This is a genomic window from Nocardioides segetis (genome assembly GCF_051390595.1).
Classification (GTDB): domain Bacteria; phylum Actinomycetota; class Actinomycetes; order Propionibacteriales; family Nocardioidaceae; genus Nocardioides.
Genome location: NZ_JBNINR010000004.1, coordinates 154575 through 211362, shown reverse-complemented (window position 1 = coordinate 211362; position 56788 = coordinate 154575). Strand labels below are relative to the sequence as shown.

51 protein-coding genes (2 of these 51 only partly in view) are annotated in these 56788 nt (G+C 72.6%); 36 read left to right on the top strand and 15 right to left on the bottom strand.

Going from position 1 to position 56788, the window contains the following annotated elements:
- The 4 genes in view from ACPZVR_RS09455 to ACPZVR_RS09440 are tightly spaced (at most 17 nt apart) and all read left to right on the top strand, a layout consistent with a single transcriptional unit that may run on beyond the window.
- Positions 1-774, top strand: the 3' portion of a protein-coding gene (locus tag ACPZVR_RS09455) for a hypothetical protein (protein WP_436699324.1). It extends 123 nt beyond the left edge of the window; the window shows 774 of its 897 coding nt (coding positions 124-897); its start codon lies beyond the left edge, outside the window; it ends in the stop codon at positions 772-774.
- 17 nt (positions 775-791) lie between these two features.
- Positions 792-1889, top strand: a complete 1098-nt coding sequence (locus ACPZVR_RS09450; RefSeq protein WP_436699323.1) for a CbiQ family ECF transporter T component — start codon at positions 792-794, stop codon at positions 1887-1889.
- Positions 1889-3556, top strand: a complete 1668-nt coding sequence (locus ACPZVR_RS09445; protein ID WP_436699322.1) for an ABC transporter ATP-binding protein — start codon at positions 1889-1891, stop codon at positions 3554-3556. The genes ACPZVR_RS09450 and ACPZVR_RS09445 overlap by 1 nt, the downstream gene beginning before the upstream one ends.
- Entirely contained in the window at positions 3553-4383 is an 831-nt protein-coding gene (locus tag ACPZVR_RS09440) for an ECF transporter S component (protein ID WP_436699321.1), read from the top strand. Before ACPZVR_RS09445 ends, ACPZVR_RS09440 begins: the two co-directional genes overlap by 4 nt.
- Before the next feature lie 73 nt (positions 4384-4456).
- On the opposite strand, the gene ACPZVR_RS09435 is transcribed toward ACPZVR_RS09440, so the two are convergent.
- The 6 genes from ACPZVR_RS09435 to ACPZVR_RS09410 all read right to left on the bottom strand — a co-directional run bounded on the left by ACPZVR_RS09435 (position 4457) and on the right by ACPZVR_RS09410 (position 10664).
- Positions 4457-5209 (bottom strand): hypothetical protein, encoded by a 753-nt coding sequence (locus ACPZVR_RS09435; protein WP_436699320.1) that lies wholly within the window; start codon positions 5207-5209, stop codon positions 4457-4459.
- A gap of 108 nt (positions 5210-5317) precedes the next feature.
- On the bottom strand, positions 5318-6496 hold the full coding sequence (locus tag ACPZVR_RS09430) for a PQQ-dependent sugar dehydrogenase (protein WP_436699319.1): 1179 nt from the start codon (positions 6494-6496) through the stop codon (positions 5318-5320).
- Positions 6493-7428: an alpha/beta fold hydrolase gene (locus tag ACPZVR_RS09425; RefSeq protein ID WP_436699318.1), complete on the bottom strand. Its 936-nt coding sequence runs from the start codon at positions 7426-7428 to the stop codon at positions 6493-6495. The genes ACPZVR_RS09430 and ACPZVR_RS09425 overlap by 4 nt, the downstream gene beginning before the upstream one ends.
- Positions 7429-7469: 41 nt before the next feature.
- Positions 7470-7712, bottom strand: a complete 243-nt coding sequence (locus tag ACPZVR_RS09420; protein ID WP_436699317.1) for a hypothetical protein — start codon at positions 7710-7712, stop codon at positions 7470-7472.
- 64 nt (positions 7713-7776) lie between these two features.
- Positions 7777-8658 carry an EamA family transporter gene (locus tag ACPZVR_RS09415; protein WP_436699316.1) on the bottom strand — a complete coding sequence of 294 codons (882 nt, stop codon included), beginning with the start codon at positions 8656-8658 and terminating at the stop codon, positions 7777-7779.
- 95 nt (positions 8659-8753) lie between these two features.
- Entirely contained in the window at positions 8754-10664 is a 1911-nt protein-coding gene (locus ACPZVR_RS09410; protein ID WP_436699315.1) for a hypothetical protein, read from the bottom strand.
- Positions 10665-10944: 280 nt separating this feature from the next.
- On the opposite strand from ACPZVR_RS09410, the gene ACPZVR_RS09405 reads away from it, so the two are divergent.
- Entirely contained in the window at positions 10945-13794 is a 2850-nt protein-coding gene (locus tag ACPZVR_RS09405; protein WP_436699314.1) for an ATP-binding protein, read from the top strand.
- 187 nt (positions 13795-13981) lie between these two features.
- Here ACPZVR_RS09405 and ACPZVR_RS09400 read toward each other — a convergent pair whose 3' ends face one another.
- Positions 13982-14287 (bottom strand): hypothetical protein, encoded by a 306-nt coding sequence (locus tag ACPZVR_RS09400; RefSeq protein ID WP_436699313.1) that lies wholly within the window; start codon positions 14285-14287, stop codon positions 13982-13984.
- Between the two features lie 138 nt (positions 14288-14425).
- Between ACPZVR_RS09400 and ACPZVR_RS09395 the strand changes: the two genes are divergently transcribed.
- From ACPZVR_RS09395 to ACPZVR_RS09375, 5 genes are all read left to right on the top strand, one after another.
- Positions 14426-15505, top strand: coding sequence for a WD40/YVTN/BNR-like repeat-containing protein (locus ACPZVR_RS09395; RefSeq protein ID WP_436699312.1), 1080 nt, complete (start codon positions 14426-14428; stop codon positions 15503-15505).
- A gap of 62 nt (positions 15506-15567) precedes the next feature.
- Positions 15568-17415, top strand: coding sequence for a dihydroxy-acid dehydratase (gene ilvD, locus ACPZVR_RS09390; RefSeq protein ID WP_436699311.1), 1848 nt, complete (start codon positions 15568-15570; stop codon positions 17413-17415).
- 27 nt (positions 17416-17442) lie between these two features.
- Positions 17443-18408, top strand: a complete 966-nt coding sequence (locus ACPZVR_RS09385) for a pyridoxamine 5'-phosphate oxidase family protein (RefSeq protein ID WP_436699310.1) — start codon at positions 17443-17445, stop codon at positions 18406-18408.
- The gene (locus ACPZVR_RS09380) at positions 18405-19370 is read left to right on the top strand and encodes a hypothetical protein (RefSeq protein WP_436699309.1); all 966 of its coding nucleotides are present in this window, start codon (positions 18405-18407) and stop codon (positions 19368-19370) included. Before ACPZVR_RS09385 ends, ACPZVR_RS09380 begins: the two co-directional genes overlap by 4 nt.
- Positions 19371-19381: 11 nt before the next feature.
- Positions 19382-20095: a GNAT family N-acetyltransferase gene (locus tag ACPZVR_RS09375; RefSeq protein WP_436699308.1), complete on the top strand. Its 714-nt coding sequence runs from the start codon at positions 19382-19384 to the stop codon at positions 20093-20095.
- Here the strand turns inward: ACPZVR_RS09375 and ACPZVR_RS09370 are convergent.
- Positions 20082-21926 carry a lipase family protein gene (locus tag ACPZVR_RS09370; RefSeq protein ID WP_436699307.1) on the bottom strand — a complete coding sequence of 615 codons (1845 nt, stop codon included), beginning with the start codon at positions 21924-21926 and terminating at the stop codon, positions 20082-20084. The two genes, ACPZVR_RS09375 and ACPZVR_RS09370, sit on opposite strands and share 14 nt — an antisense overlap.
- 87 nt (positions 21927-22013) lie before the next feature.
- On the opposite strand from ACPZVR_RS09370, the gene ACPZVR_RS09365 reads away from it, so the two are divergent.
- The 5 genes from ACPZVR_RS09365 to ACPZVR_RS09345 all read left to right on the top strand — a co-directional run bounded on the left by ACPZVR_RS09365 (position 22014) and on the right by ACPZVR_RS09345 (position 26635).
- Positions 22014-22430, top strand: coding sequence for a VOC family protein (locus ACPZVR_RS09365; RefSeq protein ID WP_436699306.1), 417 nt, complete (start codon positions 22014-22016; stop codon positions 22428-22430).
- Positions 22431-22771: 341 nt separating this feature from the next.
- Positions 22772-24547, top strand: coding sequence for an acetolactate synthase large subunit (locus tag ACPZVR_RS09360; protein ID WP_436699305.1), 1776 nt, complete (start codon positions 22772-22774; stop codon positions 24545-24547).
- Between the two features lie 2 nt (positions 24548-24549).
- Complete coding sequence (ilvN, locus tag ACPZVR_RS09355) at positions 24550-25089, top strand: acetolactate synthase small subunit (RefSeq protein ID WP_436699304.1); 540 nt, start codon at positions 24550-24552, stop codon at positions 25087-25089.
- Positions 25090-25138: 49 nt separating this feature from the next.
- Positions 25139-26164, top strand: coding sequence for a ketol-acid reductoisomerase (gene ilvC / locus ACPZVR_RS09350; RefSeq protein WP_436699303.1), 1026 nt, complete (start codon positions 25139-25141; stop codon positions 26162-26164).
- 78 nt (positions 26165-26242) lie between these two features.
- On the top strand, positions 26243-26635 hold the full coding sequence (locus ACPZVR_RS09345) for a VOC family protein (protein WP_436699302.1): 393 nt from the start codon (positions 26243-26245) through the stop codon (positions 26633-26635).
- Here ACPZVR_RS09345 and ACPZVR_RS09340 read toward each other — a convergent pair.
- The 4 genes from ACPZVR_RS09340 to ACPZVR_RS09325 all read right to left on the bottom strand — a co-directional run bounded on the left by ACPZVR_RS09340 (position 26625) and on the right by ACPZVR_RS09325 (position 31993).
- Positions 26625-27059, bottom strand: a complete 435-nt coding sequence (locus tag ACPZVR_RS09340; RefSeq protein ID WP_436699301.1) for an EamA family transporter — start codon at positions 27057-27059, stop codon at positions 26625-26627. The two genes, ACPZVR_RS09345 and ACPZVR_RS09340, sit on opposite strands and share 11 nt — an antisense overlap.
- A 73-nt stretch (positions 27060-27132) precedes the next feature.
- A complete protein-coding gene (locus ACPZVR_RS09335) occupies positions 27133-30015 on the bottom strand; it encodes a PKD domain-containing protein (protein ID WP_436699300.1) in 2883 nt (960 codons plus the stop codon).
- A 233-nt stretch (positions 30016-30248) separates the two neighbouring features.
- The gene (locus ACPZVR_RS09330; protein ID WP_436699299.1) at positions 30249-31073 is read right to left on the bottom strand and encodes an ABC-2 transporter permease; all 825 of its coding nucleotides are present in this window, start codon (positions 31071-31073) and stop codon (positions 30249-30251) included.
- Positions 31070-31993, bottom strand: coding sequence for an ABC transporter ATP-binding protein (locus ACPZVR_RS09325; RefSeq protein ID WP_436699298.1), 924 nt, complete (start codon positions 31991-31993; stop codon positions 31070-31072). The genes ACPZVR_RS09330 and ACPZVR_RS09325 overlap by 4 nt, the downstream gene beginning before the upstream one ends.
- 121 nt (positions 31994-32114) lie before the next feature.
- Between ACPZVR_RS09325 and ACPZVR_RS09320 the strand changes: the two genes are divergently transcribed.
- The gene (locus tag ACPZVR_RS09320) at positions 32115-32753 is read left to right on the top strand and encodes a DsbA family oxidoreductase (RefSeq protein WP_436699297.1); all 639 of its coding nucleotides are present in this window, start codon (positions 32115-32117) and stop codon (positions 32751-32753) included.
- Positions 32754-32844: 91 nt separating this feature from the next.
- Here the strand turns inward: ACPZVR_RS09320 and ACPZVR_RS09315 are convergent, their stop codons facing one another.
- Entirely contained in the window at positions 32845-33297 is a 453-nt protein-coding gene (locus ACPZVR_RS09315; RefSeq protein ID WP_436699296.1) for a MaoC family dehydratase, read from the bottom strand.
- Between the two features lie 201 nt (positions 33298-33498).
- Between ACPZVR_RS09315 and serA the strand changes: the two genes are divergently transcribed.
- Complete coding sequence (gene serA, locus ACPZVR_RS09310) at positions 33499-35097, top strand: phosphoglycerate dehydrogenase (protein ID WP_436699295.1); 1599 nt, start codon at positions 33499-33501, stop codon at positions 35095-35097.
- 94 nt (positions 35098-35191) lie between these two features.
- Here serA and yczR read toward each other — a convergent pair whose 3' ends face one another.
- Positions 35192-36649: a MocR-like transcription factor YczR gene (gene yczR, locus ACPZVR_RS09305; RefSeq protein ID WP_436699294.1), complete on the bottom strand. Its 1458-nt coding sequence runs from the start codon at positions 36647-36649 to the stop codon at positions 35192-35194.
- Between the two features lie 61 nt (positions 36650-36710).
- On the opposite strand from yczR, the gene yczE reads away from it, so the two are divergent.
- The 13 genes from yczE to ACPZVR_RS09240 all read left to right on the top strand — a co-directional run bounded on the left by yczE (position 36711) and on the right by ACPZVR_RS09240 (position 51769).
- On the top strand, positions 36711-37403 hold the full coding sequence (gene yczE / locus ACPZVR_RS09300; protein ID WP_436699293.1) for a membrane protein YczE: 693 nt from the start codon (positions 36711-36713) through the stop codon (positions 37401-37403).
- A 53-nt stretch (positions 37404-37456) separates the two neighbouring features.
- Positions 37457-38686, top strand: a complete 1230-nt coding sequence (locus ACPZVR_RS09295; RefSeq protein ID WP_436699292.1) for a toxic anion resistance protein — start codon at positions 37457-37459, stop codon at positions 38684-38686.
- A 36-nt stretch (positions 38687-38722) separates the two neighbouring features.
- Positions 38723-39241 (top strand): hypothetical protein, encoded by a 519-nt coding sequence (locus ACPZVR_RS09290; RefSeq protein ID WP_436699291.1) that lies wholly within the window; start codon positions 38723-38725, stop codon positions 39239-39241.
- Positions 39238-40890: an AAA family ATPase gene (locus ACPZVR_RS09285; RefSeq protein WP_436699290.1), complete on the top strand. Its 1653-nt coding sequence runs from the start codon at positions 39238-39240 to the stop codon at positions 40888-40890. The genes ACPZVR_RS09290 and ACPZVR_RS09285 overlap by 4 nt, the downstream gene beginning before the upstream one ends.
- Entirely contained in the window at positions 40887-42179 is a 1293-nt protein-coding gene (locus ACPZVR_RS09280) for a GlnX family signal transduction membrane protein (protein WP_436699289.1), read from the top strand. The genes ACPZVR_RS09285 and ACPZVR_RS09280 overlap by 4 nt, the downstream gene beginning before the upstream one ends.
- Positions 42176-43114, top strand: a complete 939-nt coding sequence (locus ACPZVR_RS09275) for a glutamate ABC transporter substrate-binding protein (RefSeq protein ID WP_436699288.1) — start codon at positions 42176-42178, stop codon at positions 43112-43114. The genes ACPZVR_RS09280 and ACPZVR_RS09275 overlap by 4 nt, the downstream gene beginning before the upstream one ends.
- A gap of 14 nt (positions 43115-43128) precedes the next feature.
- On the top strand, positions 43129-44241 hold the full coding sequence (locus tag ACPZVR_RS09270; RefSeq protein WP_436699287.1) for a hypothetical protein: 1113 nt from the start codon (positions 43129-43131) through the stop codon (positions 44239-44241).
- Complete coding sequence (locus ACPZVR_RS09265) at positions 44238-46655, top strand: serine/threonine-protein kinase (RefSeq protein WP_436699286.1); 2418 nt, start codon at positions 44238-44240, stop codon at positions 46653-46655. The genes ACPZVR_RS09270 and ACPZVR_RS09265 overlap by 4 nt, the downstream gene beginning before the upstream one ends.
- Positions 46652-47785, top strand: a complete 1134-nt coding sequence (locus tag ACPZVR_RS09260; RefSeq protein WP_436699285.1) for a protein phosphatase 2C domain-containing protein — start codon at positions 46652-46654, stop codon at positions 47783-47785. Before ACPZVR_RS09265 ends, ACPZVR_RS09260 begins: the two co-directional genes overlap by 4 nt.
- Positions 47778-49067 (top strand): vWA domain-containing protein, encoded by a 1290-nt coding sequence (locus tag ACPZVR_RS09255; protein ID WP_436699284.1) that lies wholly within the window; start codon positions 47778-47780, stop codon positions 49065-49067. Before ACPZVR_RS09260 ends, ACPZVR_RS09255 begins: the two co-directional genes overlap by 8 nt.
- Positions 49064-49870, top strand: coding sequence for an FHA domain-containing protein (locus ACPZVR_RS09250; RefSeq protein WP_436699283.1), 807 nt, complete (start codon positions 49064-49066; stop codon positions 49868-49870). Before ACPZVR_RS09255 ends, ACPZVR_RS09250 begins: the two co-directional genes overlap by 4 nt.
- A gap of 177 nt (positions 49871-50047) precedes the next feature.
- The gene (locus ACPZVR_RS09245; RefSeq protein WP_436699282.1) at positions 50048-50767 is read left to right on the top strand and encodes a hypothetical protein; all 720 of its coding nucleotides are present in this window, start codon (positions 50048-50050) and stop codon (positions 50765-50767) included.
- Positions 50768-50863: 96 nt separating this feature from the next.
- Complete coding sequence (locus ACPZVR_RS09240) at positions 50864-51769, top strand: SDR family oxidoreductase (protein ID WP_436699281.1); 906 nt, start codon at positions 50864-50866, stop codon at positions 51767-51769.
- A gap of 3 nt (positions 51770-51772) precedes the next feature.
- Here the strand turns inward: ACPZVR_RS09240 and ACPZVR_RS09235 are convergent, their stop codons facing one another.
- Complete coding sequence (locus tag ACPZVR_RS09235; protein WP_436699280.1) at positions 51773-52342, bottom strand: O-methyltransferase; 570 nt, start codon at positions 52340-52342, stop codon at positions 51773-51775.
- A 381-nt stretch (positions 52343-52723) separates the two neighbouring features.
- Here ACPZVR_RS09235 and ACPZVR_RS09230 point away from each other — a divergent pair, with 381 nt between their 5' ends.
- From ACPZVR_RS09230 to ACPZVR_RS09205, 6 genes are all read left to right on the top strand, one after another.
- Positions 52724-52927 (top strand): hypothetical protein, encoded by a 204-nt coding sequence (locus tag ACPZVR_RS09230; RefSeq protein WP_436699279.1) that lies wholly within the window; start codon positions 52724-52726, stop codon positions 52925-52927.
- A gap of 11 nt (positions 52928-52938) precedes the next feature.
- Entirely contained in the window at positions 52939-54036 is a 1098-nt protein-coding gene (locus ACPZVR_RS09225; RefSeq protein ID WP_436699278.1) for a 3-isopropylmalate dehydrogenase, read from the top strand.
- A gap of 83 nt (positions 54037-54119) precedes the next feature.
- Positions 54120-55199 (top strand): branched-chain amino acid aminotransferase, encoded by a 1080-nt coding sequence (locus ACPZVR_RS09220; protein ID WP_436699543.1) that lies wholly within the window; start codon positions 54120-54122, stop codon positions 55197-55199.
- Positions 55200-55291: 92 nt separating this feature from the next.
- Entirely contained in the window at positions 55292-55858 is a 567-nt protein-coding gene (locus tag ACPZVR_RS09215; protein ID WP_436699277.1) for a Uma2 family endonuclease, read from the top strand.
- Between the two features lie 13 nt (positions 55859-55871).
- Positions 55872-56273 carry an MmcQ/YjbR family DNA-binding protein gene (locus ACPZVR_RS09210; RefSeq protein ID WP_436699276.1) on the top strand — a complete coding sequence of 134 codons (402 nt, stop codon included), beginning with the start codon at positions 55872-55874 and terminating at the stop codon, positions 56271-56273.
- Positions 56274-56282: 9 nt separating this feature from the next.
- On the top strand, positions 56283-56788 hold the 5' portion of the coding sequence (locus tag ACPZVR_RS09205; RefSeq protein ID WP_436699275.1) for a serine/threonine-protein kinase. 1243 nt of this gene lie beyond the right edge of the window; 506 of the gene's 1749 nt are visible here — the first part of the coding sequence; its start codon is at positions 56283-56285; the stop codon falls past the right edge of the window.

The following is a 56788-nucleotide window of genomic DNA, read 5'->3' as shown; positions in this document are numbered from 1 at the left end:
GTCGTCGACTCCAACCAGCTCGGCGCGGGGATCAGCGCCGGCTGTGACGCGGACGGCGGCGGCTATGCCGCGAGCAACTTCGCCGACGCCGGCTACCGGATCGAGTACAGCCAGGCGGCCGGGATGAGCGGCTTCGTGTGCAAGGTCAACGGCAATCCGTCCGACGGCGACTGCACCGAGACCGACGCCTACTGGAGCCTGTGGTGGTCCGACGGACGGTCGGGCAGCTGGACGTACGCCAGTCGAGGCGTTGGTGGCCTCACCGTCCCCGACGGCGGCTACGTCGCGTTCTCGTGGCACCAGGGCGCCGGCCGCGCGGCGCCGCCGGACGTCGCGCCCACGCCCCGTGTCGTCGAGACGAAGCCGACACCGGCCCCGACGTCGTCCGGAGCCGCCGGTGGGAGTGGGACGGGAGGCGGCGGCAAGAAGAAGCCGTCCACGACGTCGAAGCCCGCCGCCCCGAAGCCGGACGGTCCGACCTCCGCGGGCCCGTCCACGAGCCCGTCCGAGACCCCGCCCGCGTCCGACCCGACGGCGACGCCGACACCGACGCAGACGCCCACGTCCGCGGCGCCGACCGAGGTGCCGAGCACGAGCGCCAGCAGCGACGTACCGTCGATCGACGAGATCACCGACGGCCCCGAGGCGACCTCCGCCGAGGCCGACCGCGAGGGCGACGGCGGTGGGTTCCCGGCGTGGCTGGGCATCGGCCTGGTCGTCGTGGTGCTGGGCGCGGCGGGTGCCGTCCCCGTCCTCCGCAACCGTCGGAGCTGAGTGATGCGGGCCGGGCGATGAGGCTGGCGCGGGACCTGCATCCCGTGGCCTGGTGGGCGTGGGCGGTGGGGCTCGCGGTGGCTGCCTCCTGCACCACGAACCCCCTCCTCCTGCTCGTCCTGCTCGGTGTCATCACCCTGGTCGTGCTGACCTGCCGCTCCGACCAGCCGTGGGCGCGCTCCTTCCGTCTCTACGTCTGGCTCGGCGCGATCGTGGTCGTGGTCCGGATCCTGTTCCGGATCCTGCTCGGAGGAGACGTGCCCGGCCACGTCCTCCTCACGCTGCCGACGATCCCGCTGCCGGACTGGGCCGCGGGCATCTCGCTGCTCGGCCCGTTCACCCGCGAGGAGCTGCTCGCCGCGACGTACGAGGGCCTGCGCCTCGCGACGCTGCTCATCGCGGTCGGCGCCGCCAACGCCCTGGCCAACCCGAAGCGGTTGATGAAGTCGCTGCCGCCGGCGCTCTACGAGATCGGTACGGCGATGACCGTCGCGATCAGCGTCGTCCCCCAGCTGGCCGACAGCGCCCGTCGGGTGCGAGCCGCGCAACAGCTCCGCGGGGGACCGGAGGGCCGCTTCCGGCGGGTCCGCGGCGTGCGGCGGCTGCTGGTCCCGATCCTCGAGGACTCCTTCGACCGCTCGCTCGCGCTGGCCGCCGGGATGGACGCGCGTGGCTACGGCCGCGCCGGCGAGCTGACCGCGGCGCAGCGGCGTGGCACCGGCGCGCTGATCATCGCCGGGCTGCTCGGCGTCTGCGTCGGCGTCTACGCCTTCCTCGACAGCACCGCGCCGCGCGTGCTCGCGCTCCCGATGCTCGCCGTCGGGACGCTCGTCGCCCTGGGCGGCTTCGCCCTCGCCGGTCGCCGCGTACGCCGCACCCGCTACCGTCCCGACCGCTGGCGGCTGCCCGAGGTCCTCGTCGCGGCGTCCGGGGTCGCCGCCGGCGCGGGGACGTGGGCGGTGTGGCGCTGGGACCCGCAGGTCGCGCATCCCGGCGTCCTCGTCGTCCCCGAGGTCACCCTGACCGCGCTCGCGGCCGCCCTCGTCGCCGTGCTCCCGGTCTGGACGGCCCCGCTCCCGGTCACCGTCCAGCGTCGCGAGGAGGTGGCCGCCTGATGCTCGAGCTGCGCGGGATCACCCTGACCTACGACGCCGTGGACGCTCCCGACGCCGGCGACGCCGGCCGACCCGCCACCGTCCTCGACGGCATCGACCTGTCGGTGGCGGACGGTGAGCTCGTCGTCCTCGCCGGTCCGACCGGGGTCGGCAAGTCCACCCTGCTCGGGGTCGTGGCGGGACTGGTTCCGTCCTACACCGGCGGCACGTTGACCGGGGACGTGCTCCTCGACGGCCTCAGCATCATCGAGCGGCCGGCGCGCGAGCGCGCCCACGCCATCGGCTACGTCGGCCAGAACCCCGCGGCCTGGTTCGTCACCGATACCGTGGAGGAGGAGCTGGCGTTCGGCATGGAGCAGCTCGGCCTGCCGGCGGCGACGATGCGCCGGCGCGTCGAGGAGACGCTCGACCTGCTGGGCATCGCCGACCTGAGGTACCGCGACCTGCGCACCCTCTCGGGCGGCCAGCAGCAGCGGGTGGCGATCGGCGCCGTGCTGACCACCCACCCCCGGCTGCTGGTGCTCGACGAGCCCACCTCGGCGCTCGACCCGACGGCCGCGGAGGACGTGCTGGCGACGCTGACCCGCCTGGTCCACGACCTCGGCGTCTCGGTCCTGGTCGCCGAGCACCGGCTCGAGCGCGTCGTGCCCTTCGCCGACCGGCTCTGCCTGCTCGGCGGCGATCCCGCGCGGCGCGGCACGATCCGGGTCGGCGACCCGGCGGAGGTCCTCCGTGACGCCCCGATCGCGCCGCCGATCGTCGAGCTGGGCCGGCTGGCCGGCTGGCAGCCCCTGCCGCTCACGGTCCGCGACGCCCGGCGACGAGCGCCCGAGCTGCGCTCGCGCCTGGGGGAGCCGCCGCACCGGGGGCGTCCCGCGCCGGCCGATCCCGTGGTGGACGTGCGACGGCTGGTGCTGGCCCACGGCCGCACGCCGGTGCTGCGGGAGGTCGACCTCGCGTTGCGGCCCGGCTCGGTCACCGCTCTCATGGGCCGCAATGGCGCCGGCAAGTCGACGCTGCTGTGGGCGCTCCAGGGGCGGCACGCGGCCGGCTCCGGCACGGTGCGGGTGGCCGGTGCCGACCCGTCCGGCCTCCGGCCCGAGGAGAGGCGGTCGACGACCGGACTGGTGCCGCAGAGCCCCGCGGACCTGCTCTACCTCGAGACCGTCGCCGCCGAGTGCGACGCGGCCGACGGGTCCGCCGGCGCGCCGGTCGGGACCTGTCGCGACCTGCTCGACCGCCTGGCCCCCGGCATCGACCCGGGACAGCACCCGCGCGATCTCTCGGAGGGCCAGCGGCTCGCGCTGGCCGTGGCGATCGTGCTGACGGCGCGCCCACCCGTGCTCCTGCTCGACGAGCCGACCCGTGGCCTCGACTACCCGGCCAAGCGGGCGCTCGCCGGTCTCCTCCGCGAGCTCGCGCGCGATCCCGGTGCCCGGCGCGCGGTCCTCGTTGCGACCCACGACGTCGAGTTCGTCGCCCAGGCGGCCGACGATCTGGTGGTGCTCGCCGAGGGCGAGGTCGTCTCCGCGGGGCCGGTCGACCGCGGCGTCTCGGAGTCGCCCGCCTTCGCGCCGCAGGTCACCAAGGTCCTCGGCACCGGCTGGCTGTCCGTCGACGACGTCGCCGAGCGGCTGGCCGCCGGGGCCGCGGGCGTCCCGTCGTGAACGGGCCCGCCGAACGGCGCCGCCCGGCCGCGGTGCCGCTCCGGCTGCGCTCGGGCGCGGTGCTCGCCATCGCCTCGGTGATCGGGCTGCTCATGCTGGCCTGGCCGCTGCTGCTGGACGTCGGACCCGACACCGAGCGGGTCGATCCGCCCTTCCTGTTCCTCCTGCTGCTGCCCGTGATCCTCGGTGTCGTCCTGGCCGAGATGAGCGAGGGCGGCATGGACGCGCGGGTGCTCGCGGTGCTCGGCGTCCTCAGCGCGGTCAACGCCGTGCTGCGGCTGGCCAGCGCCGGCACGGCGGGCCTGGAGCTGGTGTTCTTCCTGCTGATCCTCGGCGGCCGGGTGTTCGGCGCGGGCTTCGGGTTCGTGCTCGGGTGCACCTCGCTGTTCGCCTCGGCGCTGATGACGGCCGGGGTCGGCCCGTGGCTGCCCTTCCAGATGCTCGTGGCCGCCTGGGTGGGGATGGGCGCCGGCCTGCTGCCGCGCCGGATCCGGGGGCGCGGCGAGATCGCCCTGCTCGCGGCGTACGGCGTGGTCTCGGCCTATCTCTACGGCCTGCTGATGAACCTCCAGGGCTGGCCGTTCATGGCGGGCCTGCAGATCCCCGGACAGGACTCCACCGAGCTCTCCTACGTCCCGGGAGCCCCGCTGCTCGACAACCTGCACCACTTCGTCGTCTACACGCTGCTGACCTCGACCGGCGGGTGGGACACGGGCCGGGCGATCACCAACGCCCTCGCCATCGTGCTGCTGGGCCCGGCCGTGCTCGTCACGCTGCGCCGCGCCGCCCGCCGTGCCCGGATCGCGCCGGAGACCGCGCCCCGCTGACGGACGCCGACGGCCCGGCCCCGCGAGGGGACCGGGCCGTCGGTGTGGATCCGGTGAAGCCGAGAGGCGTCGATCAGGGGACGACGGTCACCGTGATGAGGTTCGACGAGAAGTAGTCGTCGAAGCCGGAGTCCTTGGTGTAGTACGCCTGGTAGGTGTACGACTGGTTCGCAACTCCCTTGGGGATCGTGGTGGTGCCGGAGATGACCCGGCTGCAGACGGTCGTGCTGAAGTCGAAGGCTCCGTTGTTGACGCTCGCCATGGCGAGGTACGACGGGGACTGCGAGCCGCCGGCGATGTTGCCGTCCTTGTAGATGTCGACGTAGCCACCGGTGGCCGGAGCGCCCCGGTACTTGACGTTGCCGGACAGCTTCGTGCGGTTGCTGGAGTTGCTGATCGAGCAGGTCAGTGCGGTGGTGTTGAGCGTCAGGGCCGAGTCGTAGACCTCGAACTTGGTCTTGCCCTTCTGCTTCTTGAACTTGACCTTCACCTTGTAGTGACCGGTGCCGAGGGCCGGGACGGTGTACTTGGCCTTGCCCTTCTTGGCCTTGGCCTTGCCCTTGAGCGTGACGCCGTTGTCGCCGGTGACGGTGAACTTGACCTTGCCGGAGCCGCGCAGGTTCGACGCGGTGAGGACCAGCTTGCTGATGCCGGGCTGCACGCCTGCGGCGGACTTCTTGACCTTGATCTTGTTGCCGGCCTTGACCTTCGCGGCCACGACCGGGCCGTCGGTGCCGGGCGCCGCGGCGGCGGTGGACGTCAGGGCCGGCGTGGCGAGCGCGAGCGCGGTGATCGCGACGACGCCAGCGGAGACGAGCCTACGCATGATGGAGCTCCTTCGTCGGTAGAGACCGACCACGGGACAAGGAGCTCCCGGGTCGGCCAGGGGTGAGTCGGAGGGCTACCTTCCCCGACCGATCGGGGGTAAACCGCCCTACGGCTCGATGAGGAGGATCCGGTCGTCGTCGGCGGCCGGGTCGCCCCGGCCGTCCTCGTTGCTCGTGGTCAGCCAGAGCCGGCCGTCGGGCGCCCGGACGACGGTCCGCAGCCGCCCGTGATCCCCGGTGCCGCCCTTCCCGGAGAAGTACGCCGTGGGATCGCTCACCTGGCCGTCGGCGACCTTGATCCGCCACAGCCGCTCGCCGTTGAGCGCGGCCATCCACAGGTAGCCCCCGGCGTAGGCGAGACCGGAGGGCGAGGCCTCGTCGGTGGACCAGGTCAGCTCGGGCTGCGTGTACTTCGCCGGGCCGCCGGTGCCCTCCACGACCGGCCAGCCGTAGTCCTGGCCCGGCACGATCCGGTTGAGCTCGTCGGCCTCGCTGTCGCCGAACTCCGAGGCCCACAGCAGCCCCTTGTCGTCGAAGGCGAGGCCCTGGACGTTGCGATGGCCCCAGGACCACACCGCGTCCCCGAACGGGTTGCCGGGTGCCGGCTCGCCGTCGGCGGTGATCCGCAGGATCTTGCCGGCCATCGACGCCCGGTCGCGTGCGAGCTGGTCGTCGCCGATCTCGCCGGTGGACACGTAGAGGAAGCCGTCGGGACCGAAGGCCAGCCGGCCGCCGTCGTGGATCCGTCCGTCGGGGATGCCGGTCAGGATCGGCTCGGTCGGCCCGAGCCGCTCGCCGTCGAGCTTCGCGCGCACGACGCGGTTGTCGTCGTCGGTGGTGACGTAGAAGTAGAGGAGACCGTCGGTGGCGAAGGTGGGGGAGACGGCGACGCCGAGGAGGCCGGCCTCGCCACCGGGAGCGGTCTCCGGGATCCGGCCGACCACGACGACCTCGCCCTCCTCGTCGGTGGTCGAGCCGTGACCGGGGACCTGCGGAGCGGTCACGAGCAGCACCCGGCCGCTGTCACGCTCGGTGACCACGCCGCGGCCGTCGGGGAGGAAGTCGAGGCCCCAGGGCGTCGCGAGACCGGTCGCGATCGTCGCGACGACGTCCGGGACGCCGTCGATGGTGAAGATCACCTCGCCGTCGACGACGGAACCGGTCGGTGCCGCGGTCGCCGTGCCGCGTACGTCGACGGTGCTCACGTTGCCGCCCTGGCCGCAGCCCGCGGCGACGAGCGCCAGCGTCGCGACGCCGGCCGCGACGCGGGCAGAGGCGGGCCTCACGAGAGACCGCCCAGGAACTCGAGCAGCAGGCCGTGCACCCGCTCGGGCTGCTCCAGCTGCACGAAGTGCGAGCCCCGCAGCTCGACGTACCTGCTGTCCTTGCCGCTGGCGGCCAGGCGTCGCGAGGCGCTGGCCATGTCGCGAGCGCCTGCCAAGACGTCCCAGGTCGCCGCCACGAACATGGTCGGCACCTCGATCCGGCTCAGCCGCACGCGGGGATGCCGTGAGGTGCTGATCGCGAGGTGGGCGTACCAGTCGACCGGCGTGGTGAGGAACTCCCGCAGGCCGACCGCGGCGGCCTCGGGGTCGGGAACCCGGAACATGAAGCCGGTGCGTCCCAGCAGCGCGAGGGTGGTGGCGTTCACGGGGAGCCGGCGGACGAGGGGGTTGACCGCCCAGCCCGCGTACTTGGCGACGCGGCACGCGTTGACCGTGACCGCGCGCGCCAGCAGCCGTGGCAGGTGCAGGGGGCCGAGCATGGTCGCGAAGGTGTCACCGGGCACACCGCACATCGCGAAGATGCCCCGCACCCGCTCCGGATGACGGTAGGTCAGCTCGAACGCGGTGTTCACCCCCATCGACCAGCCCATGAGGACCGCGCTGTCGACCCCGAAGTGGTCCATGACGGAGAGGCCGTCCTGGACGAAGTGCTCGATCTCCACGTGCTTCGGGTCCGCCGGCCGCTCCGACCCGCCGACGCCGCGGTGGTTCCACGACACGACGCGCACGCCACAGTCGGGGTCGAGCAGCCACGGCCACAGGTGGGGATTGGTGCCGAGCCCGTTGCAGAGCACGACCGTGGGACCGTCGATCGCCCCGTCGGGGTCGTTGGTCCAGGCGCGGACGTGGGTCCCGTCGTCGGACAGGATGTCGCGGAAGGCGATCGACGCGGACCGAACGCGCTGCTCGGGCCGGGGAGCGGAGGTCGACATGGGGCCGATTCTGCCGGACCCCGGAGCGGTGGCCCCGCGGGTCAGGCGTGCAGCGAGACGGAACCGAGCGGCGCGGGGGTACGGCGGGCCCGGGCCCGGTCGGCGAGGAAGGCCGCGACCTCCTCACGCTCGGCGCGCCGCCGGGTGCACGCGGTGAGCGCGACCATGGCGTTGCGGCGGGCCCGTTGCTGGAGGGCGACGGACCACGCGTGGGCGAGGCGGGCGACGGGTCGGGCGACGGGGCGGGCGACGGATCGGGTCAGGGGGTGGGGAGGCAGGGACATCGGGCCTCGGCTCCGGATGGGGGACGGGAGGTCTCGACGCTACGCCCCGAAGTCGAGGCGTAGGTCACGTCGGGGTGACATCCGGGTGAACCGCGGTCCGGGTGGCGCGGGTCGCGCCGACGCTGGCGACGACGACGCACCCGATCGCGGCCCACTGCACCGGCGCGAGCGCCTCCCCGACGACGGTGAGCCCCGCGAGCGCGGCGGCCGCCGGCTCCAGGCTCATCAGCACCCCGAAGGTCGCCGCGGGCAGGGTGCGCAGGGCGGCGAGCTCCGCGCTGTACGGCACGACGGAGCTGAGCAGCCCGACGGCCGCGCCGAGCAGGAGGACCCGCTGGTCGGCCAGGTCGGACGTGTCGACCGTGAGCAGCAGCGGCGTCAGCAGGACGACGGCGACGAGGCTGGCGACGCCGAGTCCGTCGATGCCCTCCCACCGCCGGCCGGTCGCGGCGCTGGACAGGATGTAGCCGGCCCAGGCCGCCCCGGCGAGGACGGCGTACGCGACGCCGACGGGGTCGAGGTGACCGCGCTCGAAGCCGAGCAGGAGCACGCCGAGCGCCGCCAGCGCGACCCAGCCGAGGTCGCGAGGTCGGCGGAACCCGAAGGCCGCGAGCAGCAGCGGCCCGATGAACTCGATGGTCACCGCGACGCCGATCGGGATCCGCGAGAAGGACTGGTAGATGCCCCAGTTCATCGCGCCGAGACAGGCGCCGTACCGTGCCGCGACCAGCCAGTCCTCCCGGCTGCGTCCCCGCAGCCGGGGGCGGGCCCAGAGGAGCAGCACGGCCGCGCTGGTCGCCAGCCGCAGCCACACCACGCCGTTGGGCGCGAGGTCGTCGAAGAGCAGCTTGGCGAACCCGGCGCCGAGCTGGACCGATGCGATCCCGAGCACCACCAGGCCGACCGCCACGCCCAGCGACGGGCCGTGGCGGGGGGTCGGGTGCACGGGCACACGCTAACCCTGGACCGCCGGTCCCCGAACGCCACGAACCGCCGATCTCCCCACGGATCGGCGGTTCGGGCCCTCCCCGGGCGGGTGGGCTACTTGGCGGCGACGAGGCCGTCGATGGTGACCTTGCGGCCGTCCTTGCTGATCACCTTGATCTTGAGCGTGCCGCCCTGGACGCCGGCGAAGTCGGCGAGGGGGACGGTGGACCGGCCGGTGCCCTTGAGGCTGACCTTCTTCAGCAGGGTGCCGTTCCAGGTGACCTTGATCTTGCCGCCCTTCTTGGCCTTGGTGACCATCAGCGCGAGGTGGCGGGCCTGGACGCCGCCGACGACGAGCTTGCGGCCCTTCTTCTTGGCGGTGGTGGCGGTGTCGTTGAACGCGCCGGCCTGGGCGGTGCGCTTCCACTTCTTGCCGGTCAGGGCGGTGTCGTCGAGCGGGACGGTCGTGCAGCGCTCGCCGGAGCGGAGGCCGAGGTTGTTGGCCTTGTCGATGCCCTGGACCTCGAAGCAGTAGGTGCCGCCGAAGTCGCCGGCGAAGTGCTGCGTGGAGGTCGTCACGTTGTTCGCGATCACCTGCTGGGCGCCGAAGCCGCCGTTCCACGCGGCCGAGCGGACCATGACGTCGGTGCTCTTCACGCCGGACAGAGCGTCGGTGACCTGCCACGCGACGTCGAAGCCGGGTGCCGCGGCCTGGGCGCCGGGTGCGGTCACCTGACCGGTCGGGCCGGCGATGTCGAGGAAGTCCGCCTCGACGTACGACGAGAAGCCGTTCTCGACGATGCCGGCGGCGACCGCATTGCCCTCGCGGTCCATGTCGGCGGCGAAGGCGCCGTTGGTGGCCCCGGCGTCGTACCCGTTGAAGGGCAGGACCGGGTTGGTCCGGTGCCGCAGGGTGAGGTCGTCCTCGTCGTTGTGGACGACGACCTGGGCGCCGCGGTCGGAGACCAGGCTCACGTGCTCCTGGGTGGTGTAGGTGCCGGACTCGACCAGGGAGTCCGCGCCGAAGCCCTGGTTGGGCTTGGCCACGGCGGCGCGGATGACGTAGGTCTCGCCGTTCTCGAAGGCGGTCCAGGTCGCCTGCATGGTGCCGTTGGGGCTGACGTCCAGGTGGCGGTAGGAGGTGCCGACGCCGGTCGGCGAGACGAGCTCGATGGCGCCGAGGCCGCCGGAGGCGTCGACCCGGGTCACGAGCGCGCGGACCTTGGCGGCCTCGATCCCGCCCATCATCACGGCGCCCCGGCCGTCGTCGGCCACCGCGACGTCGGTGTCGGTGGTCGTGTTGCCGAGCCAGGAGATCGCCTGGGGGCCCAGCCAGCCGACCGAGGCGTTGCGGCGGGTGACCATGATCTTGTCCTTGCCGCCGGCATCGGTGTAGTAGGCGAGCAGGACGTCCCCGGCCGGGTTGGTGGCGATGGACGGCTCGTAGGCGTGGGTGCCGAAGTCGTCGTAGACCGGCGGAGCGCTCTTGGTCCACAGCGCGGCCTGCACGCGGTCGACTCCCTGGTCCTCGGCCGCGTAGGCGACGTGGACCCGACCGGCGCCGTCCATGGCGAGGTCCGTGCCGTTGATGGTGTCGAAGTCTCCGCTCAGCGGCGCCGACCCGTCCCAGGTGCCGTTGGCCAGCAGCCGCGAGCCGCGCACCCGGTCCTCGCCGAGGAGCGTCTGCGTCCACACGACGACCGCGTCGCCCTGGTCGTTGGCGGCGACGTGGACGTCGTGGGCGTTGACGACGGGAGCGGCCGTGACCGACTTCGCCGCGCCCCAGACGCCGTCGGTGGCGACGGCGGCGTACACCTTGGTGCCGCCGGGGACCTCGCGGGCCCAGGCGGCGACGGCGTCACCGGAGCCGAAGGCGGCGACGTCGACGGAGTTGGGTACGTCGCCGGAGCCGCTGATGTTGCCGCCGTCGATGCCGCCCACGGCCTGGGCCGGGGTGGCGACGCCGAGGGCGAGGGTGCCGACGGCGAGGGCCGCCGTCGTCAGTCCGAGAAGCTGGGTGCGCATGGTGATGCCTTTCGTGGAGGGTGGGCCGCGGGCCCGGTTGGCGTTGTTCGACGGGGGTAGGAGCGGCGGGCCGGGAGGACCTTGCAGGAACTTCCCGGGTTTCTCTCCGGGATCTCTCGCCCGCCCTGTCGAGCTGGTGACATCAGCCTCGTCGGCGGGCGGGGGTGCTCACATCCGCACGCACCACCGAACCAAGGGCCCGCGCCACGGAGCGGACTACGGAGTCAACGACGGGGCGACTACCGAGCCGATGCCGGACGGGGCGCTCTACGATGCCGACGTGCGTTCGCCGGTGCTCGTGTCTCGGACCGTCGAGCGGGCGCGCCTCGGCGCGGCCGTGGACGGTCTCGCGGACGGCCGGGGCGGGCTCTGGGTGGTGCGCGGCGACCCCGGCATCGGGAAGTCCCGGCTGGCGGCCGCGGTGGCGACCGCCGCGGGCGAGCTGGGCCGCGAGGTGCTGTCGGGCCGCGCCGTCCCGTCCGGTACCCCGACCCCGCTGCGCCCGCTCAGTGAGGCGCTGCTCTCCTGGTTGCGCACCCACGAGGTCCCGGACGACCGGCTGCTGGCGCCGTACCTCCCCACGCTCGCCCGGCTCGCCCCCCAGCTCGGCCCGGTCGCGTCCGACGGCACGTCCTCGGTCATGCTGCTCGGGGAGGGCATCCTGCGCCTGGCGCAGGCCGTTCCCGCGCAGGGGATGGTGCTCGTCATCGAGGACCTGCACTGGGCGGATCCGGAGACCCTGGCGCTGGTGGAGTACCTCGGCGACCACACCCGCGAGGTCCCGCTCCTCGTCGTGGCCACCAGCCGGCTCCACGAGTCGCCGGCGGCCGGCGAGCTGGTCACCGAGCTGGCGCGTCGGGGCTCCGTGGAGGTCGTCGACCTGCTCCCGATGGGCGACGACGAGGTCGCCGCCGTGGCCCGGGCCTGTCTGGGAGCGGAGCCACCGCCCGACGTCGTCGGCTGGCTGCAGCGCTACAGCGCGGGCTACCCGCTGCTGGTGGAGGAGATGCTCGCCGACCTCGGCGACGCGGGCGTGCTGGCGGAGCGGGACGGGACGTGGGTGCTGGCCGGTTCGCTGCCGGTCATGGTGCCGCGTCCGTTCGCCCGCTCCGTCGAGGGCCGGCTCGCCGAGGTCGGTCCCGCGGCCCGCGAGGTCGCGACCGCCGCCGCCATGCTGGGCGTCGACTTCGACTGGCGCCTGGTCGCGACCGCGCTCGGGCTCGCCGACGGCACGGTCGCCGCGGCCCTGCGGGAGCTACGGGACCAGCGCCTGGTCGTCGCGGCGCCTCCCGACCGCTTCGCGTTCCGTCATGCGCTGACCCGTGAAGCCGTGCTGTCGGGGCTCCTCGCGCCGGAGCGGTCGCGGCTGGCGGGACTGCTCGCCGCCGCGCTCGCCGAGCGTACGCCGGACCAGGCGCTCGCCGCCGAGGACCACCACCAGCTCGCCGAGCTGTTCGAGGCCGCCGGCGACGACACCCGCGCCGTCGAGCTGTGGCTGGACACGGCCCGCGACGCCATCGGCCGGGGCGCGCTGGTCAGTGCCGGCGACGCGATCGGCCGGGCGCTGCGCCGGAGTCCGCCGGGCAGCGATCTCGAGACCAGGGCGCGGGAGGCCGAGGTCGAGGTGCACGCCCTCGCCGGCGACGTACCGCGGGCGCTGGCGGCGGGGGAGCGGTTGGCGGCCGAGCTGGCGGCCGAGCCCGGCCGGCTGGCCGCCGTGCGCCTGCGCCTGGCGCGGGCCCTGCTGGCCGGCGGTCAGTGGGACGACGCGGAGGCGATGCTCGCGGGCGCGGCCGGCCACGACCCGGCCCAGGAGGACGTGCTCGCCGCCCGGCTCGCCTTGGGCCGGGAGGACGACGCGGCAGCGGCGGAGCGGGCCTCCGCCGCGCTCGCCGCCGTCGGGGAGGACCGGCCCGAGATCGCGTGCGAGGCCTGGGAGGTGCTGGGGCGCGCGGCGCGGGCCCGGGACTTCGTGGCCGCGGAGGACGCGTTCGAGTCCGGCTACCGGCTCGCGGACGCCCAGGACCTGCCGCTGTGGCGCTGTCGGCTGCTGGCCGCGCTCGGCTCGCTCGACCTGGCCGCGCGACGGCCGACCGAGGACCGCCTGGTCGCGGCCCGGCGCGCCGCACTCGACGCCGGTGCGATCGCGACCGCCGCGCGGATCGAGATCGAGCTCAACCTCGTCCGGGTCCGCTACCTGGAGCTCGACGAGGCCCTGGCCGCCATCGACAACGCGATCACGATGATGGACCGGCTGCGGCTGCCGGACCTCGCGACGGCGTACCTCCTGCGGGCCGCGACGCACGGGCTGGCCGGTCGCGCCGACGCGATGGAGGCCGATGTGGCGGTCGCCGCGGGACTGCCGATGGACGAGGCGCTGCGGGCGGTCGGCGTCCCGGGACACATCCGGTCCTTCGTCGCCCTCGCCCACGGCCGGTACGAGGAGGCGCGGTCCCAGCTCGCCACGGCGATGGAGTACCACCGTCGCTCGCCGAGCCTGCCGTTCTCCCTGCGTGGCTTCTGGGCGCTGCTGGAGACCGCGCTCACCAGGGACGGCTCCGCCGCCCGTGAAGAGGTGCGCACCGGTCCGCAGGCGAACAGCCCCCACAACGCCTTCGCGCTGCGGTACGCCGACGCGATCGCCCTCGGTCGCGCGGGCGATCCGGCCGAGGCGGAGCGCGTGTTCGCCGACGCCGAGTGGGGACTGCCGGGCCGCGAGCCCTGGCCCGAGCTCCACGCGCGCCTGCTGGTCGCGGTCGCGGCCGCCCGCGACGGCTGGGGGACCCCGGAGCCGTGGTTCCGGCACTGCCTCGACGGCCTGGTCGGCTACGGCCTCACGGAGGCGGCGTCCGGCTGCCGGGTGGCGATGCGCGAGGCGGGCTTCGCCGTGCCGCGCAAGGCCGCCGGCGCGCAGCGGGTGCCGGCGCACCTCCAGCGGCTCGGGGTGACCGCTCGGGAGTACGACGTCCTCGAGCTGGTCGCCGAGGGCCTGCAGAACAAGCAGGTCGCGGACCGGCTCTACCTGTCGGTGCGCACCGTCGAGACCCACGTCGCCCGACTGCTGCAGCGCACGGGATGCGCCGAGCGGGGCGAGCTGGCCCGGTACGCCGCCGAGCCCGACCCCGGCTGAGCGGCCGGTCGTCGCGGGACGAAGCCGGCCCGAAGCCGCAGGGAGCGAGGGACGAGCGACCGGAGGCGTAGGGAGGCGCCGTTTCGCGAGCCGGCAGTGTTGCCGCCACGCGATCCTGACCATCCACCGGACTCGACCGCGTGCGCGGCAGCGCGGCGGAGCGAAGCGACGACGAGCTCGCGCCAGATCACAGCGTGATGCTCGGGCGGGCGGCGAGGCCGAGGTCCTCGACGGTCTCGAGCCGCTCGCACCACCACGAGCGGGCGGTGTCGTGCAGACCGGGGCGTAGCGCCGCCTCGAGCGCCGGGACCGCGTCGGCCCCGGCCAGCTCCACGAGCACGGTGCAGCGGTCGTGGTCGGTGGCCAGCAGCCAGCGGCTGGTGACGAACCCGGGCAGCCGGCGCAGCCAGGGCGCCACCTCGCCCCGCAGCCGGGCGAGCACCTCGTCGCTGCGGTCGGGGACGAGGACCAGGGTGGCCACCAGCATCGTCATGGCCCCAGCGTCGCCCGCCTCCGGGCCCGACTACATCCGTGGCGGCTACGGACTCAAGAATCCGACCCGCTCGGGCGATGACTTCTGTCGGTGGCCGGGGTCACAGTAGGGAGACGAGCACGACGAGCGGAGGCTGGGATGACGACGATCCTCATGGTCGGGACGCGCAAGGGGCTCTGGGTGGGCCGTTCGGAGGACCGGGGGGAGTGGCGGTTCACCGGCCCCCATCACGACATGGAGGAGGTCTACTCCTGCCTGGTCGACACCCGCGGGGCCACGCCCCGGCTGTTCGCCGGCGCCTCGTCGAGCTGGCTCGGCCCCCAGCTGCGCTGGTCCGACGACCTCGGCGAGACCTGGCAGGAGACGCCCAACGGGGCGGTGCGCTTCCCCGAGGGAGCGGGCGCGACCGTCGAGCGCATCTGGCAGGTCGTGCCGGGCGCCGGCGAGGGCGTGCTGCACGCCGGCACCGAGCCGGGCGCGGTCTTCACCTCCCGCGACGGCGGTGCCACGTTCGCGCTCGAGGAGGCGCTGTGGAACCACCCGCACCGCACCGAGTGGGGCGCGGGCTTCGGCGGCCAGGCGTTCCACACCCTCCTCCCGCACCCCACCGACCCGGCGTCCCTGACCGTGGCGATCTCGACCGGCGGTGTCTACCGCACCACCGACGGCGGAGCCTCCTGGGCACCGCGCAACCAGGGCATCCGCGCCGACTTCCTTCCCGAGGAGCAGCGCTACCCGGAGTTCGGCCAGTGCGTCCACAAGGTCACCCGCCACCCCTCCCGCCCCGAGCGGCTCTACGCGCAGAACCACGGCGGCGTCTACCGCTCCGACGACGAGGGCGGCTCCTGGACCTCCATCGGCGACGCCCTGCCCAGCGACTTCGGGTTCCCGATCGTCGTCCACCCGCACCGGCCCGACACCATCTGGGTGTTCCCCCTCGGCGGTGGCGACCGCCGCTACCCGCCGGAGGCGCGGGCCCGGGTCTGGCGATCCGACGACGCGGGCGAGTCGTGGACGGCGTACGACGCCGGCCTGCCCGACGCGTTCTACGTCGGCGTCATGCGCGATGCCATGTGCGTCGACTCCCACGACCCGGCCGGGCTCTACTTCGGTGCCCGCAACGGCTCGGTCTGGGCATCGGCCGACGACGGCGAGAGCTGGCGCCAGATCGCGGCGGACCTGCCCGACGTCATGTCGGTCAAGGTCGGCGTCGCCTGAGCCGACCCGCGGAGGACTGAGATGGGCCCGGGCGGTGTGACCGGCAGGCGTAGCCTTGGTCCATGCCCACCCTCCGTTCCGCGACGTCCACCTCGGGCCGCAACATGGCCGGCGCGCGCGCCCTCTGGCGCGCCACCGGCATGACCGACTCGGACTTCGGCAAGCCGATCATCGCCATCGCCAACTCGTTCACCGAGTTCGTCCCCGGCCACGTGCACCTGCGTGACCTCGGCAAGATCGTGGCGGAGTCGGTGGTGGCCAACGGCGGCGTCGCCAAGGAGTTCAACACGATCGCCGTCGACGACGGCATCGCGATGGGCCACGGCGGCATGCTCTACTCCCTGCCGAGCCGCGAGCTGATCGCGGACGCGGTGGAGTACATGGTCCAGGCGCACTGTGCCGACGCCATCGTGTGCATCTCCAACTGCGACAAGATCACTCCCGGCATGCTGCTGGCCGCGCTGCGGCTCAACATCCCGGTCGTGTTCGTCTCCGGCGGCCCGATGGAGGCCGGCAAGACGGTCGCGATCGAGGGGATCGTGCACAGCAAGCTCGACCTGGTCGACGCCATGTCGGCCTCGGCCAACGACGCGGTCAGCGACGAGCAGCTCGACGTGATCGAGCGGTCCGCCTGCCCGACCTGCGGCTCGTGCTCGGGCATGTTCACCGCCAACTCGATGAACTGCCTCACCGAGGCGATCGGGCTGTCGCTGCCCGGCAACGGCTCGACCCTGGCCACCCACGCCAAGCGCCGGGCGCTGTTCGAGGAGGCCGGCCGGGTCGTCATGGACCTGTGCCGCCGCTACTACGAGGACGACGACGCGTCGGTCCTGCCGCGCAATATCGCCACCCGGGAGGCGTTCGAGAACGCCGTCGCGCTCGACGTCGCGATGGGCGGCTCGACCAACACCGTGCTGCACCTGCTGGCCGCGGCCCGGGAGGCCGAGCTCGACTTCAACGTCCACGACATCGACGCGATCTCGCGCCGGGTGCCGTGCCTGTCCAAGGTCGCGCCGAACTCCCCGAAGTTCCACATGGAGGACGTCCACCGCGCCGGCGGCATCCCGGCCCTGCTCGGCGAGCTGCGCCGCGGCGGCGCGCTGCACGAGAACGTCCACGCGGTGCACGCGCCCGACCTCGACACCTGGCTCGGCGCGTGGGACATCCGCGGCGAGAGCCCCTCGGCCGAGGCGCTCGAGCTGTTCCAGGCGGCGCCGGGCGGCGTGCGCACGACCGAGCCGTTCTCCACCGAGAACCGCTGGGGCGAGCTCGACACCGACGCCGCCGAGGGCTGCATCCGCGACTTCGCGCACGCCTACTCCGCCGACGGCGGCCTGGCCATCCTCAGCGGCAACGTCGCCGTCGACGGTTGCGTGGTCAAGACCGCCGGCGTGGCCGAGGAGGCGCTGGTCTTCCACGGCACCGCGATCGTCTTCGAGTCGCAGGACGCCGCGGTCGAGGGCATCCTCGGCAAGAAGGTCGAAGCCGGCCACGTCGTCGTCATCCGCTACGAGGGCCCCAAGGGCGGCCCCGGCATGCAGGAGATGCTGTACCCGACGGCCTTCCTCAAGGGCCGCGGGCTGGGCGCGAAGTGCGCGCTGATCACCGACGGCCGGTTCTCCGGCGGCACCAGCGGCCTCTCGATCGGGCACATCTCACCCGAGGCGGCAGGCGGCGGCCTGATCGCGCTGATCGAGGACGGCGACCCGATCTCGATCGACATCCCCAACCGCAGCATCCACCTCGACGTCGACGACCACGTCCTCGCCGAGCGCCGGGTGCTGCAGGAGAAGCGCGACAAGCCCTACACGCCGCTCGACCGCGACCGCCCGGTCTCGGCCGCGCTGCGGGCCTACGCGTCGATGGCGACCGCCGCCTCCGACGGCGCCTACCGCCGCGTCCCGGACTGACCGGCCGACCGGTCCTGATCGGGCGCCATGGGCAAGGTGTACGAGCGGGTCGAGGGACGCCTGCGCGCCTTCGTCGAGCGGCAGCACGTCTTCTTCGTGGGGACGGCGCCGATGGCCGGCGACGGCCACGTCAACGTCTCTCCGCGCGGCATCCCCGGCACGTTCGGGCTGCTCGACGAGCGCACCTTCGCCTGGGTCGACACGTCGGGCAGCGGCAGCGAGACCATCGCCCACCTGCGTGAGAACGGGCGCATCGTCGTCATGTTCTGCGCCTTCGACGGCGCACCGAATATCGTCCGCTTCCACGGTCGCGGTCGCGTCGTGACGCGCTACGACGAGGGGTACGCCGGGCTCGCGGCCCACTTCGTCGACCTGCCCGGCGCCCGGGCCGTGATCGTCGTCGACATCGACCGCGTCTCCGACGCCTGCGGCTACGGTGTCCCGCTCATGGACTACGCCGGCGAGCGCGACCTCCTCCCGCGGTACTTCAGGCGCAAGGGGGTCGAGGGCTCCGCCGACTACCGGCGTCGCAAGAACCGCACGAGCATCGACGGGCTGCCGGCCTACGACTACGACCCGCTCGACGAGTGGGCGACGCTCGACGGGCTCGGCCGGATCCGCGAGCGGCTCGCCGCGCAGATCGACGACTGGGCGTACCCGCTGTCCTTCGCGCTCGCTCTCGACGGCGAGCTCGGCCACGTGAACCTCCCCGGCGGTCGGCACGGCCTGGCCGCCGTCGTGCTCGCCACCGTGCTCAAGCACGACGGCTCGACCGCGACCCTCGCGGTGAGTCCGCAGCAGCTGAGCGAGGCGATCACCGCCCTGGCGCCCGCGACCGCTTGCACGGAGGTCGACCATCCGAACCTCGCCGCCTGGCGGGCCCTCCGCGACGCGTACGACGAGCGCGGCGGCGCGATCACCGCCGTGTTCGTGCGGGACGGGGCGGACCCGGTGACCTCCGCTGTCGACGCCGACCTGCGCGGGCGCTGGTGACTCCTCCGCACCGCGTGGCCGCGGTCGTCATCGTGGCGCTGGCGCTGCTGCTGGCGGCCTTCACCGACCCCGGGCACGGCTCCCGTGACGACTCCGGCGTGCTGCGGCTGCTGACCGGGCCGGCACCCGCGTCCCCGCAGGAGGCGGAGCCGGACGCCGAACCGGCTCCCGCCACGGGCACGGCCCGCTGGCGCAGCGAGCGCGTGCTCCCGGACCGCGGGATGCTGGTCGCCTACTACGGCACGCCGGGCACCGGGGCGCTCGGCGTCCTCGGCGAGTCCGCGCCGCGGAAGGCGTTCCGGCGGCTGATGCGGGCGGCCCGCCCGTTCGAGCGCCCGGGCCGGCCGGTGCGCCCGGTGTTCGAGCTGATCGTCAGCATCGCCGACGCCCACCCGGGCAAGGACGGCGACTTCACCCATGACGTGCGCACGGCGCAGGTCCGCCGGTACGTCGACGCGGCCCGCGAGCTCGGCGCGCTGCTCGTCCTCGACATCCAGACCGGTCGCTCCGACTTCCTGACGGTGGCGCGGCGATGGTCGTGGGCGCTCGAGGAGCCCCATGTCGGGCTGGCCATCGACCCGGAGTGGCGGATGCGGCGCCACCAGGTGCCGGGGCGCGTCATCGGTGGCGTCGGCGCGGCGGAGGTCAACCGGACCAGCGCCTGGCTGTCGGATCTCGTCGTCGCCCACGACCTGCCCGAGAAGCTGTTCATCGTCCATCAGTTCCGCACCTCGATGGTGCGTCACATCGGCCGGATCGAGCCGCGCGACGGCGTGCAGCTCGTGCAGCACGTCGACGGCTTCGGCACCCGCGGGCAGAAGCTCGACACCTACCGGGTCGTCGCCCGCCCCGACGTCTTCGCGATGGGCTTCAAGCTGTTCTACGACGAGGACGTGAACCTCATGGGCGCGAAGGCGGTCCACCGGATCCGGCCGCGCGTGCGGTTCGTGTCCTACCAGTGAGGGGAGACACGATGGGAGCGACCAACGAGCACGGCCAGCGTGTCGGCGACCTGGTGCCCGGCTGGGAGCCCCGGCCACGACCGGAGCCGGTGCTGCTCGAGGGCCGCTACGTCACCGTCGAGCCACTGACCTCGGCCCGGTACGCCGAGCTCTTCGCGGCGACCTGCGGCGACGGCGACGCGGACCTGTGGACCTATCGGCCGATCCCGCGTCCCCGGTCGCTGCCGGAGCTGTGGATGCACCTCGCCGCGCAGCTCGACGACCCGGCGTGGGTGACCTTCGCGCTCGTCCCGCTGGAGGGCGACGCGGCGGGCACGGCGGCCGGCATCGCGTCGTACCTCCGGATCGAGCCGGCCCACGGCCAGGTCGAGGTGGGCGGCGTCCTCTTCGGCCGGGTGCTCCAGCGCACCCGCGCCGCGACCGAGGCCATCCACCTGCTGATGCGCCACGCGTTCGACGACCTCGGCTACCGGCGCTTCGAATGGAAGTGCGACAGCCGCAACGAGCCGTCGCGCCGGGCCGCGCGGCGACTCGGCTTCGTCGAGGAGGGCCGGTTCCGCAACCACATGGTCGCCCAGGGCCGCAACCGCGACACGGACTGGTTCTCCGTCATCGACACCGAGTGGCCGACCGTCCGCGCCGCCCACCAGCAGTGGCTGGCCCCCGCGAACTTCGACGACGACGGTCGTCAGCGGCGCAGCCTCGTCGAGCTCACGGCGCGGTAGCGCAGTTCGGCTGCGAGGGCCGTCCGGCGAGCCGGTCCTGCGTCCAGGCGACGACGTCGTCGTCGAGCGGCGAACCCGCCTTCAGCACGCTCACGTGGGTGCCGCCGGCGTAGCCGTGGAACTCGACGTCGACGCCCCGGGCGCACAGGTCCGCGACGTAGTCCTGGTTGATCCCGAACGCGATGACCTCGTCCTGCTCGCCCTGGCCGACGAAGAGCGGCGCCGCCCACGGCCCGGTCGGGATGTTCTCCTCCAGGCGCCGGCCGAACCGGCCGTCGAGTGCGCCCGGGCGGACCAGCGGGGTGTCGCGGGCGACCGAGAGGCCGGTGAGGATGGTGACGAGCGTGCCGCCCTCGTCGGTGCAGCGGGACGCGGCCTCCCGGATCAGGGTCCACGCCGAGCGCGGTGCGGCGTCGGCGAGGGCGAGGTCGGCGTAGTAGTCGGCGTACGCCTGCGTCACGAAGGCGATGCCCAGGCTCGCGCCCGGCGCGCCCGGGCGCGCCACCACCCGGTCGGCGATGGCCCGCGGGTTGCTGGCGGGAGACAGCGCCGCCGTGCCGACGACGTCGAGGTCCGGTGCGTACGACGGCGCGAGCTGTCCGGCCCACAGCGCGCTGTGCCCGCCCTGGGAGTGCCCCCAGACCACGGTCCGGCCGTCGAACTCGACGCCCGCGACCTGACGGGCGGCGCGCGCCGCGTCGAGGACGGCCCGGCCCTCGCCCTGGCCGATGAGGTACGGCATGGCGCCCTCCGCGCCCATTCCCGGGTAGTCGCTGGACACGAACGCCCAGCCCAGCTCGGCGAGGCGGTCGGCGCCGGGCTGGCGGTCGGAGGTGAGCACGTCGGGGCCGGTCGACGGCGCGCAGGCGCGGGCGATGCCGACCGTGCCGTGGGCCCAGGTGACGAGGGGGAGCGGACCCGCGGCTCGCTCGGGCACGGCGAGGACGCCCGTGCTGGGGACGATCCGGCCCTGCGCGTCGGTGGTCGTGTAGTAGATCCGGGTGCCGGTCATGCCCCGGGGCAGGTCGCCGTCGTACGGCGCGGTGCGGATCAGCACGCCCGGCTCGTCGGGCAGTGTCGCGGGCGTGTCGTAGAACCCGTCGAGCACCGGTGCCCCGTCCCGGAGCGTGTGGCTGACCCAGGCGGTCCCGCTCGCCGCCACCAGGACGGCGGTCGCCAGCAGGACCCGCACCGCGGTCGGCCGGCGCGGGCGGTCGCGCCGCCGCGGTCCGATCAGCCCGCGGACCAGCAGGGACGCTCCGAAGATGGCCGTCCGGCCGCCGAACAGGATGCCGACGACGATGAGGGTCGCGTCGGGCCAGGTCAGGGCCAGGACGCCGAAGACGATCTCGGCGCCGCCGAGCAGCGCGCCCACGGCGTGCGCCCACGACCGGCGCCGGGCGAACCGGAGCGCGCCGAGAGCGCCGGAGACCAGCAGCACCACCCCCGCGGCGGGCGCGAAGAGGTCGACGTCGCGGCCCCACCACACCAGCCCGCTCAGTCCGGCGAGCAACCACCAGGCACCGGTGGCGACCCGGATCCGGTCGGTGCCGTGGGGGCGATCGGCGTCGTCGGGGTCGCCGGGGCCGTCGGGGTGGTCGGGGTGGTCGGCGAGGTCGGCGAGTCCGGACAGCAGGCAGCTCGCCGCGAGGTAGATCCCCAGGAACCCCACCGCGGTCAGTGGCCGGACGAACAGGAACAGGCCGAGGGCGACGAGCACGGCACCGACGGCGGCGAGCACTCCGCGGGGCGCGCCCGCGACCAGCCAGGGGACGGCGCGGAAGCGGGACCGCGACCGTGGGGCGGCTGACTCGGTGGGTCCGGTCGTCATGCGTCGAACGTAGAGGACCGGTTGCCGGGGATGGCGCAGGCGAGCGGTGCGCGGTCGCTGTCGGAGGGTGGTGCTTGGGTCGGGGCCATGGACCAACGGATCAGCTTCATCACGCTCGCGGTGGACGACCTCGACGCCAGCCGGCGCTTCTATCGCGACGGTCTCGGCTGGACCCCCGAGCTCGACGTCCCGGGCGAGGTGCTCATGTTCAAGGCGGGCCAGCTCCTCGTCCTGTCGCTGTGGGAGCGCAGCCACTTCGAGGCCGAAGTGGGGGCGACCATGACCGGGCCGGGCGTCGCCCCGCTGACGATCGCCCACAACCTGCCCACGCGGGCGGGCGTCGACGAGGTGCTCGAGACGGCCCGCGCGGCCGGCGCGTCGGTCGTGCACGAGGCCGAGGAGCGCGACTGGGGCGGCTACTCCGGCTACTTCGCCGACCCCGACGGCTACCGGTGGGAGATCGCGTTCAACCCGGGGCCGGTAGGAGAGGTGGTGCTGCCCTGAGCTGCATTCAGCCCGGGTCCCGCCCCGGCCGTGGCGACCGGGCGCGCCGTCGGTGTCGCCGGGCAGGCCGGAGGCTGGCTGCGGTCCGAGCAGGACGACATCTGAGACTGGCGTCTTGCGATCTGGGACGAAGTGCGACACTGGTTCGACGGCACGACGTGCGGCGGCTACGGTGAGTCCATGCTTGACCTGATTCTCGTACCCTCCGGACGCGCCGGCTGAGCCTGACCAGGACTTCCGTCAGACGAACGCCAGCGCGTCCACCCCTCGTTGCCCAGCAAACGAGGGGTTTTTTGTTGAGTACGACGTAGCCACCCCAGCAGAGACAAGGAACGACCAGGATGAGTGAGCAGCAGGGCTCGGGCACCGACTCCCCGGCGCAGGGCATCACCGGAGCGCAGAGCCTGGTCCGGTCCCTCGAGGCGGCCGGGGTCACCGACATCTTCGGCATCCCGGGTGGCGCGATCCTCCCGGCGTACGACCCGCTGATGGACAGCAGCATCCGCCACATCCTCGTGCGCCACGAGCAGGGGGCGGGCCACGCCGCGCAGGGGTACGCCGCCGCGTCCGGCAAGGTCGGCGTCTGCATGGCGACCTCGGGCCCGGGAGCGACCAACCTGGTCACGCCGCTCGCCGACGCGCACATGGACTCGCTCCCGATGGTCGCGATCACCGGTCAGGTCGGCGCGTCGCTGATCGGCACCGACGCCTTCCAGGAGGCGGACATCCGCGGCATCACCATGCCGATCACCAAGCACAGCTTCCTGGTGACCGACCCCGCGGAGATCCCGACCAAGATCGCCGAGGCGTTCCACATCGCGTCCACGGGGCGTCCGGGTCCGGTGCTCGTCGACATCACCAAGTCGGCGCTGCAGTCCGCCACGAGCTTCCAGTGGCCGACCGAGCTGAACCTGCCCGGCTACCGACCGGTGACCCGGCCGCATGCCAAGCAGATCCGCGAGGCCGCGCGGCTGATCCTCGAGTCCCGCAAGCCGGTGCTCTACGTCGGCGGCGGCACCATCCGCTCGGGTGCCGCCAAGGAGCTGGGCGAGCTCGCCGAGCTGACCGGGATCCCCGTGATCACCACGCTGATGGCACGCGGCGCCTTCCCCGACAGCCACCCGCAGCACCTCGGCATGCCCGGCATGCACGGCACCGTGGCCGCCGTCGCGGCGCTGCAGAAGAGCGACCTGATCATCAGCCTCGGCGCCCGCTTCGACGACCGCGTCACCGGCAACCTCGACTCGTTCGCGCCCGGCGCGAAGGTCATCCACGCCGACATCGACCCGGCGGAGATCGGCAAGAACCGGTTCGCCGACGTCCCGATCGTGGGTGACGTCCGCGAGGTGCTGGTCGACCTGATCACGACGCTGCGCACCGAGCAGGAGGCCGGCAACACCGGCGACTACGAGGGCTGGGTCGAGTTCTGCGCCGGCGTGAAGCGGAAGTATGCGCTCGGCTATGACGCGCCGGCCGACGGCGGCCTCGCGCCGCAGTACGTGCTGGAGCGCCTCAGTGCCATCTCCGGCCCCGACACGATCTACACCGCGGGCGTCGGGCAGCACCAGATGTGGGCCGCGCAGTTCATCGGCTACGAGCGCCCCAACACCTGGATCAACTCCGGCGGTCTCGGAACGATGGGCTTCTCGGTGCCCGCCGCGATGGGCGCGAAGGTCGCGATGCCCGGCCAGACGGTGTGGTCGGTCGACGGCGACGGCTGCTTCCAGATGACCAACCAGGAGCTCGCCACCTGCGCGATCAACGACATCCCGATCAAGGTCGCGGTCATCAACAACGAGTCGCTCGGCATGGTCCGGCAGTGGCAGACGCTGTTCTACAACGAGCGCTACTCCAACACCGACCTGCACTCCAAGCGGATCCCCGACTTCGTCAAGCTCGCCGAGGCCTACGGCTGCGTGGGCCTGTCCTGCGAGACGCCGGGCGACGTCGACGCGACGATCCAGAAGGCGATGGAGATCGACGACGTGCCGGTGGTCGTCGACTTCCGGGTCCACCGCGACGCGATGGTGTGGCCGATGGTCGCCGCCGGCACCAGCAACGACGACATCAAGTACGCGCGCGACCTCGCGCCCCAGTTCGACGAGGATGACCTGTAGAGATGGCCAAGCACACCCTGTCCGTCCTCGTCGAGGACAAGCCCGGCGTCCTGGCGCGGATCTCGGCCCTGTTCAGCCGTCGCGGGTTCAACATCGAGTCGCTCGCGGTCGGCCCGACCGAGCACGCCGAGATCTCGCGGATGACCATCGTGGTCAACGTCGAGTCCTCGCCGCTGGAGCAGGTGACCAAGCAGCTCAACAAGCTGGTCGAGGTCATCAAGATCGTCGAGCTCGACGCGGCCGCCTCGGTCAACCGCGAGCTGGTGCTGGTCAAGGTCGGGGCCACCGCGGAGAACCGCGGCGAGGTGCTCGACGTCGTCCAGCTCTTCCGGGCCAAGGTCATCGACGTGGCCTCCGACGCGATCACCATGCAGATCGTCGGCAACGACGGCAAGATCGCCGACTTCCTGCGCGTGCTGGAGCCCTTCGGGATCCGCGAGCTCGTGCAGTCGGGCATGGTGGCCATCGGCCGCGGGCCGCGCTCCATCTCGGAGCGCAGCAAGCCCGTCGCCGTACCCGTGCCGCCGGCCGCCCACGCCTGAACCACACCGCATCCATCAACCAGCCCCAACCAGCAAGGAGAAGCCCGACGTGGCTGAGATCTACTACGACGACGACGCCGACCTGTCCCTGATCCAGGGCAAGCACGTCGCCGTCATCGGTTACGGCAGCCAGGGCCACGCCCACGCGCTGAACCTGCGCGACTCCGGCGTCGACGTGCGCGTCGGCCTCAAGGAGGGCTCGAAGAGCCGCGCCAAGGCCGAGGAGGAGGGCCTGCGCGTCCTCACCCCGCGCGAGGCGGCGGAGGAGGCCGACGTCATCGTCATCCTCGCCCCCGACCAGGTGCAGCGCCACCTGTACGCCGACGACATCGCGCCCGCGCTCGCCGAGGGCGACACCCTGGTCTTCGGCCACGGCTTCAACATCCGCTTCGGCTACATCCAGCCGCCGGCCGGCGTCGACGTCATCCTGGTCGCCCCCAAGGCCCCGGGCCACACCGTGCGCCGTGAGTACGTCGCCGGCCGGGGCATCCCCGACATCATCGCCGTGGAGCAGGACGCCTCGGGCAAGGCCTGGGACCTCGCGAAGTCCTACGCGAAGGGCATCGGCGGCACCCGCGCCGGCGTCATCAAGACGACCTTCACCGAGGAGACCGAGACCGACCTGTTCGGTGAGCAGTCGGTGCTGTGCGGCGGTGTCTCGCAGCTCATCCAGTACGGCTACGAGACCCTCACCGAGGCGGGCTACCAGGGCGAGATCGCCTACTTCGAGGTCCTCCACGAGCTCAAGCTCATCGTGGACCTGATGTGGGAGGGCGGCATCGCCAAGCAGCGCTGGTCGGTCTCCGACACCGCCGAGTACGGCGACTACGTCTCCGGCCCGCGCGTCATCGACGGCCGCGTCAAGGAGAACATGCAGGCCGTCCTGGCCGACATCCAGAGCGGCGCCTTCGCCGAGCGGTTCATCGCCGACCAGGACGCCGGCGCGCCGGAGTTCCAGGCGCTGCGTGAGAAGGCCGCCCAGCACCCGATCGAGGCCGTCGGCAAGGTGCTGCGCTCGCACTTCTCGTGGGCGCAGACCGACGACGACTACACCGAGGGCTCGGCTGCTCGCTGACCTCGCGTCGTACCCGGCACGACACCCCCGGACCCGCCTGGGCCGGGGGTGTCGGCGTCCGGTGGCACAGTCGTGGGCATGGGCTATCCACGACTGCGCAGCACCGTCCTCGACACCACCGACGTCCCCGCGCTGGCGGAGTTCTACCGCCGGCTGCTCGGCTGGTCCTATCCCGAGGGCTTCGACCTCGACGCGTCCGCCGACTGGCTCGCGATCGTCGGACCGGCGGGCGAGCGGCTCTCCTTCCAGCAGGTCGACGAGCTCGCCCCGACGACCTGGCCGAGCACGGAGGTGCCGCAGCAGCTGCACCTCGACTTCCAGGTCGACAGCCGCGCCGACCTCGACGAGAACCACGATCGTGCCCTCGAGCTGGGCGCCGTCGTCCGCCTCGACCGCTCCGACGACCCCGAGGAGCCGCTCCGGGTCTACACCGACCCGGCGGGCCACACCTTCTGCCTCTTCACCCGCTGAACACCAGGAGCACAGCGCCGGCGCCGACCAGGGCCACCCCACCCCACTGCACCGCGGAGAGGCGCTCGCCGAGCAGCGTCACGCCGAAGACGGCGACCAGGACGACGCTGAGCTTGTCGACCGGCGCCACGAGGGAGGCGTCGCCGACCTTGAGCGCGCGGAAGTAGCAGATCCACGAGGCTCCGGTCGCGAGGCCGGAGAGCACGAGGAACAGCCAGGTCCGGCCGCTGATCTCGCCCGGGGAGTGGAACTTGCCGAGCGTCATCAGGATCAGGCCGAGCGTCACCAGGATCACGATGGTGCGGATGAAGGTGGCGACGTCGGAGTCGATCTCCTTCACGCCGACCTTGGCGAAGATCGCGGTCAGCGCGGCGAACACCGCCGACAGCAGTGCCCAGAACCACCAGGTCGAGGTCAGGTCCACAACGAGCTCCGTAACGTCATGCGTCGCGTGGACTCGAGCCCACGGAACGCACGACGTTAGCGCAGCGGGGACCTCAGTGGAGCGCGATGGTGACGCTCGTCCCCTTCGCCGCCGCGTCGGTGGTGGCGACCTGGTCGCCGTACCGGCCCGCCGCGACCGGCCCGCCGGTGTCCGCCACCAGGGTGTCGACATGGCCGCCGCCCACGCCGATCAACCGCTGGCGCACCGCGGACCCGGCGGGCTCGGTGAACGCCGTGGTCGCGGATGAGCGGTCCGACCAGACGGTGACCACCCAGTCTCCCGGGGTGGTCACCGTCGGGCTGCGGTGCGCCGTGGTCGCGGTGGTCTCGCCGCTGCCGGCGATCGCGGCGACCGGGCCGGTCGCGGAGGTCCCGGAGTAGGCCAGGACGACCAGCGTCGCCTTGACGGTGGTGGCGCCGAAGCCGACCGTGACAGTGCGCCCGGCATCGTCCGGGGCCGCCACCCGTTGCCAGACCACGGTCGTCAGCGCGTCGGTGGTGGCGGGCGCGCCGACCTGGCTCCAGCCCGCCGGCGCGGCCGGCATCGCGGTGGTGGCGGCCGAGACGATGGCGACGAGGCCGTCGCCGGCCTGGGTCGCCGCGGGGATCGGCGTGACGACGCTCGTCGCGTTGGTCACCTTCCCCGTCGCGTCACGGAACCCGACCTGACTGGTGCCGCCCTCGATGACGATCGGCTGGGTGGTGGCGGCCGTGGCGCCGTCCTCGTCGGTGACGGTCAGTGTGACGTCGTACGACCCGGGAGCGGCGTACACGTGCTCGGAACGGGCGCCGGTGGCGGTGGCGCCGTCGCCGAAGGTCCAGGCGTACGACGTCACGGTGCCGTCGGCGTCGCCGGACGCGCGGCCGTCGAACGAGCAGGTCTGGCCGGAGCAGGAGCTGACGAAGGACGCCGTCGGCGCCACGTTCGCGAGCGGTCCGAGGAACATGGTGCCGCTCGACCACTGCGGGCTGGAGTCGATGCCGGAGCCGGTCACGCGGGTCCACGACCCGCCGACGACGCCGTCGGTCACGGGCAGTCGCCAGAGCTGGTTGGTCGTCATCCCGGCCCACAGGTGCCCGTCGGCGTACACGAGGTTGCGGACGTCCTGGAGCAGGGGGAGGTTCGACGACGCGACCGTGAACTCCTGCGCGCCGAGCACCATGCTCTCCGGCGAGAACCACCGCCAGAACACCTTCCCCTGCAGTTGGCGGGTGTAGTAGAGCCGTCCGTCGGCGTACGCGAGGCCCGTCACCGAGGACATCTGGCCGTACAGGCCGGGCACCCGGCCGCGGTAGGTCTGGGTGCCGCCGCCGGTGGTCACCGTACTCCACAGCGGGTCGTTGTAGGGATCGATGACCGCGTCCGGTCCGAAGGTCGTGCCGTCGAAGGTCCGGCGGTGCAGCCTGCCGTCGGTCCACCCGTAGACCAGCGTCGAGCCGATCATGAACGCGCCGCGCGCGTTGTTCCAGCTGCCCGCGCCGGTCGTCGCGACGGTGGTCGGCGCGGTCACCGAGGTGCCGGAGAACTGACGGGCGGTGACGGTCGTCCCGGAGAGTCGGTAGAGGCTGCGGGGGAGGACCGGGTCGGCCTGGGTCACCGGCGCGGTGCCGCCGTCGACGGGGAAGAACGCGAGCCGCTCACGGCGGTACTCGCCGTTGCCGATGTACTGGGTGTCGCTCCCGACGTACAGCCCGTGGTCGGTCACCAGCAGCTCCTCGGCCCCGACGCCGCGCGGGTGCCGGCCCGGGTTCCACGAGAGAGGTACGCCGTTGAGCGGGTCCAGCGCGGCGAGGCCGGGGCGCGGCACCTGGCCGGCCTGCTCGTCGGCGCCGCTCTGGACGGCGTTCATCCACTTCTGGTGCCCGCCGACGTAGACGGCGTTGTCGGACACGGCGACCGAGAGCAGCGAGTCCTGCCCCGTCGCCGCCTGCCAGACCGGCTCGACGGCCTGTCCGGTCGCGGCGATGTCGAAGCGCGCGGCCGAGTCGCACAGCGTCCCGTTGTAGCCCGCCCCGCTGGAGGCGATGACGAAGTAGGCGCCGTCGGGCGAGAAGTCGACGTCGCGGACGTAGGAGTCGAAGGCGTTCTTCTGGCAGGCGGGCGTGTAGCGCAGCGTCCTCCAGTCGGGGTCGACGGACGCCTGGTCGGCGCCCAGCCGGATCAGCATCACCTGGTCGCGGTCGAGGCCGTCGGCATGCTTGAAGTTGCCGATCGCGACCATCCGGGAGCCGTCCGGGCTGGCGGCCAGCTTGGCGACGCCGACCGGCGCCCTCGCCGTACCGGAGGGCCAGTTGTGGTTGGTGTCGACGGCGATGCGCAGGTAGTCGTCCACCGCGCCCGTCGTCGCGTCCAGGGAGGCCAGGCCGGCCCGGGGGAGCGTGGCGACGGAGGTGAAGCTGCCGGCGATCAGCAGCCGGCTCCCGACCAGTGCGATGTCGAGGATCCCGCCGTTGGGGCTGGGGTTCCGGAAGGCCGTGACCAGCGCGCCCGTCGCGGTGTCGATCTTGATGAGGTTGCGGACCCGGGTCGTGCCGGCCAGCTTGAAGGTGCCGGCGACGTAGAGCGCGGTCCCGTCGGGCGACGGGACGAGCGCGTTGACGCTGCCGTCGAGCGCCGGCAGGAAGGCCGGGTCGACGACCCCGGTGCTCCGGTCGTACGCGAAGAGGTACGGCGTCGCGAGCTGCGCGCTCGTGCCCGGGTTCTGGGTGGTGGTGAACGTGCCGCCGACGAACACCCGCGAGCCCACCTCCGCGATCGCCAGCGTCCGGCCGTCGAGGATGTGGGGCGTGGTCGCCGGCACGGCCGACGGGATCAGCCGGTGGTGGGCCGGCTGCGCGAGCGCGGGCCGCCCGCCGGCCGACACCAGGGTGAGGGCGGTGGCGGCCACGAGCATCAGGACCGCGAGGTGGATGCGGGTCCGACGGTGTCCCTGCACGGTGCCCCCAGGTGAATCGACCGAGACGACATCCGACGGTGACACGATCCGCCCGCAGGCGACTCACCCATCTTGGGCATCTGATCGCCGACCCGGCGCAGTCTGAACCCGAGATGACGCCGACCCGGCGCAGTTTCAATGCACGATCGCACCGACCCGGCGCAGATTGAACGTTGTCCGTTCAATCTGCGCCGGGTCAGCGTTGTCTGCTGTTCAATCTGAGCCGGGTCGGGCTACTTGACCTCGGAGCGGAGCACCAGGCGGGTGCCGATCAGGAGTGGCAGCACGATCCACAGCGCCGAGGTCACCCCGAGCTGCGCCCAGTCCTGGCCGGTGAGACTGCCGTCGAACAGCAGGAACCGGGTCTCGTTGACGTCGAACCAGCCCGCGTTGTCGGCCCACCACTCCTGGGTGGACGCCAGGGCTCCGGAGAGGCCCGGCAGCACCAGGTTGACCACGAAGTAGCCGACGATCGCGGCCGGGGAGCTGCGGAAGAGCAGGCCGAGCACGAAGCCGAGCATCATGCCGAGCTCGTTGGCCAAGACGATCTGCGCGAAGCCCGAGACCGAGATGTCCCACTGCGCGTCGGCGCCGGTGATCATCGCGGTGACCAGGTTGCCCACGGCGCCCACGCCCAGCGCGACCAGCATGCCGACGAACCCGATCAGCAGCGTGTTGAGCAGTTTCGCGGCCAGCACCCGCGAGCGTCCGGGCACCAGGGTGAAGGTCGTCAGCGTGGTGCGCTGGCTCCACTCGCTGGTGACCGCGAGGACACCGATGACCGGCAGGATGACGGACATCGGGCTGCCGATCGAGGCGGCGAACGACTCGAACGTCAGGGTGTCGCGGTCACCGACGATCACCGTGATCGCGGTGGCGACCGCGGAGGTGATGACGATGCTCGCCATGAGCCAGAACCCGGACCGGGTGTCGAACATCTTGCGCAGCTCGACGTGCTGGACCCGGCGGAAGGGGGTGCGGGCCGGGACGGGTCGGGTCCGCGGCGCGGGGGCGGTGGACACGTCGGTGTCCGGGGTGGTGACGGTCGTGGCGGTCATGCCGCGGCTCCTTGCGTGGTGGTGTGGTCGACGCTCTCGCGCTGGCTCTCGGCGGTCAGGGCCAGGAACATCTCCTCCAGGCCCGCCCCGTCGGCGGCCCGGAGCTCGGTGACGGCGATCCCGGCGGCGAACGCGGCCTGGCCCACGCGGGTCAGGTCGGCCTCGGCGAGGACGGCGCCCCCGGAGGTCGGGCGGGCCGCGATGCCCGAGGCGACGAGCGCGGCGGCGAGCGCGGCGCCGTCGGCGGCGCGGACGAGGGTGCCGGCGCCCGCCAGCAGCTCCTCCTTGGTGCCCTGAGCGACGATCCGGCCGTTGCCGATGACGACCAGGTCGTCGGCGATGACCTCGATCTCGTGCAGCAGGTGCGAGGAGAGCAGGACGGTGCCGCCCTGGTCGGCGAAGTCCCGCAGCAGGTCCCGCATCCAACGGATGCCGGCGGGGTCGAGGCCGTTGGCGGGCTCGTCGAGGATGAGCACCTCGGGGTCGCCGAGCAGCGCGGTCCCGATGCCGAGCCGCTGCCGCATGCCGAGGGAGTAGTTGCGCACCCGGCGGCTGGCCTCGTCGGGCGTCAGGCTGACGCGCTCCAGCATCTCGTCGACGCGCGTCCGCGGCAGGCCCATGGTGAGCGCCGCGATGGTCAGGATCTCCCGACCGGTGCGTCCGGCGTGCTGGGCAGAGGCGTCCAGCAGGACGCCGACCTCGCGACCCGGGTCGGGCAGCTCGGCGAAGCGGCGCCCGAGGACGCGGACCTCGCCGCTGCCGGGTGCCGTCAGGCCGACCATGACCCGCATGGTGGTGGACTTGCCGGCGCCGTTGGGCCCGAGGAAGCCGGTGACGCGGCCGGGCTGCGCCGTGAAGGAGACGTCGTCGACGGCGGTGAAGCTGCCGTACGACTTGCTGAGGGACTCGACGGTGATCATGACCCGAAGCCTGTCGTCGCGGGCCCCCGCGCCGCTTCGGGCAGATCCCTTGACCCGTCCCTGAGGTCACCCTGGCGGCCCCTAGGGGAAGCAATCAGGGGTACGCCGTGTTGGGCTCGTCGTGCGTATCGAGATCTGGGCCGACGTCGTGTGCCCGTGGTGCTACATCGGCAAGCGGAGGCTGGAGAAGGCGCTCGCCTCGTTCGAGCACCGAGACGAGGTCGAGGTCGTCTACCGCTCCTACGAGCTCGACCCGTTCGCACCCGAGGTCGGCACCGAGACCACGGTGCAGGTGCTCGGTCGCAAGTTCGGCGCCGACGAGGCCGCCACGCGGGAGATGATGGCGCGGGCCGACGAGGTTGCGGCGGCGGAGGGGCTGCACTTCTCGCACGCCGACGCGCTTCACGCCCGCACCCTGACTGCCCACCGCCTGCTCCACCTGGCGAAGTCCCACGGGCGCCAGCAGGCGCTGCTGGAGGAGGTGCTGGCGGCGTACTTCACCCGCGGCGAGTCGCTCGGCGACCACGACGTGCTGCGTCGGGCCGCCGCGGTGGCCGGACTCGACGCCGACCGGGTCGAGCAGGTGCTCGGCAGCGACGAGTTCCGCGACGACGTCATGGCCGACGTCGCGCAGGCCCGCGCCTACGGATCCAGCGGTGTGCCGTTCTTCGTCCTCGACGGGCGGTTCGGCATCTCCGGTGCTCAGCCGACCGAGCTCTTCGAGCAGGCCCTGACGCAGGCCTGGGAGTCGCGCGCCTGACCTGACTTGTCAGGTGTTTCCTGCGCTTGTCCGGCGTTGCAATGGCCGACAAGTGCGGGAATCGCCGGTCGACCGGCGATTCCCGCAGCCGCTACGGCAGCAGCAGGACCACGGTCTCCGCGACGCAGGCGGGCTTCTGCTCGCCCTCGATCTCGACCGTGTGGTGCACGGTGATCTGCTTGCCGCTCGGGATGTCGACCACCTCGCCCATGGTGACGTGGAGTCGGATCCGCTTGCCGACGAGCAGGGGCGCGGGGAAGCGGACCTTGTTGACGCCGTAGTTGAGCTTGGCGCCCGGCGTGCGCAGGGTGAACACCTGGCTGCCGAGCCACGGCACGAGGGACAGCGTGAGATAGCCGTGGGCGATGGTGCCGCCGAACGGACCCTCCTTGGCCCGCTCGAGGTCGACGTGGATCCACTGGTGGTCCCCGGTCGCGTCGGCGAACTGGTTGACCCGGCGCTGGTCGATCGTCACCCAGTCGCTGGTCCCGAGGTCGGTGCCCGCGGCCTCGGTCAACTCCTCGAACGTCGTGAAAACCCGCATGTCTGGCTCCTTCGCCCCGCCCTCGAATCGGTGGCACGACCCTACCGTCGCGCGGGCGACCCCGGCCCAGGGTCTCGCCGCCGGCCGCTGCCGAGCGCCGTGCGGACATGACTGCGGGACCGTGCGGGGTGGGAGTAGGCTGGCCGCGCCCGCACAGCGCCGTGCACCCCCTGATCCGCACATCCTGCGAAGGACCCCGCTGTGACTGCCACGACCGCACGCCCCGTCGTCCTCATCGCCGAAGAGCTGAGCCCCGCGACCGTCGAGGCGCTCGGCCCGGACTTCGAGATCCGCCACTGCGACGGTGCCGACCGGTCCGAGCTGCTGTCCGCGATCGGGGACGCCGACGCGATCCTGGTCCGGTCCGCGACCAAGGTCGACGGGGAGGCGCTGGCGGCGGCCAAGCGGCTCAAGGTCGTGGCGCGCGCGGGCGTCGGCCTCGACAACGTCGACGTCAAGGCGGCCACCCAGTCCGGCGTCATGGTCGTCAACGCGCCGACCTCCAACATCATCTCCGCCGCCGAGCTCGCCGTCGCGCTCATGCTCGCCGCGGCGCGTCACGTCTCGCCGGCCCACGCCGCGCTGCGGGGCGGCGAGTGGAAGCGGTCGAAGTACACCGGCATCGAGCTGTTCGAGAAGACCGTCGGCATCGTCGGCCTCGGCCGGATCGGCGTGCTCGTCGCCCAGCGACTCGCGGCGTTCGGCATGAACGTCATCGCCTACGACCCCTACGTCCCGGCCGGCCGGGCCGCGCAGGTCGGGGTCCGGCTCGTCGACCTCGACACCTTGATGGCCGAGTCGGACTTCATGTCCGTCCACCTGCCCAAGACCGCCGAGACCGTCGGCCTCATCGACGCCGACGCCCTCGCGAAGGCGAAGCCGTCGCTCGTGCTGGTCAACGCCGCGCGTGGCGGCATCGTCGACGAGGACGCGCTCTACGACGCGCTCAAGACCGGGCGGATCGCCGCGGCCGGTCTCGACGTGTTCGCCACGGAGCCCTGCACGGACAGCCCGCTCTTCGAGCTCGAGAACGTCGTCGCCACCCCGCATCTGGGCGCGTCGACCGACGAGGCGCAGGAGAAGGCCGGCATCGCGGTGGCGAAGTCGGTCCGGCTCGCCCTCTCCGGCGAGCTGGTGCCCGACGCCGTCAACGTCCAGGGCGGTGTCATCGCCGAGGACGTCCGCCCGGGCATCCCGCTGACGGAGAAGCTCGGCCAGATCTTCACCGCCGTCGCGGGCGAGGTCGCCCAGCAGCTCGACGTCGAGGTCCGCGGCGAGATCGCCGACCACGACGTGAAGGTGCTCGAGCTGGCTGCCCTCAAGGGCCTGTTCGCCCACGTCGTCGAGGAGCAGGTCTCCTTCGTCAACGCCCCGCTGCTCGCGGCCGAGCGGGGCATCGCGGTCCGCCTCGTCATGGACGGCGAGAGCGGCGACCACCGCAACCTGATCACGCTGCGCGGCACGCTCGCCGACGGCACGCAGGTGTCGGTCAGCGGCACCCTGGTGGGCATCGCGCAGCGCGAGCGGCTGGTCGAGGTCAACGGCTACATCGTCGACATCGAGCCGACCGAGCACCTCGCGTTCTTCACCTACGTCGACCGTCCCGGCATGGTGGGCACGGTCGGCCAGATCCTCGGCGAGGCGGGCGTCAACATCGCCGGCATGCAGGTCTCCCGCGAGACCAAGGGCGGCGACGCCCTCGTGGCGCTCTCCGTCGACTCGGCGATCCCGGCCGAGGCGCTCACCCAGATCGAGGACGCCATCGAGGCGACGTCGATCCGCGCGGTCGACCTGGTCTGAGGGGCGCAGGAATCGCCGGTCGACCGGCGATTCCGACGCTTGTCGGGCGCTGCAACGCAGGACAAGCGCAAGAAACGCCCGACAAGTACGCGCCTCAGGCCACCAACACCGGCTCGGCTCCTGACGGCGGTGCCGCGGCGCCGGCCCGCCCGGAGGTGACCACTGCCCAGGCGTCCGCGATCCGTCGAACGGCCTCGACCAGCTCGGGCGCGGCGGCGGCGTAGGGCAGCCGGAGGTAGCGGTCCAGCCCGCCCTCGGGTGCGAAGGACGGGCCGGGGGCGAGGAGTACGCCGTGGCGCTCGGCCTCGGTGGACAGGGCGGTCGCTCCGGCCCGGGGCAGGTGGCACCACAGCGCCATCCCGCCGTGCGGCAACCGGAACTCCCAGTCCGGCAGGCGCGCGGCCAGCGCGCCGGTCATCGCGTCGCGCTGCTCGCGCAGCCGCGCCCGCTGCCCGCGGACGAGGGCGTCGAGGTCGCCGGTCAGCAGGCGGGTCAGCACCAGCTGCTCGAGCACCGGTACGCCGAGGTCGAGGCCGACGCGGGCGCGCGTGAGCCGGTCGACCTGGGCGTGGGGCGCCCGGATCCAGCCCAGGCGCAGGCCGCCCCAGATGCTCTTGCTGGCGCTGCCGACGCAGATCGCGTCGGGAGCGTGAGCGGCGAACGGCGTACCGGCCACCACGTCGTCGTCGAGCGAGAGCAGGTAGTGCGCCTCGTCGACGATGGCGATGGCGCCGGTGCGGGCCAGCAGTCGGGCGTACCGCTCCCGGTCCGCCTCGCCCATCACCAGTCCCGTCGGGTTGTGGAAGTCCGGCATCGCGGACACGAGCCGCGGTCGGTGGCGCGCCAGCGTGGCGGCGACCGCGTCGAGGTCCCAGCCGTACGGATCGAGCGCGATGCTGGCGATCCGGCCGCCTCCGGCGCGCAGCGCCTGCACGGCATTGGGGTAGGTCGGGGACTCCACCAGCACCCGGTCCCGCGGACCGGCGAGCGCGCTCCCGACGACGGCCGTCGCCGCGAGCGCGCCCGGGGTGACGATGATCTGCTCCGGTGCGGTCGGCAGTCCCCGCGCGTCGTACGTCGCGGCGATGGCGGCCTGCAGGTCGGGCATGCCGGCGGGGAAGTAGCCGTGTCCACCGAGATGGGCGGGCAGGTCGGCCGCGGCCTCGGCGTAGACGGCCGCGATGCCCGGGGGCGCGGTGGCCGCGGCGCAGACGAGATCGATGACGCCGTTGCCGACGTCACTGGGCCACAGGGCGCGGTCCAGCGCCCGGATCCGTCCGCCGGGCAGGCGGGTGAAGGTCCCGGAGCCCTGCCGCGCCTCGGCATAGGACGAGTCGCGGAGCACGGCGTACGCGCGGGTGACGGTGGTCCGCGAGACGCCGAGCGCCTCGGTGAGGTCGCGCTCGCTCGGCAGCCGGGTGCCGTAGCCGATCCGGCCGTCGCCGATCAGCTCGCGCAGTGCGTCGGCGAGGCCGGCGTAGGCGGGGGAGCGGTCGAAGCCCGCGACCAGCGAGGCGAGGCGGGGCGCCGACAGCGAGGTGGACTGCTCCATGCAGACCATTGGATCACGATTGGCTATTTCCTGACAGTCCAATCATGGCGATCCTGGAGCCATGTCCCTCGCCGCCCCTGCCCCGCGGGTCGCCGTCCAGCTCGCCGATCTCGGCCCGGTCGCCCAGCTCCGCGCCGGTCGCCTGCCCCGCCGCCTCGTCCAGCTGTACGTCGGCCTCTGGCTCTACGGGGTGAGCCTGGCCCTCATGGTGCTCGGCGACATCGGCCTCGCCCCCTGGGACGTGCTGCACTCCGGGTTCGTCCGCCACGTCCCGATCACGCTGGGCCAGGCCGTCGTGCTGTTCAGCTTCGCGGTGCTCGTGCTGTGGATCCCGCTGCGGGAGAAGCCCGGGCTCGGCACCATCTCCAACGCCATCGTCGTCGGCGTCGCGGCCGACGCCACCCTCGCGATGTTCGACGCCCCCGACCCCATCGCCGTCCGGATCGCCCTGATGGTCGGCGGGATCGTGCTCTGCGGCCTGGCCACCGCCCTGTACATCGGCGCCCAGCTCGGCCGAGGCCCCCGCGACGGCCTGATGACCGGCCTGGCGCGGCGTACCGGCCTCTCGATCCGGCTGGTCCGCACCGGCATCGAGGTCACCGTCGTCGTGATCGGCGTCCTGCTCGGCGGCACGCTGGGCCTCGGCACGGTCGCGTACGCCCTCACGATCGGGCCGGTGGCGCAGTGGATGATGCCGTGGTTCATCGTGCGGCTCGAGACCGGCGGCCCCGGGTCCACCCTGACCGAACCCTGATTTGCCCCGCTGACCCTGCATGACGCAGGGGTTGGCTGGATAGGCTCGGGGCCATGACCACCGACGGTTCCCAGGCTGCCGCACCTGAGCCCACCCCGCTCGCCCCTCCCGAGCCCGTGATCACGCTGACCGCGCCCGAGGCTCCCGCCCCGGTCGTCGAGACGCAGGCGCCCAAGATGGCGCCGCAGGTCGAGGCGGCGATGGTGCCCGAGCTCGACGCGAAGGTCGACAGCTTCCTGACCTCGCTGACGGCGACGAAGGCGGGCAGCCCGGAGTTCGCCAAGCAGGCCGAGAACGTGCGGACGATGGGCGACGCCGACATCCGCAAGGCCGCGGAGACGTCGAACCGGATGCTCGACAAGCCGGTCAACGCGCTCAAGACCGGTGGCATCGCCCAGGGCTCGAACGTCGGCAAGACGCTGCTGGAGCTGCGCCGTACGGTCGAGGACCTCGACCCGGGCCAGGCGACCGGCGTGAAGAAGTGGTGGGACAAGCTGCCCTTCAACGACAAGATCGAGGACTACTTCCGCAAGTACCAGTCCTCGCAGAGCCAGCTCAACGGCATCCTGCACTCGCTGCGCAGCGGCCAGGACGAGCTCACGCGCGACAACGTCGCGCTCAACCTCGAGAAGACCAACCTGTGGTCGGTGATGGGCCGGCTCAACCAGTACATCTACGTCGCCGAGAAGCTGGACGCGAAGCTGTCGGCGAAGATCGCGGAGTTGGAGCTGAGCGACCCGGAGACGGCGAAGACGCTCTCGCAGGACGTGCTGTTCTACGTCCGCCAGAAGCACCAGGACCTGCTCACCCAGCTCGCCGTGTCGATCCAGGCCTACCTCGCGATCGACATCATCATCAAGAACAACATCGAGCTCATCAAGGGCGTCGACCGCGCGACCACGACGACCATCTCCGCCCTGCGTACGGCGGTCATCGTCGCCCAGGCGCTGAGCAACCAGAAGCTGGTGCTCGACCAGATCACCGCGCTCAACACGACGACCTCGACGATGATCCAGCGCACCTCGGAGATGCTCAAGGAGAACTCCGCGGCGATCCAGGAGCAGGCGGCCTCCTCGACCATCGGCCTCGAGCAGCTGCAGGCGGCGTTCGCCAACATCTACGCCACGATGGACTCGATCGACGAGTTCAAGCTCAAGGCGCTCGACAACATGTCGACCACCATCGGCGTCCTCGAGAACGAGGTGCAGAAGTCGAAGGAGTACCTCGACCGGGTCCGGCAGCACGACGCGCGCAACGCGGCCGGCACGCTGGACATCGGCTGACCCGAGCGACGGTCGCGGGGACAGGACGGATTTCGGGTGGGGCTGAGGTCGTGGTGGCGCAGGTCTCGGGGAGACACGACGCAGGAGCCGGCGTACGTCGTGCCGCCGGCGCCGACCGAGCAGGACATCCGGGCTGCGCTGAACCAGGTGTACGCCATGCTCACCGACAACAACGCCCCGCCGGTGGTGGTGTCGCGCGTACAGCGGATCGCGCGCACCATCAACCAGACGCTGCCGCGGCTGAGCCAGCTCGGGTTGGGCAGCGAGGAGAGCTACTCGGTGGTCGCGACGGCGACCGACTACCTCCCTGAGGCACTGCAGTCCTACCTCCGACTGCCCCGCGACTGGGCCGACACCCGGCCGATCGACGGGCCGAAGACGGCCCTGCTCATCCTCATCGAGGCGCTCGAGCTGCTGGGCGTGACGATGGACCAGATCCTCGACGCCGCGAACCGCGCCGACGCGCAGGCCCTCATCGCGCACAGCCGCTTCCTCGACGCCAAGTTCGGCCACTCCTCCTCGGGCGGCCCCGACCTCACGCTGGGAACCACATGACCACCCTCACCGAAGCCCTCGACGGCCTCGTCGCCGCCGCCCGCGCGGCTGGGCTCGACGAGGCCGCCGCCCGCGCCGAGGGCGAGGCGGTCGCCGCCACCGTCTCGGAGCGCTCCCGCGGCGCGTTCGTCGACTGGTGCGCCCAGACCGGGCGCGAGCGGTCCGCCGAGGAGCACATGCTCGCGGCCAAGCGCGGCAACCGGTTCCGCGCCGGCCCGACGCCGCTGATGTCCCAGCTGCTGCTGGAGAAGTCCGCGGCCTCGGCCGACTACGCCGGCGCGCTGGCCGACGTCGCGCTGGCCGGGTCGCGCCTGGGCGAGCCGGGTCCCGACGCGATCGGCGCCGCCACCACGGTCACCACCGCCCAGCTCGGAGGGACGGCCGGCCCGGCACCCGCTCTCACCCCGTCCGCCGAGGCCCCGGGCGCCTTCGACCTGCCCACGCCTCAGCCGGTGCCCGGCCTGGGGGACCAGATGCTCGACCAGGTCCGCCGCGTCGGGGAGCAGGTACGCCGGCAGCTGGGCGCCCTCGGCACCACGGCGCCGCCCCTCCCGGTCGACCCCGCGGGCGGCACCGACATCACCGGCACCAGCACGGGCACCGGCGGCTCGTCGACCGACGCCTCCCGGCCCGCGGGCGGCGTACAGACCGAGGCGGCGGAGCCCGCCACGCCGCCGGCCGAGGAGGAGAGGCCGGAGGAGCCGACCAAGACCGTCGAGGAGCTGCTCGCCGAGCTCGACGGGTTGATCGGGCTGGCCAACGTCAAGGGCGAGATCCATCGTCAGGCCGCCGTGCTGCGGGTCGAGGGACTGCGCAAGCAGGCCGGCCTGGAGAGTCCGACGATCACGCGGCACCTCGTGTTCAACGGCAATCCCGGCACCGGCAAGACCACCGTCGCCCGCCTCGTCGCCGGCATCTACCGCGCGCTCGGGCTGCTCTCCAAGGGTCAGCTGGTCGAGGTAGACCGCTCCGAGCTGGTGGCCGGCTACCTGGGCCAGACCGCCGCCAAGACCGCCGAGGTCGTGAAGTCCGCCGAGGGCGGCGTGCTGTTCATCGACGAGGCGTACTCCCTCTCCGGCGACCAGTACGGCAAGGAGGCCATCGACACGCTCGTCAAGGAGATGGAGGACAAGCGCGACGACCTCGTCGTCATCGTCGCCGGCTATCCGCTGCCGATGGCGATCTTCATCTCCGAGAACCCGGGCCTGGAGAGTCGCTTCCGCACCACGATCGACTTCTCCGACTACACCGACGACGAGCTCGTGGCGATCTTCGCCTCCATGGTGAAGGGGGCCGACTACGACGCCGGCGAGCCCGTCCTCGCGCGGCTGCGCGAGATCCTCGCCGGCACCGAGCGCGGCCCGTCGTTCGGCAACGCCCGCTTCGTGCGCAACCTGATGGAGGCCGCGGTCGGCCATCACGCCTGGCGGCTGCGCGAGGTCGCCGAGCCCACGCTGGAGCAGCTGCGCGCGCTCGAGCCCGACGACCTCGTCGTCGACCCCAACGACCAGGCCGCCACGCCCGACGGCGAGGTCGCCCCACCCGGGCAGGCCGAGCAGGCCGAGCCCGCCGAGCCCGTCGACCCGTTCGGCGACGACGCCACCGCGGTCCGCACGCCGGCGACCGTCGAGGAAGAGGAGCAGCCGTGAGCCAGACCGCCATCCCGCAGGCAGCCCCGCCCCCGCCGCCGGCCTTCGCGTCCGCGCCGGCACCGACCGGGGCGGCGCCCGCCGCCGCCCAGCCCGCGACGTCGTACGTCGACACGCCGGCGTTGCTCAACCGCTGGCAGCTCATCGGGATGAGCGTGGCCGTCGTGTTCGGCATCGTCAGCGCGCTGCTGCAGTTCGTCGGCTGGCAGGCCGACGGCCGCGCGGCCGACGACACCGAGCAGCTGGTCCGGATCCAGGAGGTCCAGTCGTCCCTGCTGCGGGCGGATGCTCTCGCGACCAACGCCTTCCTGGTCGGCGGTCTGGAGAACACCGACCAGCGCGCGGAGTACGACGAGGCGATCGACGGAGTGCTGCGCCGGATCGCGGACGCCGCGGAGGCGCAGCCGGCCGACCGTGAGGCACTGGCCACGCTCAACGAGCTGGTCGACGACTACGCGACCTTCATCGCCCAGGCCCGCGCCAACAACCGGCAGGGCTTCCCGGTGGGCGCCGGCTACCAGACCACGGCGAGCGACCAGCTGCGGAACGAGGCGATCCCGGTGCTGGACGCGTTGGTCGAGGCCAACACCGATCGTGCCGACGGGGCGATGAACGGGCAGCACCCGGTGTGGCTCCTCCTCCTCGGGATCCTCGTGCTCGCCGCCTTGTGGTGGCTCAACCGCGAGCTCGCGCGCACCTTCCGCCGGCGCTTCAACAAGGGGCTGGTGGTCGCGGCCGCCATCGTCGCCGCGGTGACCCTGGTGACGGTCGTCGGGGCGTGGCTGCGTGACAACTCCAACGACTCGTTGCGGGACGGAGCGTTCGATGAGGCCGTCTCCAGCGCCACCGCACGGACCGCCGCCAACGACGCCAAGGCCAACGAGAGCCTGCGGCTGATCAGGCGCGGATCCGGGGCGGACAACGAGGAGGCGTGGGGCGAGCAGGCCGCGGTGGTCGAGAAGAACGTGCCCGCGGGCGACCTCGGCGAGTGGACGACCTACGCCGAGCGCCACCAGCAGATCGTGCAGCTCGACGACTCCAACCGCTGGGAGGAAGCGGTCGCCATCGCCACGTCGGTCGACGAGAGCACGGGCGCCACCGCGCCATTCGACCGCTTCGACGAGATGGTGGCCCAGGACGTCGAGAAGGCCAGTGCGAGCGCGATCGACGACCTGCGCAGTGGGCGATGGCTCGCCCTCGTCCTCAGCGGACTGACCGTGCTGCTGGGCATCGCCGCCGCGGTGAGCGTGGCCCGAGGTATCGGCGAGCGACGGAGGGAGTTCTCATGAAGCAGTCCCGTTCCCGCCTGGGGGTGGCCGCCGCGGTCCTCGGGCTGCTGGTGCTCGCCGGTTGCTCGTACGACGCGACGAAGGTCCCGACCTACGAGGAGCCCGCGGCCGCCGCGCCCAGCCCCGCGTCCTGCGAGACGACCGACGCGGACCTGCGCTCCTATGCCCCGAGCCGCGACGGTGGCGCCGCGGTGAAGCGCATCCGGGAGGCGGGCGTCCTCAAGGTCGGTGTCTCCGGCGACACGCTCCTGCTCGGGTCGCGCAACCCGTCGACCAACGAGATCGAGGGCTTCGACATCGACATCGCCCAGCGGATCGCCGACGAGCTGGGCGTGAAGCTGCAGAAGCGCGTCATCAACGCGGGCGATCGCATCGGCCTGCTGCAGAACCGCGAGATCGACCTCGTCTCCCGCAACATGACGATCAACTGCGCGCGCTGGCAGGAGATCGCCTTCTCGGCGGAGTACTACCACGCCGGTCAGAAGGTGCTACTGCGCTCCGACCTGGCCGACACCTACCAGGGGCCGCAGGATCTCGCGGGAGTCACCGTCTGTGCTCCGAGCGGCACGACGAGCATCGACAACATCCGGCAGGAGCAGCCCGAGGCCAAGGCGGAGACCGCCCTCACCCACACCGGCTGCCTGGTGAAGTTCCAGCAGGGCCAGGTCGACGCGATCACCGGCGACGACACGGTGCTCGCCGGCCTCGCGGCTCAGGACAAGCTCTATGCGGAGGTTCCGCCGCAGGAGCCGTTCACCGACGAGCCCTACGGCATCGGCGCCAACATCGAGGACACCGATCTCGTCGCCTTCATCAACGCGGTGCTCGAGGAGATGCGCTCCGACGGCAGCTGGCAGGAGTCGTACGACCGGTGGCTGCGTCCTGACCTCCAGGGCGTCGACCCGTTGCCGTTCCAACCCGCCTACGGCCGGTGAGCGTGCCGGCGACCATGACGACCACGGCACCCACCGCCCCCGGCAGGCTCGGGGACGCGCTGGAGCCTGCCGCGATCCAGGCCTACCTCGGGGAGCTCGACACCTGGCTGCGGGTGCGCCGCTCGGAGCTCGACGAGCTCGACCAGGCGGCGCTCGCGGTGGGCCGCGGGGGAGAGCTGGCCGGCGACATGTCGCTGGCGCTGGCGCTGTGGAAGGCGATCTCGGACCGCTACCAGCTGGTCTTCGCCACCTGGGACGGCGGCCGGGTGCTGCAGCAGGAACGCGAGCGGATCTCGGCGCTGATCTGGGGGCGGCTCGACGGCGCGACCGAGCTGCCCGGCGGGCTGGCGGTGTCGCTGCCCGAGGCGGGTCGGCTCTGCGACGCGCTGACCGGTCAGCTGCGCAACCGACTGGCCCTGGTGCCGGGCGCCGACGCCCAGGCGGCGCGGATCCGCGAGCTGCGCGCGCAGCTGGAGCGGATCCGCGACCAGGTCGGCCTGGAGCCGGCGCTGACCCGTGACGCCGCGGTGCAGCAGCTCGCCGAGCTGATGTCGCGCCTGCAGGGCATCACCGCGAAGGCCGAGCGCGGCGGTGACGTCGGCGGCATGCTCGGGCCGCTGGAGGTGGAGGCGACGACCTTCGAGCGCGACCTCATCGTCGGCAACGCCCGGCGTCGCGACGCCCGCGACCAGGTGATCTCGGCGCGCGAGCTGCGCAGCGACCTGGAGGCGCGGGCGGCGGCCCTGCAGAAGCTGGCCGCGACCTGCGTCGCGACCGTCGACCCCGCCCCGCGGTACGCCGTGCCCGACGTCGACGCGCTCGGCCCGGTGCCGGTCACGCCCGACGCCATCGGCCCCTATCTCGAGCGCCTCGACCGGGTCTCGCAGGCCCTCGAGGTCGCCCAGCACGCGTACGCGGCCGCCCTCGACGAGCACACCCAGCTGGTGGCCCTGCTCGACGCGTACGTCGCCAAGGCGCGCGCGTCCGGCGTCGCCGACCACCCCGACCTCGTCGCGAGCGAGCAGTCCGCCCGTGGGCTGCTGGAGCGGCGCCCGTCGCCGCTGGCCATCGCGCAGCAGCTCGTCACGACGTACCAGACCTGGCTGATCAAGGAGACGACACCATGAGCACAGGTGCCTGCACCCAACCCGGCTGCACGGGCAGCATCGTCGACGGCTACTGCGACGTCTGCGGCATGCCCGGCGCCGGCGGTACGACGACCCCGGCCGCCGCCTCGCCGGTGGGCGAGACCGCCACGGTGAAGGCACCGATCGCCGCGGCGGTCGCCTCCGGCAACCCCGCCAGCGTCGCGGCCTCGACCTGTCAGCAGCCCGGGTGCACGGGCACCATCCTCGACGGCTACTGCGACGTCTGCGGCACGCCCGCGGTCCCGGGCGCGAAGGTGGCGGAGGCGACGGCCATCGCCGAGTCGCAGCCGCTGTCGGGGCGTGAGGGGACGTCCGCAACCGCCGCCAGCCGCGTCCAGTCGGCGGCGATCGGCTCGAAGCGCGCCGGCGCCACCGGCAGCACGTCGACCCGGCGTACCCGCACCGGGTCGCAGCGGATGCGCGCCGCCCGGATCGGCGCGGGCCTGACCGTCGTACCCCCCGCCCCGCCCGTCGACGCGGCGAAGGCGATCATGGCCAACCCGCAGGTGCCCGAGGAGAAGCGCAGCTGCGCGAAGTGCGGCAACGCCGTCGGCCGCAGCATCGACGGCCAGCCGGGCCGCAGCGAGGGCTTCTGCCCCAACTGCGGCCAGCAGTTCTCCTTCACCCCCAAGCTGCAGCCGGGCGATCTCGTCGCCGGGCAGTACGAGGTCGCGGGCGCCCTCGCCCACGGCGGCCTCGGCTGGATCTACCTCGCGCGCGACCGCAACGTCTCCAACCGCTGGGTCGTACTCAAGGGCCTGCTCAACTCCGGCGACCCCGACGCGCTGGCGGCCGCGATCGCCGAGCAGCAGTTCCTCGCGCAGGTCGAGCACCCGCTCATCGTCGAGATCTACAACTTCGTGACCCACGAGGGCGCCGGCTACATCGTCATGGAGTACGTCGGCGGCAAGTCGCTCAAGCAGATCCTCAAGCAGCGCATGTCGGCCAACAACGGCGCCTACGACCCGCTGCCGGTCGACCAGGCCCTGGCCTACATCCTCGAGCTGCTGCCGGCCTTCCAGTACCTCCACGACCTCGGCCTGGTCTACTGCGACTTCAAGCCCGACAACATGATCCAGGTCGGCGACGCGATGAAGCTGATCGACCTCGGCGGCGTGCGCAGGATCGACGACGAGGAGTCGGCGATCTACGGCACGGTCGGCTACCAGGCGCCCGAGGTGGCCGAGGTGGGGCCGTCGGTGGCGTCCGACATCTACACGATCGGGCGCACGCTGGTCGTGCTGTGCATGGAGTTCCGCGGCTACCAGGGCACCTACCTCCACAGCCTGCCGCCGGTGGACGCGACACCGCTGTTCCAGCAGTACGACTCGCTCTACCAGCTGATCGCCAAGTGCTGCGCCCCCGACCCGGCCGACCGGTTCGCGTCCGTCGACGAGATGCGCACCCAGGTCCTGGGCGTGCTGCGCGAGGTCGTCGCCCGCAAGCGGCAGGGCACCGCGACGACCTCGGCCGCGTCGGTGCTCTTCGAGTCGCCGGCCACCGCGCGCCCGATCACCGAGTGGAGTCAGCTCCCGGACCTGCGGACCGACACCACCGACCCCCAGTACGGCTGGCTCAGCACGATCGCCGACGAGGACCCGAAGCAGCGACTCAACGACCTCGAGTCCGCCCCGGAGGACACCGCCGAGGTGTGGCTGGCCCGCGCGCGGGCCGCGCTCGACCTGGGTGACCCCGTCCTCGCGAAGACCCATGCGCAGAAGCTCCTCGCCGACGATCCCTGGGAGTGGCGGGCGCTGTGGGTCGAGGGTCTCGCCGCGGTCCAGGCCGGCGACTGGGAGACGGCGAAGGCGTCGTTCAACGCCGTCTACCAACAGGTGCCCGGCGAGCTCGCGCCCAAGCTGGCGCTGGCGTTCGCGTGCGAGCGCGGCGGACTGCCCGAGGTCGCCGAGGGCCTCTACCTGGTGTGCGCGTCGACCGATGCGGCCTACGTCCCGCCCGCCGCGTTCGGCATGGCGCGGGTGCGGGCGGGACGCCAGGACACCCCGGGCGCGGTGGCCGCCCTCGACCTGGTGCCGACGACGAGCCGCGGCTACACCGAGAGTCGCCAGCAGCGGGCGGAGGTGCTGCTCTCCGGCAGCCCGCAGGACATCACGGTCCTGGACCAGGCGATGCGCACGATCGACGCGTCCAGCGTCGACCAGCAGACGCGCCAGCGCTTCACCGTCCGGATCCTCAGCGAGGCACTGCCCGTCGTGAGCAGCGCGAAGCTGCCGGCCGGCGCCCGGATCGGGGCCGTCGAGGCGACCGAGGCCGGCGTCCGCGACGGGCTCGAGAACGCCCTGCGCATGCTGGCCCGCGACGCGACCGACCTCAAGGAGCGCGTCGACCTCGTCAACCGCGCCAACGCCGTGCGGAACTGGAGTCTCACGTGAACTGTCCGTCCTGCAACGCGGCGCTGGCCCCCGGCGCCCGCTTCTGCGAGAACTGCGGCGCGCAGCTCGGCGACCGGGTCGCCGTACCAGCGCCGGTGGCGGCTGCTCCCGGCGACCATCCGCTCGGCGATGCGCCGATCAGCGCGCCGACCCGGAAGCCGGCCGCGGCGCTGCCCGACCCGCCGGCGCCGGCCGGCCGGAGGCCGTGCGCGGAGTGCGGGGGAGAGGTCGGGCCCGACCTCTACTGCCTCGAGTGCGGCACCAAGGCGCCCAGCGAGCGCGACCACTTCCAGGAGCAGCCCGCACCGTGGGTGGCGGGGGTGTGCGACAAGGCGATCAGGAAGAACCGCAACGAGGACGCGATGGCCCTCCTGGCCGGCGCCGAGCCCGGATCGCGGGCGGTGCTGATCGTGATGGACGGCGTCTCGAACTCGATCGACTCCGACGTCGCGTCGCTGGCCGGTGCCCGCGCCGCGCGCGAGGTGCTGCGCATGCCGCTGCCGTCCGGGATGGGTACGCCGCAGAGCCGCGACGCCGCCGTACGCAAGGTGCTCACCGACGCCGCGGCTGCCGCTAACACCGCGATCGTCGCGGTCACCGACCCGGACTCGCCGAATCCCGCCTCGGCCACCTTCACGGCCGCCGTGCTCGAAGGGCGCCGCATCACCTGGGCCAACATCGGCGACTCGCGGTCCTACTGGCTGCCCGACGCCGGCACGCCGGTCCAGCTCAGCGTCGACGACTCGGTCGCCCAGGCGCAGATCGCCGCCGGGGTCGCCCGCGACGTCGCCGAGACCGGGCCGCAGGCCCACGCGATCACCAAGTGGCTGGGCCGTGACTCCGAGGACCAGAAGCCGACCGTCGGCTCGCTGGAGGTCGCGGAGAGCGGTTGGCTCCTGGCCTGCTCCGACGGGCTGTGGAACTACGCCTCGGAGCCCGAGGCGCTCGCGGACCAGGTCCGCGCCGCCGGCACGGTCGACCCTCTCGAGCTCGCGCTCGCACTCGTGAGGTTCGCCAACGACGCCGGCGGCCACGACAACATCACCGCCGCACTCGCCCGGGTCGACCTGACCGACCTCGGGCACAATGACCAGACGCCGACCCCAGGAGGAGAGCCGAGCGATGGCTGAGTTCAACGCCGCCGTCTACCAGAACGAGTTCCTGCCCGACGGCGGGACCGACGTCAACGCGATCGTCACGATCACCTGCACCGGTGCCGGGACGGCGGGGCAGTCCGGAGCGGGCAGCGCGGGCGAGATCATCATCGTCGACACCTCGGGCTCGATGGGCCCGGCGACGATGGCCGCGGCCAAGGAGGGCGCTCAGGCCGCGCTCGCCGAGATCGTGGACGGCACCTACTTCGCCGTGATCGCGGGCGCCGACCGGGCGATGCTCGCCTACCCGCAGGTCTCCAGTGGCCCCGGCATGGTGCAGATGGACGCGCGGACCCGCCACGAGGCATCGGCGGCGATCGACCGGTTCGTCGGCAGCGGGGGTACGGCGATCAGCACCTGGCTCGATCTCGCCGGCCAGCTCTTCGCGTCGGTCAGCGCCGTCACCCAGCGTCACGTCCTGCTGCTCACCGACGGCGAGAACCGTGAGCGCCCCGGGCGTCTCGACGAGGCGATCAACCGCGCCACCGGCTACTACCAGGCCGACTGCCGCGGTGCCGGCACCGACTGGCAGGTCGCGGAGATCCGCCGGATCGCCCAGGCCCTCCTCGGCACCGTCGACATCATCCCGAGCCCCGCGGAGATGAAGGCGCAGTTCCAGGAGATCATGCGCAACGCCATGGCCCGCGGCGTCGCCGACGCCTCGCTGCGGGTGTGGACGCCCCAGGGTGCCGAGGTGCTGTTCGTGCGTCAGGTCTCGCCCACGGTCGAGGACCTCACCAACCGCCGTACCCCGGTCAACCCGCTCACCGGCGACTACCCGACGGGAGCCTGGTCGGACGAGTCCCGCGACTACCACGTCGCGGTGCGGGTGCCGGCGAAGGCGATCGGGCAGGAGCAGCTCGCCGCCCGGGTCCAGCTGGCGCTGGGCAACGACGTGGTCACCCAGGGGCTGGTGAAGGCGACCTGGTCCAACAACTCCGAGCTCACCACCCGGATCGACCAGCAGGTCGCGCACTACACCGGCCAGGCCGAGCTCGCGCAGGTCATCCAGGAGGGCCTCGCGGCGAAGGCCGCCGGCGACGAGGCGACCGCGACCACCAAGCTGGGTCGCGCGGTCCAGCTCGCCGCGGAGACCGGCAACGACGAGGCCACCTCGAAGCTGCGCAAGGTCGTCGAGGTCGACAACGAGGAGACCGGCACGGTGCGTCTCAAGCGGGCGGTCGAGAAGGCCGACGAGATGGCCCTCGACACCGCGTCGACCAAGACGACACGGATCCGCAAGGAGCCGACCTCATGAGTACGTGCCCCTCCGGGCACGAGTCGGCCTCGGACGACTACTGCGACGTCTGCGGCCTGCCGATCCCGGCGGGCGGAGCCACGGCGGCGGGCTCTCCGGCCGCCTCCTCGGCGACGCCGGTCCCGCCGGACACCCCGGCCGATGCGCCGGAGCCGGCGGCCCCCGCCGCACCGGCGACCGCGGAGTGCCCGAACTGCCAGGCGGCCAACCCGCCGAACGCGCTGTTCTGCGAGGCCTGCGGCTACGACTTCACGACCGGCTCGATGCCGCGTCCGGTCACGCCCGTGACACCGTCGGTCCTCGACCTCGGCGCTCCGGCGGGCACCGACGACGCCGGGACGGCCGACGCGCGCCCGCCCGTGGCGGCGCCGGCGGAGTCCCCGCTCGCGCCGCCGCTGGCGGACGCCTGGGTGGCCGAGATCTGGATCGACCCGGACTGGTACGCCGACCAGGAGTCGACCGACCCGCTGCCCTCCGCCGGCGTGCCCACCGTCGTACCCCTCAAGACGACGTCGATCCTGGTCGGCCGCACGTCGCGCAGCCGGGGCATCCACCCCGACATCGACCTCGGGTCCGACAACGGCATCAGCCGGCGGCACTGCCAGCTCACCACGGACGGCACGCGGTGGTGGGTCGAGGACCTCGGCTCGTCCAACGGCACCTACCTCGGCTCCGCCGCCGGTCAGCTCCCGGCGGACCCGATCCCGGTCGGGGAGAAGCGCGAGATCGCGCCCGACGCGCGGGTCTACCTCGGCGCCTGGACCCGGATCGTGATCCGCAGGGCGCAGCCCGGCGAGGTCTGAGACGCCCTGTCGCCACGGCCGCGTCGGCTGCGTGGGAGCCCGAGCTCCGACCCGGGCCATGGCGCGCCTGGTCCCCGCGGGGCAGCCGAGGTGGTCCGTTCGGGCCATTTACCGGCTGCCGCCGGCGTGGTTGCCTCAGTCGGTCGTAGGAAGAACTCCCCGTTCAAGGACTGACTCATGAAGAGAATCTCGCTGAGCGCGGCGCCCGCCGCGTTGATGGTGGTCGCGGCACTGATCCTGGCCGGCGCCTCCGGCTCTGCCGCGCTGCCGGGCAAGAACAGCATCGACGGCAACGACCTGCGGAAGAACGTCGTCAAGTCCAAGCACGTCAAGGACAACTCCCTCAAGGGCAGGGACATCGACGAGTCCACGCTGGCAACGGTTCCCTCCGCCGCCTCGGCTGCCTCGGCTGCCAGCTTGGCCGGGTACCAGAAGGCCGGGATCAAGCGGGTGGGAGCCACGTCGGGCGCCACGGAGGATGCTGCGCGGTCCGCGGCACCGGAGGTGGCCCTGTTCACCTCAGGCGCCTTCACGATCTACGGGAAGTGCTACCGCGCCGCCGACAGCGACACCGTGTTTGCTCGGGCGTTCATCAAGACCAGCGAGAACGGCGCCGTCTTCGAGTCGGACTACGACAGCGCTGACGGAGACGCGGGCACGTTCCTCAACGTCGGAACACCCGAGACGGACCGGGAGGCGCATTACGCCAGCGCCGGCAACAACGGCGCCGACTCCTACTTCATGCACTCGACCGAGATCGGTGCGATGTCGCCCAACGGCACCGCGATCGAGGCGCACGTCCAGGTGGCCGCGAAGAACGGCGACCTTCCGGGCGGCAACGGCATCTACGGCGCCGGCGACGTCTGCCTGTTCGCCGGGGAGGTCAATCAGTTCTAGAGCCCGGTCGCGCCGTCGGGACCGCGTGGGGTGGCGTTGCGGACGCTGCCCCACGCGCGGGCCCGTAGTGGCCGGTTCGTCTGCGACGATGCGTGGATGGCGATCAGCGACCAGGTCATCCTCATCACCGGCGGCGCCCGCGGCATCGGGCTCGAGACCGCGAAGGCGCTGGCCGGGAGGGGCGCCCGCCTCGTCCTGACCGACCTCGACGGTCCCGCGCTGTCCGAGGCGGTCGCAGCGATCGGGCCCGAGCGCTGTGAGGGGATCGTCGCCGACGTGTGCGACCTGCCGGCCATGGAGGGGGCGGTCGCAACGGCGCTGGAGCGGTTCGGTCGGCTCGACACGGTGCTCGCCAACGCGGGCATCGCGAGCTACGGGTCGGTCATGGCGATCGACCCGGCGGCCTTCCAACGCACGGTCGACATCAACATCGTCGGTGTCTTCAACACCGCTCGCGCCGCGGTGCCCGCCCTCGCGGAAAGCCGCGGCTACCTGCTGGTGGTGTCGTCGCTGGCGGCCTTCGCGGCGGCACCCGGCCTCGCGGCGTACAACGCCAGCAAGGCCGGCGTCGAGCACTTCGCCAACGCACTTCGGCTCGAGGTCGCCCACCAGGGCATCGCCGTCGGCTCGGCCCACATGTCGTGGATCGACACCCCGCTCGTGCAGGACGCCAAGAGCGACCTGCCGACCTTCCGGGAGCTGCTGAGCAAGCTGCCTCCTCCGTTGAACCGGACGACCGGCGTCGAGGCCTGCGTGAAGGCGTTCGTCAGGGGCGTCGACCGGCGATCGCGCCACGTCTACTGCCCCGGCTGGGTCCGCGGCGCCGGACTGAACCGCAACGTGATCAACTCGGCCGTCGGCAACCGCCCCGTCCTCAAGCTGGTGCCGGACCTGCTGCCCCGGATGGACGCCGAGGTCCGCGCGCTCGGACGGTCGACGAGTGCGCGCAATGTCGCCAACGACGAGCGCAAGGCCCGCCGCGAGGCGTCCGGCGAGGTCTGAACCTCAGCGGCGGGTGGCGATCAGGGCCGACGCGTCGGCGGCGACCATCACCTCGACGGTGGTGAACCGCTCGTCGGTGAGCCACTCCTCGCGCAGGGTGTCGACCCGTCCGCCGGTGATCGGTGGCCACATCTCGCACGGCACGAAGTCGTCGAGCACCACGATGCCGCCCGGCTCCACGAGGTCCGCGATCTTGTCGACACCGACCGCCGACGGGTCGCCGGAGTCGAGGAAGAGCAGCGAGAACGGGCCCTTGTCCATCAGGGTGGACCAGTCCGCCTGGAGTACGTCGACCAGCGGGTCGCCGGCGAAGGTCTCGGTCGCGGCGGCGGCCAGCTTCGGGTTCAGCTCCGCGGTGAGGATCCGGGCCTTGTCGTTGCGCACGCCGGAGCGCAGCCACGCGGTGCCGACACCGCAGCCGGTGCCGAACTCGGCCATGGTGCCCTCGCGGGTCGCGGCGAGCGCGGCCAGCAGCCGGCCGGTCTCGTTGCGGCAGAACGACACATAGCCGGCACGACGGGACGCGTCGAACGCGCGGTGGACCACGTCGGGCAGCTCGGGGGGCGCGCTCATGCCCCGAGTCTCACCCGGCGATCAAGGAACGGGACACAGGTCTCGGATCGTGGTCCGGTCGCACCGGACTTGTCGGGCAGTTCTGTCACTTGTCGGGCGTTGCAACACCCGACAAGTGACAGAATCGCCGGTCGACCGGTGATTCCTGCAGCCGACACGACCGCATGGTGGACCGAATCCGAGACAGCGGCGGCGCGGCGGCGTACAGTTCTTCCATCATGCGGAGCGCCCTTCTCGTAATCGTGCGCCGCGGCGAGGCCTGAGAGAGGCCACCTCGCCGCGGTGACTGCGGCGATCCCCGAAACCGCACGGGCCCCTCGGACCACCATCCCCGGCCCGCCGCAGTCCGACTCGACGGGTCCCGTCCCACGGAGACCAGCCATGTCCAGCACCACCACCAGCGCCGCCAGCGCACCCGGCGCCGTCCGACGTACCAATCCGACCGGCTACGCCACCCTGACCGCCGACGACTCCGAGTGGGGCCCGGCGCGCCACGACCCGGCGCAGCCCTCGCACCGCGAGGCGCCGCGCTTCTTGGGGACTGCCCTGCGAGACGGCGACGACGCCCGTCCCGACGACAACTAGGTTGTCGTCCCATGACCGACTCCTCCGCTGCAGCTCCCGTCACCACCGGCCAGGTCGCGCTCGGCGTGATTCCCGGCGACGGGATCGGGCCCGAGGTGACCGCCGAGGCCCTCAAGGTCCTCGAGGTCGCGGCGCCGGCCGACCTGAAGTTCGCGCAGACCTCCTACGACCTCGGGGCGGAGCGCTACCTGCGCACGGGTGAGGTGCTGCCGGACAGCGTGCTGGAGGAGATCCGCGGCCAGGACGCGCTGCTGCTCGGCGCGGTCGGTGGCAAGCCCAACGACCCGAACCTGCCGCCGGGCATCCTCGAGCGGGGCCTGCTGCTCAAGCTCCGCTTCGAGCTCGACCACTACGTCAACCTGCGCCCCTCGCGGATCTACCCGGGGTCGGTCTCGCCGCTGTCCGACGATGTCCTCGCCAAGGGCGAGGTGGACTTCGTCGTCGTCCGCGAGGGCACCGAGGGCCCCTACACCGGCAACGGCGGCTCCCTGCGCGTCGGCACGCCCGCCGAGGTCGCCACCGAGGTCTCGGTCAACACGGCGTACGGCGTCGAGCGGGTCATCCGCGACGCCTTCGAGCGCGCCCGCAAGCGCCCCCGCAAGAAGCTGACACTCGTGCACAAGACCAACGTGCTGGTGCACGCGGGCCAGGTGTGGTGGCGGCTGTTCCAGCAGGTCGCCGAGGAGTACCCGGACGTCTCCTGCGACTACAGCCACATCGACGCGGTGATGATCTACCTGACGACGGACCCGCAGCGCTTCGACGTCATCGTCACCGACAACCTGTTCGGCGACATCGTCACCGACCTCGCCGCCGCGATCAGCGGCGGCATCGGCCTGGCGGCGTCGGGCAACGTCAACCCCGACCGCACGGCCCCCTCGATGTTCGAGCCCGTGCACGGCTCGGCCCCCGACATCGCCGGTCAGCTCATCGCCGACCCGACCGCCGCGATCCTGTCCGGCGCCCTGCTCCTCGACCACCTCGGTCACTCGGAGGCGGCGGCCCGGGTGGAGGCGGCCGTGCTGGCCGACCTCGAGGCGCGGACCCCCGGGCAGCAGCGACGCACGCCCGAGGTGGGCGACGCGATCGCCGCGCGAGTAGCCGGCTAGCCCGCCGTCGGAGACGCGTCGTCTCCGAACGCGGGCAGACGGCCCACTCCCGACCCGCGTTAACGAGGACTAACCTGATGACCATGCAGATCACCACGACCCTCTCTGCGAACTCCACCGACGAGGCCCGCCTGGCGGAGATCCTGGCCAATCCCGGCTTCGGGACGCACTTCTCCGACCACATGTTCACCGTCGAGTGGACGCCGGAGCAGGGTTGGCACGACGCGCGCATCACGCCCTACGGACCGGTGACCCTGGACCCGGCGGCCGCCGTCCTGCACTACGCGCAGGAGACCTTCGAGGGGATGAAGGCCTACCGCCACGACGACGACTCGCTGTGGCTGTTCCGCCCCGAGGCCAACGCCGAGCGGATGGTGCGCTCCAGCCACCGCCTCGCGCTGCCGGTCCTGGAGGTGCCCGACTTCATCCAGGCCGTCGAGGAGCTCGTCAAGGTCGACGCCCGCTGGGTGCCCGGCAACCCCGACGGCGGCGAGAAGAGCCTCTACCTGCGGCCCTTCATGTTCGCCTCCGAGAAGTTCCTCGGCGTCCGCCCGGCGCAGCACGTCACCTTCATGGTGATCGCCAGCCCGGCCGGCGCCTACTTCAAGGGCGGCGTCAAGCCGGTCACCCTGTGGCTGACCGAGGAGTACACCCGCGCCGGGCGCGGTGGCATGGGCGCGGCCAAGACCGGCGGCAACTACGCGTCGTCGTTGGTCGCCCAGCAGGAGGCCTACGCCAACGGCTGCGACCAGGTCGTCTTCCTCGATGCCCAGGAAGGCACCTACGTCGAGGAGCTCGGCGGCATGAACATGTACTTCGTGTTCGACGACGGCTCGATCGTCACGCCCGAGACCGGCACCATCCTCGAGGGCATCACGCGCTCCTCGATCATCGAGCTCGCCGGCAAGATGGGCCACCACGTCACCGAGCGGAGGTTCGGCATCGACGAGTGGCGCGAGGGCGTGGCCAGCGGCCGGATCACCGAGATCTTCGCCTGCGGCACCGCCGCGGTCGTGACCCCGGTCGGCGGGCTGAAGTGGGCCGGCGGCGAGACGCCGGCGCCCACCAGCCAGGACCTGACGATGCGGATCCGCCAGGCCCTGGTCGACGTGCAGCTCGGCCGCGCGGACGACACCTTCGGCTGGATGCACCGGATCTCCTGACCACCGGCTGTGGAGAGCGCATCCCGATGAGGGTGGTCGGTGCCAGCATCGTCGCATGACGACTCTCGGGAGGATGGTGCACGATGGTGGGCATGACGCTGGAGGCAGAGCTCGGCTGGGCGCATCGGGGGCTGCTGACGGTCGCCGACCTCCTCGACATGCCCGACGACCCCGACGAGTCCGGGCCCACGCCGCGCTACGAGCTGATCGACGGGATGTTGATCGCGATGGCGCCTGCTGACCTGCGACACGTCTACATCGCGTCGCGCCTCTGGCAGCTGCTCAACGACGCCGCGCCGCCCGGATTCTGGGCGTTGCAGGGGCCGGGCGGTGCGATCATCGACGACATCACCTGGATGGAACCCGACGTGTTCGTCGCGCCGCGCGTACCGGATCGCTACTTCGAGGGCGTCCCGCTGCTCACGGTCGAGGTGCTCTCGCCGTCCAACCGGCTCTACGACCTGACCACGAAGTTCAGCCGCTACGAGCGCGCCGGCGTGCCGTCGTACTGGATCGTCGACCCGCGGGAGCTGCGCCTGGTCGCGTGGGAGCTGAGGGACGGGCGGTACGCCGAGATCGCCGACGTCGCGGCCGACCAGGCATGGACGGCCAGAACGCCGTTCGAGGTCACGATCCGCCCCGGCGCGTTGCTCGACTGACAGGCTGGTCACCATGGCCCACCCGATCATGTTCAGCGACGACGACCCGGGGCTCGCCGAGCTGCGGGCGATCTGCCTGGCGCTGCCGGGCGCGGAGGAGCGGGTCAGCCACGGCCGCCCGACCTTCCGGGCCGGCAAGATCTTCGCCGCCTTCGGCGGATCGGAGAAGATCCGGCCCGGCGAGCACCGGATGGTGCCGAGCGCGTTCATCTTCACCCCCGACGCCGTCGACCTGCCCGCCATCGATGCGGACCCGCGGTTCTTCGTGCCGGCCTACTACGGCCCCTACGGCGGCCGCGCGATCGATCTCGCCGACCCGGAGATCGACTGGACGGAGGTCGCCGAGCTCGCCGACGCGTCGTACCGCCGGGTCGCCCCGAAGCGCCTGATCGCCGAGCTCGACGCCCGCGGGTAGCCTCGCGGTGTGACGATCCGGCCCGAGCGCAGCGCGCCCACCCAGGTGGGACGCTATGCGCTGATGACCCGCCTCGGCGAGGGCGGGATGGGCATCGTGCACCTCGCCCAGGGACCGGACGGCCAGCGGGTCGCCCTCAAGGTCCTGCGCCCGCAGGTCGTCGGCGACCAGGAGGCGCGCCAACGGCTCGCGCGCGAGGTCGGATCGCTGACCCGGGTGCGCAGCCCGTGGGTCGCGGAGATGCTCGACGCGGATCCGTGGGCCGACGTGCCCTATGTCGTCACCCGCTACGTGCCGGGTCTCTCCCTGCACGACCACGTGGCGGCCGAGGGCCCGATCGCCGGGCGCGACCTGCACTGGCTGGCGGGCTGCCTCGCGGAGGGCCTCGCGGCCGTGCACGCCGCCGGCGTCCTGCACCGCGACGTGAAGCCCGGCAACGTGCTCATGGAGGGGCGCACTCCGATCCTGATCGACTTCGGCCTCGCCCGGGTCGCCGAGGACGTCCGGCTCACCCA

Bases quoted from the DNA above. Each gene is read 5' to 3' on its own strand.
- ACPZVR_RS09255 (WP_436699284.1), top strand. From the start codon at position 47,778: ATGGCTGAGTTCAACGCCGCCGTCTACCAGAACGAGTTCCTGCCCGAC.
- ACPZVR_RS09410 (WP_436699315.1), bottom strand. From the start codon at position 10,664: ATGCGCACCCAGCTTCTCGGACTGACGACGGCGGCCCTCGCCGTCGGC.
- ACPZVR_RS09270 (WP_436699287.1), top strand. From the start codon at position 43,129: ATGACGACCACGGCACCCACCGCCCCCGGCAGGCTCGGGGACGCGCTG.
- ACPZVR_RS09265 (WP_436699286.1), top strand. From the start codon at position 44,238: ATGAGCACAGGTGCCTGCACCCAACCCGGCTGCACGGGCAGCATCGTC.
- ACPZVR_RS09420 (WP_436699317.1), bottom strand. From the start codon at position 7,712: ATGTCCCTGCCTCCCCACCCCCTGACCCGATCCGTCGCCCGCCCCGTC.
- ACPZVR_RS09295 (WP_436699292.1), top strand. From the start codon at position 37,457: ATGACCACCGACGGTTCCCAGGCTGCCGCACCTGAGCCCACCCCGCTC.
- yczR (WP_436699294.1), bottom strand. From the start codon at position 36,649: ATGGAGCAGTCCACCTCGCTGTCGGCGCCCCGCCTCGCCTCGCTGGTC.
- ilvD (WP_436699311.1), top strand. From the start codon at position 15,568: ATGCCCACCCTCCGTTCCGCGACGTCCACCTCGGGCCGCAACATGGCC.
- ACPZVR_RS09365 (WP_436699306.1), top strand. From the start codon at position 22,014: ATGGACCAACGGATCAGCTTCATCACGCTCGCGGTGGACGACCTCGAC.
- ACPZVR_RS09220 (WP_436699543.1), top strand. From the start codon at position 54,120: ATGCAGATCACCACGACCCTCTCTGCGAACTCCACCGACGAGGCCCGC.
- ACPZVR_RS09325 (WP_436699298.1), bottom strand. From the start codon at position 31,993: ATGATCACCGTCGAGTCCCTCAGCAAGTCGTACGGCAGCTTCACCGCC.
- ACPZVR_RS09435 (WP_436699320.1), bottom strand. From the start codon at position 5,209: ATGCGTAGGCTCGTCTCCGCTGGCGTCGTCGCGATCACCGCGCTCGCG.
- ACPZVR_RS09330 (WP_436699299.1), bottom strand. From the start codon at position 31,073: ATGACCGCCACGACCGTCACCACCCCGGACACCGACGTGTCCACCGCC.
- ACPZVR_RS09400 (WP_436699313.1), bottom strand. From the start codon at position 14,287: ATGACGATGCTGGTGGCCACCCTGGTCCTCGTCCCCGACCGCAGCGAC.
- ACPZVR_RS09285 (WP_436699290.1), top strand. From the start codon at position 39,238: ATGACCACCCTCACCGAAGCCCTCGACGGCCTCGTCGCCGCCGCCCGC.
- ACPZVR_RS09225 (WP_436699278.1), top strand. From the start codon at position 52,939: ATGACCGACTCCTCCGCTGCAGCTCCCGTCACCACCGGCCAGGTCGCG.
- ACPZVR_RS09250 (WP_436699283.1), top strand. From the start codon at position 49,064: ATGAGTACGTGCCCCTCCGGGCACGAGTCGGCCTCGGACGACTACTGC.
- ACPZVR_RS09370 (WP_436699307.1), bottom strand. From the start codon at position 21,926: ATGACGACCGGACCCACCGAGTCAGCCGCCCCACGGTCGCGGTCCCGC.
- ACPZVR_RS09375 (WP_436699308.1), top strand. From the start codon at position 19,382: ATGGGAGCGACCAACGAGCACGGCCAGCGTGTCGGCGACCTGGTGCCC.
- ACPZVR_RS09230 (WP_436699279.1), top strand. From the start codon at position 52,724: ATGTCCAGCACCACCACCAGCGCCGCCAGCGCACCCGGCGCCGTCCGA.
- ACPZVR_RS09450 (WP_436699323.1), top strand. From the start codon at position 792: ATGAGGCTGGCGCGGGACCTGCATCCCGTGGCCTGGTGGGCGTGGGCG.
- ACPZVR_RS09360 (WP_436699305.1), top strand. From the start codon at position 22,772: ATGAGTGAGCAGCAGGGCTCGGGCACCGACTCCCCGGCGCAGGGCATC.
- yczE (WP_436699293.1), top strand. From the start codon at position 36,711: ATGTCCCTCGCCGCCCCTGCCCCGCGGGTCGCCGTCCAGCTCGCCGAT.
- ilvN (WP_436699304.1), top strand. From the start codon at position 24,550: ATGGCCAAGCACACCCTGTCCGTCCTCGTCGAGGACAAGCCCGGCGTC.
- ACPZVR_RS09275 (WP_436699288.1), top strand. From the start codon at position 42,176: ATGAAGCAGTCCCGTTCCCGCCTGGGGGTGGCCGCCGCGGTCCTCGGG.
- ACPZVR_RS09385 (WP_436699310.1), top strand. From the start codon at position 17,443: ATGGGCAAGGTGTACGAGCGGGTCGAGGGACGCCTGCGCGCCTTCGTC.
- ACPZVR_RS09425 (WP_436699318.1), bottom strand. From the start codon at position 7,428: ATGTCGACCTCCGCTCCCCGGCCCGAGCAGCGCGTTCGGTCCGCGTCG.
- ACPZVR_RS09210 (WP_436699276.1), top strand. From the start codon at position 55,872: ATGGCCCACCCGATCATGTTCAGCGACGACGACCCGGGGCTCGCCGAG.
- ACPZVR_RS09235 (WP_436699280.1), bottom strand. From the start codon at position 52,342: ATGAGCGCGCCCCCCGAGCTGCCCGACGTGGTCCACCGCGCGTTCGAC.
- ACPZVR_RS09345 (WP_436699302.1), top strand. From the start codon at position 26,243: ATGGGCTATCCACGACTGCGCAGCACCGTCCTCGACACCACCGACGTC.
- ACPZVR_RS09445 (WP_436699322.1), top strand. From the start codon at position 1,889: ATGCTCGAGCTGCGCGGGATCACCCTGACCTACGACGCCGTGGACGCT.
- ACPZVR_RS09245 (WP_436699282.1), top strand. From the start codon at position 50,048: ATGAAGAGAATCTCGCTGAGCGCGGCGCCCGCCGCGTTGATGGTGGTC.
- ACPZVR_RS09215 (WP_436699277.1), top strand. From the start codon at position 55,292: ATGACGCTGGAGGCAGAGCTCGGCTGGGCGCATCGGGGGCTGCTGACG.
- ACPZVR_RS09240 (WP_436699281.1), top strand. From the start codon at position 50,864: ATGGCGATCAGCGACCAGGTCATCCTCATCACCGGCGGCGCCCGCGGC.
- ACPZVR_RS09395 (WP_436699312.1), top strand. From the start codon at position 14,426: ATGACGACGATCCTCATGGTCGGGACGCGCAAGGGGCTCTGGGTGGGC.
- ACPZVR_RS09315 (WP_436699296.1), bottom strand. From the start codon at position 33,297: ATGCGGGTTTTCACGACGTTCGAGGAGTTGACCGAGGCCGCGGGCACC.